General features: G+C 68.5%; 45 protein-coding genes, 1 tRNA gene, 2 pseudogenes and 2 riboswitches. Of the genes and pseudogenes, 25 read left to right on the forward strand and 23 right to left on the reverse strand.

Translation table 11 applies throughout. The features are described 5' to 3' along the window. Positions 1-362: 362 nt before the first annotated feature. Complete coding sequence (gene putA, locus DID98_RS21090; RefSeq protein ID WP_044849064.1) at positions 363-4295, forward strand: trifunctional transcriptional regulator/proline dehydrogenase/L-glutamate gamma-semialdehyde dehydrogenase; 3933 nt, start codon at positions 363-365, stop codon at positions 4293-4295. A gap of 84 nt (positions 4296-4379) precedes the next feature. Then, positions 4380-5519, forward strand: a complete 1140-nt coding sequence (locus DID98_RS21095) for a branched-chain amino acid ABC transporter substrate-binding protein (RefSeq protein ID WP_124486827.1) — start codon at positions 4380-4382, stop codon at positions 5517-5519. 105 nt (positions 5520-5624) lie between these two features. Here DID98_RS21095 and DID98_RS21100 read toward each other — a convergent pair whose 3' ends face one another. Next, complete coding sequence (locus DID98_RS21100; RefSeq protein WP_124571360.1) at positions 5625-7139, reverse strand: class I adenylate-forming enzyme family protein; 1515 nt, start codon at positions 7137-7139, stop codon at positions 5625-5627. A 33-nt stretch (positions 7140-7172) separates the two neighbouring features. Next, positions 7173-8825, reverse strand: a complete 1653-nt coding sequence (locus tag DID98_RS21105) for an acyl-CoA dehydrogenase family protein (protein ID WP_124571361.1) — start codon at positions 8823-8825, stop codon at positions 7173-7175. Between the two features lie 73 nt (positions 8826-8898). On the opposite strand from DID98_RS21105, the gene DID98_RS21110 reads away from it, so the two are divergent. The 4 genes from DID98_RS21110 to DID98_RS21125 all read left to right on the forward strand — a co-directional run bounded on the left by DID98_RS21110 (position 8899) and on the right by DID98_RS21125 (position 13295). Continuing rightward, positions 8899-9567 carry a TetR/AcrR family transcriptional regulator gene (locus tag DID98_RS21110; protein ID WP_124571362.1) on the forward strand — a complete coding sequence of 223 codons (669 nt, stop codon included), beginning with the start codon at positions 8899-8901 and terminating at the stop codon, positions 9565-9567. 227 nt (positions 9568-9794) lie between these two features. Then, on the forward strand, positions 9795-10949 hold the full coding sequence (locus DID98_RS21115) for a pyridoxal phosphate-dependent aminotransferase (protein ID WP_124571363.1): 1155 nt from the start codon (positions 9795-9797) through the stop codon (positions 10947-10949). A gap of 113 nt (positions 10950-11062) precedes the next feature. After that, complete coding sequence (locus DID98_RS21120; protein WP_124571364.1) at positions 11063-11851, forward strand: ABC transporter substrate-binding protein; 789 nt, start codon at positions 11063-11065, stop codon at positions 11849-11851. A 13-nt stretch (positions 11852-11864) separates the two neighbouring features. After that, positions 11865-13295 (forward strand): FAD-binding oxidoreductase, encoded by a 1431-nt coding sequence (locus tag DID98_RS21125; protein WP_124571365.1) that lies wholly within the window; start codon positions 11865-11867, stop codon positions 13293-13295. Positions 13296-13319: 24 nt separating this feature from the next. Here the strand turns inward: DID98_RS21125 and DID98_RS21130 are convergent, their stop codons facing one another. The 3 genes from DID98_RS21130 to DID98_RS36645 form a co-directional block, all read right to left on the reverse strand. Then, complete coding sequence (locus tag DID98_RS21130) at positions 13320-13892, reverse strand: PadR family transcriptional regulator (protein ID WP_124520454.1); 573 nt, start codon at positions 13890-13892, stop codon at positions 13320-13322. A 68-nt stretch (positions 13893-13960) separates the two neighbouring features. Next, the gene (gene cadR / locus DID98_RS21135; protein ID WP_014895515.1) at positions 13961-14392 is read right to left on the reverse strand and encodes a Cd(II)/Pb(II)-responsive transcriptional regulator; all 432 of its coding nucleotides are present in this window, start codon (positions 14390-14392) and stop codon (positions 13961-13963) included. Positions 14393-14437: 45 nt separating this feature from the next. Further along, on the reverse strand, positions 14438-14956 hold the full coding sequence (locus tag DID98_RS36645; RefSeq protein ID WP_409362343.1) for a hypothetical protein: 519 nt from the start codon (positions 14954-14956) through the stop codon (positions 14438-14440). Positions 14957-14983: 27 nt separating this feature from the next. On the opposite strand from DID98_RS36645, the gene DID98_RS21140 reads away from it, so the two are divergent. Further along, positions 14984-17089, forward strand: coding sequence for a heavy metal translocating P-type ATPase (locus tag DID98_RS21140; protein ID WP_409362344.1), 2106 nt, complete (start codon positions 14984-14986; stop codon positions 17087-17089). A gap of 13 nt (positions 17090-17102) precedes the next feature. Further along, complete coding sequence (locus DID98_RS21145; RefSeq protein ID WP_124571367.1) at positions 17103-17468, forward strand: zinc ribbon domain-containing protein; 366 nt, start codon at positions 17103-17105, stop codon at positions 17466-17468. A 161-nt stretch (positions 17469-17629) separates the two neighbouring features. Here the strand turns inward: DID98_RS21145 and DID98_RS21150 are convergent, their stop codons facing one another. Next, positions 17630-18508, reverse strand: coding sequence for a GyrI-like domain-containing protein (locus DID98_RS21150; protein WP_124571368.1), 879 nt, complete (start codon positions 18506-18508; stop codon positions 17630-17632). 278 nt (positions 18509-18786) lie between these two features. Between DID98_RS21150 and DID98_RS21155 the strand changes: the two genes are divergently transcribed. The 4 genes from DID98_RS21155 (at position 18787) to eutC (ending at position 24165) form a co-directional block, all read left to right on the forward strand. Further along, complete coding sequence (locus DID98_RS21155) at positions 18787-20250, forward strand: mechanosensitive ion channel (protein WP_124486837.1); 1464 nt, start codon at positions 18787-18789, stop codon at positions 20248-20250. A 210-nt stretch (positions 20251-20460) separates the two neighbouring features. Next, positions 20461-21873: an ethanolamine permease gene (gene eat / locus DID98_RS21165; RefSeq protein WP_124486838.1), complete on the forward strand. Its 1413-nt coding sequence runs from the start codon at positions 20461-20463 to the stop codon at positions 21871-21873. 106 nt (positions 21874-21979) lie between these two features. Next, positions 21980-23377, forward strand: coding sequence for an ethanolamine ammonia-lyase subunit EutB (locus tag DID98_RS21170; RefSeq protein ID WP_044848390.1), 1398 nt, complete (start codon positions 21980-21982; stop codon positions 23375-23377). Continuing rightward, positions 23374-24165: an ethanolamine ammonia-lyase subunit EutC gene (gene eutC / locus DID98_RS21175; RefSeq protein ID WP_044848389.1), complete on the forward strand. Its 792-nt coding sequence runs from the start codon at positions 23374-23376 to the stop codon at positions 24163-24165. Before DID98_RS21170 ends, eutC begins: the two co-directional genes overlap by 4 nt. Positions 24166-24224: 59 nt before the next feature. Here the strand turns inward: eutC and DID98_RS21180 are convergent, their stop codons facing one another. After that, entirely contained in the window at positions 24225-25109 is an 885-nt protein-coding gene (locus DID98_RS21180) for a LysR family transcriptional regulator (protein ID WP_124571369.1), read from the reverse strand. 150 nt (positions 25110-25259) lie between these two features. Between DID98_RS21180 and DID98_RS21185 the strand changes: the two genes are divergently transcribed. Then, complete coding sequence (locus tag DID98_RS21185) at positions 25260-26867, forward strand: MFS transporter (RefSeq protein WP_124571370.1); 1608 nt, start codon at positions 25260-25262, stop codon at positions 26865-26867. A gap of 359 nt (positions 26868-27226) precedes the next feature. On the opposite strand, the gene DID98_RS21190 is transcribed toward DID98_RS21185, so the two are convergent. Beyond that, the gene (locus DID98_RS21190; protein ID WP_124486842.1) at positions 27227-27655 is read right to left on the reverse strand and encodes a pyridoxamine 5'-phosphate oxidase family protein; all 429 of its coding nucleotides are present in this window, start codon (positions 27653-27655) and stop codon (positions 27227-27229) included. 317 nt (positions 27656-27972) lie between these two features. Here DID98_RS21190 and DID98_RS21195 point away from each other — a divergent pair, with 317 nt between their 5' ends. The 3 genes from DID98_RS21195 (at position 27973) to DID98_RS21205 (ending at position 31588) form a co-directional block, all read left to right on the forward strand. Continuing rightward, a complete protein-coding gene (locus tag DID98_RS21195; RefSeq protein WP_124486843.1) occupies positions 27973-29499 on the forward strand; it encodes an aldehyde dehydrogenase family protein in 1527 nt (508 codons plus the stop codon). A 323-nt stretch (positions 29500-29822) separates the two neighbouring features. Beyond that, positions 29823-30368, forward strand: coding sequence for a hypothetical protein (locus DID98_RS21200; protein WP_124571371.1), 546 nt, complete (start codon positions 29823-29825; stop codon positions 30366-30368). A 185-nt stretch (positions 30369-30553) separates the two neighbouring features. Then, positions 30554-31588: a helix-turn-helix domain-containing protein gene (locus tag DID98_RS21205; RefSeq protein WP_124571372.1), complete on the forward strand. Its 1035-nt coding sequence runs from the start codon at positions 30554-30556 to the stop codon at positions 31586-31588. Positions 31589-31654: 66 nt separating this feature from the next. Here the strand turns inward: DID98_RS21205 and DID98_RS21210 are convergent, their stop codons facing one another. Both DID98_RS21210 and DID98_RS21215 read right to left on the reverse strand, forming a co-directional pair. Then, the gene (locus DID98_RS21210) at positions 31655-32743 is read right to left on the reverse strand and encodes an ADP-heptose--LPS heptosyltransferase (protein WP_124571373.1); all 1089 of its coding nucleotides are present in this window, start codon (positions 32741-32743) and stop codon (positions 31655-31657) included. A gap of 2 nt (positions 32744-32745) precedes the next feature. Then, a complete protein-coding gene (locus DID98_RS21215; protein WP_124571374.1) occupies positions 32746-34449 on the reverse strand; it encodes a thiamine pyrophosphate-binding protein in 1704 nt (567 codons plus the stop codon). Positions 34450-34568: 119 nt separating this feature from the next. Between DID98_RS21215 and DID98_RS21220 the strand changes: the two are divergent. From DID98_RS21220 to DID98_RS21230, 3 genes and pseudogenes are all read left to right on the forward strand, one after another. After that, positions 34569-34880: pseudogene (locus DID98_RS21220) on the forward strand (hypothetical protein); the annotation flags it as partial. After that, positions 34877-35161 carry a type II toxin-antitoxin system RelE/ParE family toxin gene (locus tag DID98_RS21225; RefSeq protein WP_124486847.1) on the forward strand — a complete coding sequence of 95 codons (285 nt, stop codon included), beginning with the start codon at positions 34877-34879 and terminating at the stop codon, positions 35159-35161. The pseudogene DID98_RS21220 and the gene DID98_RS21225, both read left to right, overlap by 4 nt. Positions 35162-35189: 28 nt before the next feature. Further along, positions 35190-35324, forward strand: a pseudogene (locus tag DID98_RS21230) (VapC toxin family PIN domain ribonuclease); the annotation flags it as partial. 66 nt (positions 35325-35390) lie between these two features. Here DID98_RS21230 and DID98_RS21235 read toward each other — a convergent pair. The 7 genes from DID98_RS21235 to DID98_RS21265 form a co-directional block, all read right to left on the reverse strand. Next, complete coding sequence (locus DID98_RS21235) at positions 35391-36779, reverse strand: L-serine ammonia-lyase (protein ID WP_124486848.1); 1389 nt, start codon at positions 36777-36779, stop codon at positions 35391-35393. Between the two features lie 30 nt (positions 36780-36809). Next, on the reverse strand, positions 36810-37943 hold the full coding sequence (locus DID98_RS21240; protein WP_124571375.1) for an alginate lyase family protein: 1134 nt from the start codon (positions 37941-37943) through the stop codon (positions 36810-36812). Positions 37944-38095: 152 nt separating this feature from the next. Beyond that, a complete protein-coding gene (gcvP, locus tag DID98_RS21245) occupies positions 38096-41023 on the reverse strand; it encodes an aminomethyl-transferring glycine dehydrogenase (RefSeq protein WP_124486850.1) in 2928 nt (975 codons plus the stop codon). 59 nt (positions 41024-41082) lie between these two features. Then, on the reverse strand, positions 41083-41463 hold the full coding sequence (gene gcvH / locus DID98_RS21250) for a glycine cleavage system protein GcvH (protein WP_044848374.1): 381 nt from the start codon (positions 41461-41463) through the stop codon (positions 41083-41085). A 126-nt stretch (positions 41464-41589) separates the two neighbouring features. Continuing rightward, on the reverse strand, positions 41590-42708 hold the full coding sequence (gene gcvT / locus DID98_RS21255) for a glycine cleavage system aminomethyltransferase GcvT (RefSeq protein ID WP_124520466.1): 1119 nt from the start codon (positions 42706-42708) through the stop codon (positions 41590-41592). Positions 42709-42794: 86 nt separating this feature from the next. Then, a riboswitch (glycine riboswitch) is annotated at positions 42795-42928 on the reverse strand. Between the two features lie 31 nt (positions 42929-42959). Next, a riboswitch (glycine riboswitch) is annotated at positions 42960-43063 on the reverse strand. Between the two features lie 121 nt (positions 43064-43184). Continuing rightward, the gene (locus tag DID98_RS21260; RefSeq protein ID WP_044848372.1) at positions 43185-43553 is read right to left on the reverse strand and encodes a hypothetical protein; all 369 of its coding nucleotides are present in this window, start codon (positions 43551-43553) and stop codon (positions 43185-43187) included. 201 nt (positions 43554-43754) lie between these two features. After that, positions 43755-44807: an oxidoreductase gene (locus tag DID98_RS21265; protein ID WP_044848371.1), complete on the reverse strand. Its 1053-nt coding sequence runs from the start codon at positions 44805-44807 to the stop codon at positions 43755-43757. Positions 44808-45348: 541 nt separating this feature from the next. On the opposite strand from DID98_RS21265, the gene DID98_RS21270 reads away from it, so the two are divergent. Continuing rightward, on the forward strand, positions 45349-47436 hold the full coding sequence (locus DID98_RS21270) for a UvrD-helicase domain-containing protein (protein ID WP_124486852.1): 2088 nt from the start codon (positions 45349-45351) through the stop codon (positions 47434-47436). Between the two features lie 97 nt (positions 47437-47533). Here DID98_RS21270 and DID98_RS21275 read toward each other — a convergent pair whose 3' ends face one another. Next, a complete protein-coding gene (locus tag DID98_RS21275) occupies positions 47534-48433 on the reverse strand; it encodes a cytochrome c5 family protein (protein ID WP_124571376.1) in 900 nt (299 codons plus the stop codon). 265 nt (positions 48434-48698) lie between these two features. Here DID98_RS21275 and DID98_RS21280 point away from each other — a divergent pair. Continuing rightward, positions 48699-48774, forward strand: a tRNA-Arg gene (locus DID98_RS21280). Between the two features lie 373 nt (positions 48775-49147). Here the strand turns inward: DID98_RS21280 and DID98_RS21285 are convergent. The 3 genes from DID98_RS21285 to DID98_RS21295 all read right to left on the reverse strand — a co-directional run bounded on the left by DID98_RS21285 (position 49148) and on the right by DID98_RS21295 (position 51977). Next, positions 49148-49447 carry a flagellar protein FliT gene (locus DID98_RS21285; protein ID WP_124520513.1) on the reverse strand — a complete coding sequence of 100 codons (300 nt, stop codon included), beginning with the start codon at positions 49445-49447 and terminating at the stop codon, positions 49148-49150. 61 nt (positions 49448-49508) lie between these two features. Further along, on the reverse strand, positions 49509-50975 hold the full coding sequence (fliD, locus tag DID98_RS21290; RefSeq protein WP_124571377.1) for a flagellar filament capping protein FliD: 1467 nt from the start codon (positions 50973-50975) through the stop codon (positions 49509-49511). 183 nt (positions 50976-51158) lie between these two features. Continuing rightward, positions 51159-51977 (reverse strand): flagellin, encoded by an 819-nt coding sequence (locus DID98_RS21295; protein WP_124571409.1) that lies wholly within the window; start codon positions 51975-51977, stop codon positions 51159-51161. A 1050-nt stretch (positions 51978-53027) separates the two neighbouring features. On the opposite strand from DID98_RS21295, the gene rpsU reads away from it, so the two are divergent. Beyond that, a complete protein-coding gene (gene rpsU / locus DID98_RS21300; protein WP_006401410.1) occupies positions 53028-53240 on the forward strand; it encodes a 30S ribosomal protein S21 in 213 nt (70 codons plus the stop codon). An 84-nt stretch (positions 53241-53324) separates the two neighbouring features. Then, positions 53325-53537 carry a hypothetical protein gene (locus DID98_RS21305; protein WP_124571378.1) on the forward strand — a complete coding sequence of 71 codons (213 nt, stop codon included), beginning with the start codon at positions 53325-53327 and terminating at the stop codon, positions 53535-53537. Between the two features lie 12 nt (positions 53538-53549). Here the strand turns inward: DID98_RS21305 and DID98_RS21310 are convergent, their stop codons facing one another. After that, positions 53550-54155, reverse strand: a complete 606-nt coding sequence (locus tag DID98_RS21310; RefSeq protein WP_124486856.1) for a DNA-3-methyladenine glycosylase I — start codon at positions 54153-54155, stop codon at positions 53550-53552. A gap of 141 nt (positions 54156-54296) precedes the next feature. Between DID98_RS21310 and DID98_RS21315 the strand changes: the two genes are divergently transcribed. Both DID98_RS21315 and DID98_RS21320 read left to right on the forward strand, forming a co-directional pair. Beyond that, on the forward strand, positions 54297-55178 hold the full coding sequence (locus DID98_RS21315; RefSeq protein ID WP_124571379.1) for a BadF/BadG/BcrA/BcrD ATPase family protein: 882 nt from the start codon (positions 54297-54299) through the stop codon (positions 55176-55178). A 128-nt stretch (positions 55179-55306) separates the two neighbouring features. Beyond that, positions 55307-56140, forward strand: a complete 834-nt coding sequence (locus DID98_RS21320) for a Cof-type HAD-IIB family hydrolase (protein ID WP_124571380.1) — start codon at positions 55307-55309, stop codon at positions 56138-56140. Between the two features lie 105 nt (positions 56141-56245). On the opposite strand, the gene aqpZ is transcribed toward DID98_RS21320, so the two are convergent. Further along, positions 56246-56986, reverse strand: coding sequence for an aquaporin Z (gene aqpZ, locus DID98_RS21325; RefSeq protein ID WP_044849180.1), 741 nt, complete (start codon positions 56984-56986; stop codon positions 56246-56248). Between the last annotated feature and the right edge of the window lie 64 nt (positions 56987-57050).

The raw sequence follows: 57050 nt of genomic DNA on the forward strand, positions 1-57050 counted from the left end.
CCCGCCAACCCGCCAACCCCGCCGCCCGCGCCGCCCGCGCCGAGCGGCATGCGATCTCCGCAGGGCGCGTTCCAAACCTGCCCGCCGACCCGCCGACCCGGCCAGTGCAACCCGTCTTTCCCCTCGGCCGCGCACACCGAAGGTTGTCCACGCGTGCCAACTCGCCCTCGATCAGGGAAAACACCGATCCACCGACCACGGGCAACCCCTAGGTTGCGACCTTATAAGTGGCTGATTATATTGAGTAACTTCGAGGTGCAACCAGTCTCTTAATTCGGTTGCACCTTTTTATTGCGTGCCGTAGGATTTCGCGCATCCTCTCACACCACATTGCCGGGCTCGCACCGGCGCACGAACCCACCATGGCAAGCACGACTCTTGGCGTCAAAGTCGACGACCTTCTCCGCTCGCGCCTGAAAGACGCGGCAGCGCGTCTCGAGCGCACTCCCCACTGGCTGATCAAGCAGGCGATCTTCGCGTACCTCGAGCGGATCGAGCACGGCCAGCTGCCGCCCGAACTGTCGGGCAGCAGCGGCGTGACGGAGCTCGCCGACGGCCAGACGCCGGACGGTGACGACGACAACTCGCCGCATCCGTTCCTCGAGTTCGCCCAGAACGTGCAGCCGCAATCGGTGCTGCGCGCGGCGATCACGGCCGCGTATCGCCGCCCCGAACCGGAATGCGTGCCGTTCCTGCTCGGCCAGGCGCGCCTGCCGGCGAACCTGCAGGCCGACGTACAGACGCTCGCGACGCAGCTCGTCGAGGCGCTGCGCGAGAAGAGCTCGGGCGGCGGCGTCGAAGGGCTGATCCACGAGTTTTCGCTGTCGAGCCAGGAAGGCGTCGCGCTGATGTGTCTGGCCGAAGCGCTGTTGCGGATCCCCGATCGCGCGACCCGCGATGCGCTGATTCGCGACAAGATCAGCAAGGGCGACTGGCGTTCGCACGTCGGCCACGCGCCGTCGCTGTTCGTGAACGCGGCGACCTGGGGGCTGATGATCACCGGCAAGCTCGTGACGACCAACAGCGAAGCGGGCCTGTCGTCGGCGCTCACGCGCCTGATCGGCCGTGGCGGCGAGCCGCTGATCCGCAAGGGCGTCGACATGGCAATGCGCCTGATGGGTGAGCAGTTCGTCACCGGCGAGACGATTTCCGAGGCGCTGGCCAACAGCCGCAAGTACGAAGCGCGCGGCTTCCGCTACTCGTACGACATGCTCGGCGAAGCGGCGACGACGGAAGAGGACGCGCAGCGCTACTACGCGTCGTACGAACAGGCGATCCACGCGATCGGCAAGGCGGCCGGCGGCCGCGGCATCTACGAAGGCCCGGGCATCTCGATCAAGCTGTCGGCGCTGCACGCGCGCTACTCGCGCTCGCAGCAGGACCGCACGATGAGCGAGCTGCTGCCGCGCGTGCGTGCGCTCGCGCTGCTCGCGCGCCGCTACGACATCGGCCTGAACATCGACGCGGAAGAAGCCGACCGTCTCGAGCTGTCGCTCGACCTGCTGGAAGCGCTGTGCTTCGATCCGGAACTCGCGGGCTGGAACGGCATCGGCTTCGTCGTGCAGGGTTACCAGAAGCGTTGCCCGTTCGTGATCGACTACCTGATCGACCTCGCGCGCCGCAGCCGTCACCGCCTGATGATCCGCCTCGTCAAGGGCGCGTACTGGGACACCGAAATCAAGCGCGCGCAGGTCGACGGCCTCGAAGGCTATCCGGTCTACACGCGCAAGATCTACACGGACGTGTCGTATCTCGCGTGCGCGAAGAAACTGCTCGCGGCACCCGACGCCGTCTACCCGCAGTTCGCGACGCACAACGCATACACGCTGGCCGCGATCTATCACCTGGCGGGCCAGAACTACTACCCGGGCCAGTACGAATTCCAGTGCCTGCACGGGATGGGCGAGCCGCTGTACGAGGAAGTCACGGGCCGCGACAAGCTGAACCGTCCGTGCCGGGTGTATGCGCCGGTCGGCACGCATGAAACGCTGCTCGCGTACCTGGTGCGCCGCCTGCTGGAAAACGGCGCGAACACGTCGTTCGTGAACCGCATCGCGGATAAAACCGTGTCGGTGAAGGAACTGGTCGCCGATCCGGTCGACGAGGCGTCGAAGGTCGTGCCGCTCGGCGCGCCGCACGCGAAGATTCCGCTGCCGCGCCACCTGTACGGCGACGAGCGTCCCAACTCGATGGGCCTCGACCTGTCGAACGAACACCGTCTCGCGTCGCTGTCGTCCGCGTTGCTGGCGAGCGCGCACCATCCGTGGCGCGCGGCGCCGATGCTCGCCGATGACGCGCTCGCCGACGCCCCGGCGCGCGACGTGCGCAACCCGGCCGACCAGCGCGACATCGTCGGCACGGTCAGCGAGGCGACGGCCGAACACGTGAGCGCGGCGCTCGCGCACGCAGTCGCCGCCGCGCCGATCTGGCAGGCGACGCCGGTCGATGCGCGTGCCGACTGCCTGGTGCGCGCGGCCGACCTGCTCGAAGCGCAGATGCACACGCTGATGGGCCTGATCGTGCGCGAAGCCGGCAAGTCGCTGCCGAACGCGATCGCCGAAATCCGCGAAGCGGTCGACTTCCTGCGCTACTACGCGGCGCAGATCCGCGACGAATTCTCGAACGACACGCACCGTCCGCTCGGCCCCGTGGTCTGTATCAGCCCGTGGAACTTCCCGCTCGCGATCTTCATGGGGCAGGTCGCCGCCGCGCTCGCGGCCGGCAACACGGTGCTCGCGAAGCCGGCCGAGCAGACGCCGCTGATCGCGGCCCAGGCCGTGCGCCTGCTGCGCGAGGCCGGCGTGCCGGCCGGCGCGGTGCAGCTGCTGCCGGGCACCGGCGAGACCGTCGGCGCGGCGCTGGTCGCCGATCCGCGCACGCGCGCGGTGATGTTCACCGGCTCGACCGAAGTCGCGCGCCTGATCAACAAGACGCTGTCCGCGCGCCTCGACCCGGACGGCAAGCCGATTCCGCTGATCGCGGAAACGGGCGGCCAGAACGCGATGATCGTCGATTCGTCGGCGCTCGCGGAGCAGGTCGTCGCGGACGTGATGCAGTCGTCGTTCGACTCGGCCGGTCAACGGTGTTCGGCGCTGCGCGTTCTGTGTCTGCAGGACGATGTCGCGGACCGCACGCTGACGATGCTCAAGGGCGCGATGCACGAGCTGGCGCTCGGCAACCCGGACCGCTTGTCGACCGACGTCGGCCCGGTGATCGACGCCGAAGCGAAGCAGACGATCGACACGCACGTCGCGACGATGAAGGACAAGGGCCACACCGTCACGCAGCTGCCGTCGCCGGAAGCCTGCGCGCACGGCACGTTCGTGCCGCCGACGCTGATCGAGATCGGCAGCATCGACGAGCTGAAGCGCGAAGTGTTCGGCCCCGTGTTGCACGTCGTGCGCTATCGCCGCAGCCAGCTCGACAAGCTGCTCGAACAGATCCGCGCGACGGGTTACGGCCTGACGCTCGGCATCCACACGCGGATCGACGAGACGATCGCGCACGTGATCTCGAACGCGCACGTCGGCAACATCTACGTGAACCGCAACGTGATCGGCGCGGTGGTCGGCGTGCAGCCGTTCGGCGGCGAAGGGCTGTCGGGCACGGGTCCGAAGGCCGGCGGCGCGCTGTACCTGCAGCGCCTGCTCGCGACGCGTCCGTCGGGCCTGCCGCGTTCGCTCGCGCAGACGCTGATCGCGGACGGCGCGGTCGATGGCGAACAGCGCAGCAACCCGGCGACGGCGCTGACCGCGCTGCGCGACTGGCTGATCGAGCAGCGCGAACCGGCGCTGGCCGCCCGCTGCGACGGTTACCTGGCGCAGGTGCCGGCCGGTGCGACCGCGGTGCTGACCGGCCCGACCGGCGAGCGAAACACGTATACACTCGGCCCGCGCGGCACGGTGCTGTGTGTCGCGGCAACGCCGAGCGGTGCGCGCGCGCAGTTCGCGGCGGTGCTGGCGACCGGCAACCGCGCACTGTTCGCCGGTGCCGCGGGCGAGGCGCTGGTGGCCGCGTTGCCGGCTGCGCTGAAGGCGCATGCGGCCGTGCGCAAGCAGGCCGACGCGCCGTTCGACGCGGTGCTGTTCGAAGGCGACAGCGACGAGCTGCAGACGCTCGTGAAGGACGTCGCGCAGCGGCCGGGCCCGATCGTGTCGGTGCAGGGCGTGTCGGCGGGCGCGTTCGAGAACGGCGACGCGGAAGACTACGCGCTCGAGCGCCTGCTGACCGAGCGCTCGGTGAGCGTGAATACGGCCGCGGCGGGCGGCAATGCGAATTTGATGACGATCGGCTGACCATCCTTGCCGTTCGGATCAATCAAAGGAAGCGGCAAGGCGATCCCGAAGCCGCTCCATTTACCCTGGTACCAAGGAGAAGCTATGCAACACACGATGAAAAAGCTGGCAGGCGCGACGTTCGTCGCCGTCATGTCGCTGGCGGGGACGGCCCATGCGGATGACGTGAAGATCGGTTACGCAGGGCCGATGACGGGCGCCCAGGCTCACTACGGCAAGGATATGCAGAACGGGATCGCGCTCGCGCTGGAAGACTTCAACGCGACCAGCCCGAAGATCGGCGGCAAGCCGGTGAAGTTCGTGCTCGAGACGCAGGACGACCAGGCTGACCCGCGCACCGGCACGACGGTCGCGCAGAAGCTCGTCGACGACGGCATCAAGGGCATGCTCGGCCACTTCAACTCGGGCACGACGATTCCCGCTTCGCGCATCTACGCGAACGCCGGCATTCCGCAAATCGCGATGGCGACGGCGCCGGAATACACGCAGCAGGGTTACAAGACGACCTTCCGCATGATGACGTCCGACACGCAGCAGGGCTCGGTGGCGGGCACCTTCGCGTCGAAGGATCTCGGCATGAAGAAGATCGCGATCGTCGACGACCGCACGGCCTACGGCCAGGGTCTCGCCGACCAGTTCGAGAAGGCCGCGAAGGCCGGCGGCGCGACGATCGTCGACCGCGAATTCACGAACGACAAGGCGGTCGACTTCAAGGCGATCCTGACCAAGCTGAAGGCCGCGAAGCCGGACCTCGTCTACTACGGCGGCGCGGATTCGCAGGCAGCGCCGATGGTCAAGCAGATGAAGACGCTCGGCATCACCGCACCGCTGATGAGCGGCGAAATGGTGAAGACGCCGACGTTCCTGAAGATCGCGGGCAACGCGGCCGACGGCACGATCGCATCGCTGGCAGGCCTGCCGCTGGAAGAAATGCCGGGCGGCAAGACCTACGCCGACAAGTACAAGAAGCGCTTCGGCGAAGAAGTGCAGACGTACTCGCCGTACGCGTACGACGGCGCGATGGCGATGCTCAACGCGATGAAGAAGGCCGATTCGACCGATCCGGCGAAGTACCTGCCGGTGCTCGCGAAGACCGACATGGCTGGCGTCACGTCGTCGCACGTCGCGTACGACGCGAAGGGCGACCTGAAGAACGGCGGCATCACGATGTACAAGGTCGAGAAGGGCGAGTGGAAGCCGCTGAAGAGCATCGGCGGCAAGTAAGCATGGCGTGAGCGCGGGCGGGGGCGTCGCAATGCCCCGTCTCGCATCGCGTGCGAAAAAGCCATCGGGCCGTCGGGTCCGGTGGCTTTTTCTTTGGCTTCGGCGTTACTCGCGCTCGCGCCGCGTGCGCAGCAGGAACTTCTGCAGCTTGCCGGTCGGCGTGCGCGGCAGCGTTTCCGCGAACACGAATTCGCGCGGGAGCTTGTACGCGGCGAGCCGCTCGCCGCAGAACGCGCGCAGCGCATCCGCATCGGGCGCGGCGCTCGCGCGCAGCACGACGTGCGCGACGACCGTCTCGCCCCATTCCGGATGCGGGACGCCGACGACGGCCGCTTCCGCGATGTCCGGATGCGCGTCGAGCACGTCCTCCACTTCTTTCGAATAGACGTTCTCGCCACCCGTCACGATCATGTCCTTCAGCCGGTCGACGATGAACAGGTAGCCATCCTGATCGATTCGCGCGATGTCGCCGGTGCGATACCAGCCGTCCGGCGCAAACGCGGCGCGCGTCGCGGCCGGGTCGTCGAGATAGCCGAGCATCATGCTGTCGGCCTTCAGCCAGATTTCGCCGGTGTCGCCCGGCAGCGCGTCGGCGCCATTGCTCCGCACGACCCGCAGGTCGACGCCGGGGCCGCCCTGGCGACCGATCGAGCCGGCTTTCGCGATCTGCTCGTCCGGATACAGCGTGGTGCCGGCCGGGCCCGTTTCCGTCATTCCGTACACCTGGAAGAACGCGTTGCTGCGATACGCATGCGCGAGCCGTTCGGCCTGCGCGGCGCCGATCGGGCCGCCGCCGTACAGCCATGCGCGCACGCTCGACAGGTCGAACGCCGCGAAGCGCTCGATCGTGTCGAGCGGCAGCGTATACGACACCGGCGCGCCGAAATACAGCGTCACGCGTTCGCGCTCGACGGCCTGCAGGAAGCGCAGCGGATGGTATTCGCGCAGCAGCACGACGGTGCCGCCTGCGTACAGCGTGCCGCCGAACCAGTTGTTCAGCGGCGACGAATGCCAGATCGGCATCGCCATCAGCGTGCGTTCGTTACGGCCGATGCCGGTCGCGAGCGCCGCCTGCATCGCTGCGAGCGTCACGGTGCGATGGCTGTGCACGCAGCCTTTCGGGCGGCCGGTCGTGCCGGACGTGTAGAGGATCTGCGCGACGTCGCCGTCGGCCGGCTCGATGCCCGCGACGCCGTCCATCGCCGCGCACATCGCGTCGAAGTTCGGCGTGCCGGCGGCGTCGCCTTCGGTGACGAGCCGCCGCACCGGATGGATCACGCGCGCCAGCACCGGCGCGAGCGCCGCGTCGAACAGGAGCACCGTGCTGCCGCTGTGCTCGAGCACGTAGTCGACTTCCGGCGCCTGCAGCTTGTGGTTGATCGGCACGAACGCGGCGCCGAGCCGCCACGCGCCGAACATCAGGTCGACGAACGCGGGCGTGTTCAGGCACATCGCGGCGACGCGGTCGCCGGCCGCGACGCCGAGTGCGCTCAGCACGGCCGCCGCGCGATGCGAACGCTCGCGCGCGGCGGCGTACGTGATCGCCGTGTCGTCGTGGATCAGGAACGGCTTGTCGGGCGTCGCACGGGCGGCGCGGTCGAGGGCGGCGACGAGGTTCATCATGGCTCCACGCGAGGAGGACGAGCGGGCGCGTCAGGCCGGGTACGCGCGCTGCAGCAGCGCGCCGACGTCGAACGCGTGCGGGTCGAAGCCGCCCGCGATGCGGCCCCAGTCGGGCGCGGCGAGCCGGGTCGCGACGAATGCATCGGCGACGAACGCGGGCGCGTCGCGCCGCAGCAGGCACGCCTGCGCGACCAGCGCGAGCCGTTGCGCGAACACCCGGGCCGACGCCTCGAGCGTGTCGGCCGGCGCCGCGAGCATCGCGCGCATCGTATCGAGCGCCGCGCGGATGCGCGGTTCGCCGGCGCCGAGGTCGGCCAGTTCGGCGAGCAGCGCCGCGGCCGCGTCGGGCTCGCGCGACACCGCGCGCAGCACGTCGAGGCACATCACGTTGCCGGAGCCTTCCCAGATCGAGTTGACCGGCGCTTCGCGGAACAGGCGCGCGATCGGCCCGTCGTCGACGTAGCCGTTGCCGCCGAACACCTCCATCACCTCGCCGGTCAGCTCGACCGCGCGCTTGCAGACCCAGAATTTCGCGGCGGGCGTGACGATCCGCTTCCACGCGCGTTCGCGCGGCGCGTCGTCGCGCTCGAACGCGTCGGCGAGGCGCATCGCGAGCACGAGCGCGGCCTCGCTTTCGAGCGCGAGGTCGGCGAGCACGGTGCGCATCAGCGGCTGCTCGGCGAGCGCGCGGCCGAACGCGTGGCGCCGCCGCGTGTACGCGATCGCCTGTACGACGCCCTGGCGCAGCATCGCGGCGCTGCCGAGCACGCAGTTCAGCCGCGTGTAGGTGGCCATCTCGATGATGGTCGGAATGCCGCGGCCTTCGTCGCCGAGCATGATCCCCCATGCGTCGTTCAGCTCGATTTCGCTGCTCGAATTGCTGCGGTTGCCGATCTTGTTCTTCAGCCGCTGGATCTCGACCGCGTTCTTCGTGCCGTCGGGCCGCCAGCGCGGCACGTAGAAGCATGACGGGCTGCCTGCTTCGGTGCGCGCGACGACCAGGTGCGCGTCGCACATCGGCGCGGAGAAGAACCACTTGTGGCCGCGCAGCCGGTATTCGCCGCCGCGCCCGCCCGCGCCGACCGGGGTCGCCAGCGTCGTGTTCGCGCGCACGTCGGAGCCGCCCTGTTTCTCCGTCATCCCCATGCCGAACCAGATCGAGCGCTTGTCGGCGACCGGCACGTCGCGCGGATCGTAGTCGTCGCTGTACAGCCTGTCGCGCAGCAGGCCCCACAGCGCCGGCTCCTTCTGCAGCACCGGAATCGCGGCCTGTGTCATCGTCGCCGGGCACAGCGTGCCGGCCTCGATCTGGCCGTGCAGGTAGAAGCCGGCCGCGGTCGCGGCCCAGCGGCCGGGGCGCGTGTCGCGGAACGCGAGCGACACGAAGCCTTCGTTGCGGTACATGCCGAGCAGCGTGTGCCAGGCCGGATGGAAGTCGACGCGGTCGATGCGCCGGCCGCGCCGGTCGAACGCGTTCAGTTCCGGCGCGTGGCGGTTCGCTTCGTCGGCGAGCTGTGCGGTGTCGGCGCTGCCGAGCCGCGCGCCGTACGCGTCGAGCCGCGGCACGGCCCAGTCGGCGCCCGCGCGGGCGAGTGCGTCGCGCAGCGCGACGTCGGTGGCGAAGAGGTTATAGTCGACCAGTTCGTCGAACTGGTTCGTGACGTCTCGGGTCGATTCGGTCATCGGGCTGTCTCCGGTCTCGTGCGTCGCGGTCTGCCGGTCAAACGCGTTTCCGCTGAATTTCAGATTAGCAAATATGCCGCCGCGACATGTTCAGGTTCCGGCGCCGCCCGGCCAGCCGGCGGCGCAACCCGCGCCCGCGCTGCGTCGCCGGCCGCGCCAGTCGCGCGCGCAGGCCACGTCCGACGCGCTGCAGCAGGCCTTCGTTCAGCTTTTGCTCGAGCGCGGCTACGCGAAGGCGACGATTCGCGAGATCGCGGCCGTCGCGGGCGTGAGCGTCGGCACCTTCTACGAATACTTCGGCGACAAGCAGAGCCTCGCCGCGCTGTGCATCCACCGGCGCGTGCTGGCGCTGGCCGACCGGCTGCGCGATGCGGCGCACGGGTTGCGCGGCGCGCCGCGCGCCGAGCTCGCGGCCGCGCTCGCCGACCTGCAGGTCGACGCGATCGGCGCCGACGCCGCGCTGTGGGGCGCGTTCTTCGCGCTGGAGCGGCAGGTGTCGCCGCTCGCCGCGTACCGGCGCCATTACGACGCCTATGTCGCGCTGTGGCGCGACGCGCTCGCGCAGGCCGCCGATCCACCGCCGGCCGCGCGGCTCGACGGGATCGCCCGGATGGCGCATGCGGTCTGCTACGGCGGCGTCTCCCAGGCGCTGCTCACGCTCGGGCCGGCACTGGACCTCGATGCGTTGCGCGGCGAGTTGCGGGCCGTGCTGAGCGCCTACCTGGCGGCCGCGGGCGCGTGACGCGCGGCGTGGCCGCGCGCGTCCAGGGGAAATGCCCGATTCGCATGCATTGCCGGTCACTCGGCCTTGGCGTCGAGCCAAGCGTATGGCCGCTCATGAGAAAAACGCATGGCCGCCATGACGAACTTTCGGTTGTCCGCCGATATTGGCTCGGGCTAAATCATCCCCGATGAGACCGGCCGCGCGCATCGCACGGGCCGGCCCGAAGGACATCAGAAGGAGAACTCATGCGAAGCGCCACCAGGCCCCGTTCGAAACTGCCGGACGTCGGGACGACGATCTTCACGGTGATCGGCCAGCTTGCCGCACAGCACGATGCGCTGAACCTGTCGCAGGGCGCGCCGAATTTCGCGCCGGATCCGGCGCTCGTCGACGGCGTCGCGCGCGCGATGCGCGACGGCCACAACCAGTACGCGCCGATGGCCGGCCTCGCGTCGCTGCGCGAACGGCTCGCGGAGAAGACCGAGGCGCTGTACGGCACGCGCTATGACCCGGGCACCGAGATCACGGTGATCGCGAGCGCGAGCGAGGGGCTCTACGCGGCGATCAGCGCGCTCGTGCATCCGGGCGACGAAGTGATCTATTTCGAGCCGTCGTTCGACAGCTATGCGCCGATCGTGCGGATGCAGGGCGCGACGCCGGTCGCGATCAAGCTGTCGCCCGAACATTTCCGCGTGAACTGGGACGAAGTGGCCGCCGCGATCACGCCGCGCACGCGGATGATCGTCGTCAATACGCCGCACAACCCGACCGCGACCGTGTTCTCCGCCGACGATCTCGAACGGCTCGCGCAGCTCACGCGCGATACCGGCATCGTGGTGCTGTCGGACGAGGTCTACGAGCATGTCGTGTTCGACGGTGCGCAGCACCAGAGCGTCGCGCGTCACCGCGAGCTGGCCGAGCGCAGCGTGATCGTGTCGTCGTTCGGCAAGTCGTTCAACGTGACGGGCTGGCGGGTCGGGCATTGCGTCGCGCCGGCCGAACTGATGGACGAGATCCGCAAGGTGCACCAGTTCATGGTGTTTTCGGCCGATACGCCGATGCAGGTCGCGTTCGCGGAGATCCTCGCGCGGCCGGAAAGCTATCTCGGCCTGGCGGCGTTCTACCAGGCCAAGCGCGACCTGCTGGCGCGCGAGCTGGCCGGGTCGCGCTTCGAGCTGCTGCCGAGCGAAGGCTCGTTCTTCATGCTCGCGCGGTTCCGCCACTTCTCGGACGAGCGCGACAGCGACTTCGTGCTGCGCCTGATCCGCGATGCGCGCGTCGCGACGATTCCGCTGTCGGCGTTCTACACCGACGGCACCGACGCGGGTGTGATCCGCCTCAGTTTCTCGAAGGACGACGCGACGCTGATCGAGGGCGCGCGGCGGTTGCGTTCGCTGTAATCGCGGGCGCGGCCCGCACCCAAGCAGGCGACGTGTACGTCGCACCGAAAGTCACGGACGGGACCGGCGCACGTGCGGAAGCGCGGCGCCGACCGGCCAGCCAGGAGATCACGATGAAGCATGCACACACCCTCAAACTCGCGCTCGCATTCGCGTGCGCGCTCGGCTCCGGCGCGGCATCGGCCGACGGGCAAACGCTGCGTTTCGGCCTCGAGGCGCAATATCCGCCGTTCGAGTCGAAGGCGCCGAACGGCGACCTGCAGGGCTTCGACATCGACGTCGGCAATGCCGTCTGCCAGACCGCGAAGCTGTCGTGCAAGTGGGTCGAGACGTCGTTCGACGGGCTCATTCCCGCGCTGCAGGGCCGCAAGTTCGACGCGATCAACTCGGCGATGAACGCGACCGAGCAGCGGCGCCAGGCGATCGACTTCACGACGATCATCTACCGCGTGCCGACGCAGCTGATCGCGCGCACCGGCAGCGGCCTGCTGCCGACGCCGGAAGCGCTGAAGGGCAAGCGCGTCGGCGTGCTCCAGGCGTCGATCCAGGAAACCTACGCGAAGGCGCACTGGGAGCCGGCCGGCGTGTCGATCGTCGCGTACCAGGACCAGAACCAGGTGTATGCCGACCTCGTGTCGGGCCGCCTCGACGCGACGCTGGTGCTCGCGCCGGCCGGCCAGCGCGGCTTCCTGTCGCGCCCGGACGGCAAGGGCTTCGCGTTCGTCGGCCAGCCGGTGCGCGACGACCGGATTCTCGGCAGCGGGATCGCGTTCGGCCTGCGCAAGGGCGACGACGCGCTGAAGGGGAAGCTCGATGCGGCGATCGACAAGCTGAAGGCGGACGGCACGGTGAAGTCGCTCGGCCAGAAGTACTTCGGCGACATCGACATCTCCACCAAGTAAGCGGACCCGCACGATGCAGAGCCTGGAGACGGCCGCCGCGCGTGGCGGCCACGATGTAGCCGCGCCGGCGGACGACGCGCTCGAGGCGGCGCTCGTCGCCGCGCTGGGCGACACGCTGGTCACGCGGGCGGCCGAGATCGATCCGCGCTACTTCACCGCGTACAACGAGCCGGCCGGCGTGCGGCCGCGTGCGCTGGTGCGGCCGCGCAGCGTCGACGACGTGTCGCGCACGCTCGCGCTGTGCACGCGGCTCGGGCAGCCGGTCGTGCCGCAGGGCGGCCTCACCGGGCTCGCGCGCGGCGCGGTCGCGCTGGGCGGCGAGATCGTGCTGTCGATGGAGCGTTTCGCGGGCGTCGAGTCGATCGACGCGGCGGCGGGCACGATGACGGTGCGCGCCGGGACGCCGCTGCAGACGGTGCAGGAGGCAGCGGACGCGGCGGGTTTCACGTTCGGCGTCGATCTCGGCGCACGCGGTTCGTGCCAGATCGGCGGCATGCTCGCGACCAACGCGGGCGGCACGCGCGCGATCCGTTACGGCATGATGCGCGAGCAGGTGCTCGGCCTGGAAGCCGTGCTCGCCGACGGCACCGTCGTGTCGTCGATGAACCGGATGCTGAAGAACAACGCGGGCTACGACCTGAAGCAGCTGTTCATCGGCAGCGAAGGCACGCTCGGCATCGTCACGCGTGCCGTGCTGCGGCTGCATCCGAAGCTGGCCGCGCCGGCCACCGCGCTCTGTCGCGTGCACGGCTACGATGCCGTGGTCGGGTTGTGGAACCGTCTGCGCGCAGTGCCCGAGCTCGTCAGTTTCGAAGCGATGTGGCCGGCCTTCTACGACTACGTGGCGCGTCATACGCCCGGCGTCGTCGCGCCGTTCTCGGGCGACGGCGGCTTCGCGGTGCTGATCGAGTGCGCGACGAGCGCACCGGGCGGCGATGCGCGCGCGGCGCTGGAAAACGGCCTGGCGGATGCGATCGACGCGGGGCTCGTGGACGATGCGGCGCTGGCGACGTCGGAGCGGCAGGCGCGCGACTTGTGGACGCTGCGCGAGGGCCTCGCAATCGATGCGCTGCCGCATCTGGTGAACTTCGACGTGAGCCTGCCGACGGGCGAACTCGGCCTGTTCGCCGGGCGCTGCGAAGCGGCGTTGCGCGCGGCCTGGCCCGACATCGTGTGCCTGTGCTTCGGCCACGTCGGCGACGGCAACGTGCATGTCGGCGTATCGCTCGACGGCATGCGCGACGCCAACGCCGATGCGATCGATCGCTGCGTCTACACGGTCGTCCGGGACCTGGGCGGCTCGGTGTCGGCGGAGCACGGCATCGGCATGCTCAAGCGCGCCTATCTCGCGCACACGCGCAGTGAAGCGGAAATCGGCCTGATGCGGCGCCTGAAGGCCGCGCTCGATCCCGTCGGCGTGCTCAACCCCGGCAAGGTGCTTTGAGCGGCACGCGCCGATGGCTGCGCGTCAGCCGTCGACCCAGCGCAGCGCGCCGATCTTCACGTGTTCGACGACGCTGCGCGCCCAGTCGAGCTCCGCGTTCAGCAGCATGAGCGCATGCTCGTTGTGCAGCAGGAACAGGCGCGGCACCTGGTCGTTCTGCGCGGCGTTGCGCAGCGACTCGAGACGTTCGCGTTCGGCTTCGAGCGCTGCGATGCGGCGCTCGAGTTGCCGGCGTGCATCGTCGGCATCGAGCAGCGGCAGGAACGCGAGGCCGGCGCCGAATGCCGGAAACTCGCGCGCGGGCTCCGCGAGCAGCGCATGCAGCCATGCCTGGCCGGCCGTATGTCCGGCTTCGGTCAGCGTGTACAGCGTGCGCTCGGGAAACGCGCCGTCGCGCTCGGTGTCGTGCACGGCGATCAACCCGTCGCGCAGCAGCCGGTCGATCGTCTGGTACAGGCTCGTGCGCTGCCGCACGTTGACGACTTCGTCGTAGCCGCGCGCCTTCAACTGCTGCAGCATTCCGTATGGATGCATCGGCGTTTCAGTGAGCGTCGCGAGGACCGCGAGTGCGAGCGGAGACGGGCGGCTTGTTGACATGAATAGTTATGTTGTGTCTAGTAAGAATATAACTAGTATCAACTAGACTATCATATTCGACAAGGGTTTCAGCCGAGGTGCGAGCGCTTTGCGGCCGGCGCGACGGTTTCCATCGTCGCGAGACCGTGCACGATTCCACAGTCCTCGACCGAATGTTCGCCGACACACTGGCGGCGCAATTCGGTGAGCTGGTCGCGCAGATGCGTCAGTTCCGCGAGGCGCGCATCGACGTGGCCGATGTGTTCGTCGAGCAGCGCGTTGATCGAATCGCATGGGTCGGCGGGCGTGTCGGTGAGCTGCAGCAGCGCGCGGATTTCGTCGTGCGCCATGTCGAGCGCGCGGCAGTTGCGGATGAAGCGCAGCCGCTCGACGTGCACGTCGGTGTAGTTGCGGTAGTTCGAATCGGTGCGCTCCGCATCCGGCATCAACCCCTCCTTCTCGTAGAAGCGGATCGTCTCGGGCGTGCAGCGGGCCGCCTTGGCGAGTTCGCCGATCTTCATGGCTTTCTCCTTTGCAAGGGTTGACCTTGTAGTGGCTTCAGGGTGTTAACTGTACTCCGTCAAGCCATAGAGGAGGTTGTCATGACCGACGCGCAGCGTACCCACGACCCACGACACCGTCATGCCGGCGGCGCCGAGACCTGCTGCGCCGATGCGCGCGACCCGCAGGCGGCGACCGTTGGCGACGCGGCGTCGGCGGCCGGCGAGCACGCGCACGGCGACGCGGCGGCGCGCGACGGGCAGTCGCGTGGATGCGGCCACGACCATGACCCCGATCAGGCATCGGCGCACCTCGCCGGGCACGACCACGGTGACCGTGCCGGCCACGCGCACGGCGACGGGCACGGCGCGGCGTGCTCGCACGACCATGCGGCACACGGCCATGCCACGCATGACCATGCTGATCACGATCACGACCACGACCACGACCACGACCACGACCACGACCACGACCACGACCACGACCACGACCACGACCACGACCACGCGGCCGGCGCCTGCTGCGCGCCGGCCGCGCTGACGCTCGCACCGCTGCCGGCCGCGCGCGCGACCGCGTCGGGTCATGTGCGCTCCGCGTTCCGGATCATGCAGATGGACTGCCCGACCGAGGAAACGCTGATCCGCAAGAAGCTCGGCGGGATGCAGCAGGTGTCGGCGCTCGAATTCAACCTGATGCAGCGGATGCTGACCGTCGACCACGTGGCCGGTGCGCAGCCTGCGATCGAAAGCGCGATCCGTACGCTCGGGATGACGCCGGAGGCCGCGTCGGCCGACGCGCCGGCAACGCCGGTCGCGCCGCCGCCCGCGAAGCCGTGGTGGCCGCTCGCGGTCGCCGGCGTCGCCGCGATCGCGTCCGAGGCCGTGAGCTGGGCCGGCCTGCCGGTGTGGCTGTCGGCGGTGCTGGCGCTCGCGGCCGTGCTCACGTGCGGGCTGACCACCTACAAGAAAGGATGGATCGCGATTCGTAACGGCAACCTGAACATCAACGCGCTGATGAGCATCGCGGTGACGGGCGCGATGGCGATCGGCCAGTGGCCGGAAGCCGCGATGGTGATGGTGCTGTTCACGATCGCCGAGCTGATCGAGGCGAAGTCGCTCGATCGCGCGCGCAATGCGATCCAGGGCCTGATGCAGCTCGCACCGGACATCGCGACCGTGCAGGACATCGATGGCACGTGGCGCACGATCGAGGCCGCGCGGGTCGCGCTCGGCGCGATCGTGCGCGTGAAGCCGGGCGAGCGGATCGGGCTGGACGGCGAAGTGGTCGCGGGCCGCTCGACGGTGAACCAGGCGCCGATCACCGGCGAGAGCCTGCCGGTCGACAAGACGGCAGGCGATGCGGTGTACGCGGGCACGATCAACGAAGCGGGTTCGTTCGACTATCGCGTGACGGCGGTTGCCGCCAACTCGACGCTCGCGCGGATCATCCACGCGGTCGAGGAAGCGCAGGGCGCGAAGGCGCCGACGCAGCGCTTCGTCGACCGGTTCGCACGCGTCTATACGCCGATCGTGTTCGCGGTCGCGCTGCTGGTCGCGGTGGCGCCGCCGCTCGTCATGGGCGGCGCGTGGCACGACTGGATCTACCGCGCGCTGGTGCTGCTCGTGATCGCGTGCCCGTGCGCGCTGGTGATCTCGACGCCGGTGACGATCGTGTCGGGGCTCGCGGCCGCGGCGCGGCGCGGGATTCTCGTGAAGGGCGGCGTGTATCTGGAAGAAGGCCGCAAGCTCGCGTGGCTCGCGCTCGACAAGACCGGCACGATCACGCACGGCAAGCCGGTGCAGACCGATTTCGACCTGCATGCGACGGACGTCGACGCGGCGCGCGTGCGTCATCTCGGCGCGAGCCTCGCGGCGCGCTCCGATCATCCGGTGTCGCAGGCGATCGCCGCGGCGGCGCGCGACGCGCAGACGGCAGCATTCTCCGATGTTGAGGAATTCGAAGCAATCGTCGGGCGTGGCGTGCGCGGCACGATCGACGGCGCGCGCTACTGGCTCGGCAACCACCGGCTCGTCGAGGAGCTCGAACGCTGCTCGCCGGCGCTGGAGGCGAAGCTCGACGCACTCGAGCGGCAGGGCAAGAGCGTCGTGATGCTGGTCGACGACACGCGCGTGCTCGGCATCTTCGCGGTGGCCGACACGATCAAGGACACCAGCCGCGCGGCGATCGCCGACCTGCACGCGCTCGGCATCCGCACCGCGATGCTGACCGGCGATAACCCGCACACCGCGCAGGCAATCGCGCAGCAGGCCGGCATCGACGATGCGCGCGGCAACCAGTTGCCCGAGGACAAGCTCGCGGCGGTCGAGGAATTGTCGGCGGGCGGCGCGGGCGCGGTCGGGATGGTCGGCGACGGGATCAACGACGCGCCGGCGCTCGCGCGCGCCGACATCGGCTTCGCGATGGGCGCGATGGGCACCGACACGGCGATCGAGACGGCCGACGTCGCGCTGATGGACGACGACCTGCGCAAGATTCCCGCGTTCGTGCGGCTGTCGCGCGCGACGCACCGCGTGCTGGTGCAGAACATCGGCTTCGCGCTCGGCGTGAAGATCGTGTTCCTCGGCCTGACGGTCGCCGGGCTCGGCACGATGTGGATGGCCGTGTTCGCCGATGCGGGTGCGAGCCTGATCGTCGTCGGCAACGGCTTGCGGCTGCTGTCGAAGACGGGCGTGTTCGACAGCGCGCGGACGCAGTGACGAGGAGCGGGCGATGAGCTTTCTGAAACGGATCCTGGGCGGCCAGGGAGGCGGTCATGGCGGTGGGCATGGAAGCGGCCACGGTAGCGGCGGGCATCACGGCGGACCGGGCCGGGAAGGTCATGGCGGCCACGATGCGCGCGGCCGCGATCGTCACGGCTGGGGCTGGCAGCTGTCGGCCGACGCGCAGGGCGGCACGGGCAGCAACGTGCCGCTGCGTCAGCTCGCCTGTGCGGGCTGCGGCGCCATCAACGCGGCGGATGCGCGATTCTGCGCGCAGTGCGGTGTAGCGCAGCGGGGCAAGGCGTGCAGCCGCTGCCACGCGGCGCTGGCCGCTGACGCGCGCTTCTGTCCGGGCTGCGGCACGCAGGCCGGGTAAGGCTCGATCGTCGGCCTCGATGCCGGCGTGACGGCCGATCTCCAAGGGCGGCGTGGCGCCTGCAACGGGCGCCGCCGGGCCACGGCGTGCGGGCTCGCTCCGAGCCCCGAGCCCCGAGCCCCGAGCCCCGAGCCCCGAGCCCCGAACCCGGGACCTGCCGCTCAACGCAGCGGCAAATGAATCTCGGTGCGCAGGTCTGCCGGCGCCGCATCCATCGGCGTATTCAGATACAGCTCGAACGGCGGCGCATCGGCGGCATCGCGGCCCGAGTGACGCAGCCAGTCGCCGTACAGCCACTGGTAAGCGGTCTTGAGGTCCGCATACGGCCCGGTATGCAGCAGCACCGCATACTCGCCGCCCGCGATCGTGATGCGCTCGACCGGCGGCGTCGGCTCGACGTCCGGCGCGCCGCCGGCCGGCACGAAGCACGCTTTCGCTCGCAATTGCGCTTCGGGCGTGGTGTCCGGATCGTCGTAGAAGATCCCGATCATCTTTGCGCCGGGGCCGATCAACCCGTGCTGCCCGACCCACGCGCCAATCTGCCCGAACGCGTCGCCGACCTTCAGGTAAGCGCCCGTATGCGCCACCGCGTAACCGCGCAGTTCCGGCTGCCGCCGGATCTCGACTTCATGCTTGAACATGTCCTCCTCTCCTCGCTGTAACGGATAGATCGGCCGGTGAACCCCGGCGCGCCGGTGCTGCGCGGGCGGCACGCCGTAAGCATCCCGAAATGCGCGTGCGAACGCGTGCGTCGAACCGTAGCCGGCGCGCCGGGCGATCGCGTCGAGCGGCAGCGCCGTGCAGACGAGGTCCTCCGATGCGCGCACGATCCGCATCCGCCGCACCGTCAGCACGATCGACTCGCCGTACAGCGCGCGATAGACGCGCTGCCAGTGATATGGCGACAGGCACGCGATGTCGGCGAGCCGGTTCAGGTCGAGCGTGTCGTCGAGGTGCGTGCGGATGTGGTCGTGAACGCGCGCGATGCGTGCTGCATAGCGGGTCCACGCGGGCGTTTCGGCTTTCGTGTCGACGGTCATGCGTGCGTCCCCCGGCAGGAATCGACGTCACGGTAGCACGCCGCCGATTGATAAATCTTGCGGAGATGCGTAGGCCAACAAAATCTGCCCCTTTTTAATTTCGCCGAAATGGGGTCTCGTCCCCGTCGAGATATGTCTAAAGTTAAAGACGGTGAAATCGGGTGATCGCGTCATTTTTCTCGGGTAAGTTGCTTGGGGCGGCAACGCACGGTTTTCGAAGTACGCAGGTAGTTCGTCGATGTTCAATCGCAACGCCACGTTTTTCGGGAGAAGAAGAAATGGATGCTTCCAGCTTCATCACGTCGCTGCAGACCACGCTAGGCGGATACCTGCCGAAGATTGCCGGCGCGATCGGCATCCTGGTGATCGGCTGGCTGATCGCCGTCGCGGTGCGGGCCGGCGCGCTCCGGCTGCTCAACGCGCTGAAGGTCGATCAGCGGATCAACGAAAGCACCGGCCAGGGCGCGCGCGTCGAGCGGATCATCGCCGGCGGGCTGTTCTGGCTCGTGCTGCTCGTCACCGCGGTGGGCATCTTCAACGTGCTCAACCTGTACGCGGTGTCCAATCCGTTCTCGCTGCTCGTCACCCACATCGTCAACTACCTGCCGAACCTGATCGGCGGCGCGGCGCTGACGCTGATCGCGTGGCTGATCGCGTCGCTCTTGCGCAGCCTCGCGAACCGTGCGCTGAAGGCGAGCAAGGTCGACGACAAGCTGTCCGAAAGCGCGGGCATGCAGCCGATGAGCGGCTATCTCGGCGACGTGCTGTTCTGGCTCGTGATCCTGATGTTCCTGCCGGCGATTCTCGCGTCGTTCGCGCTGTCCGGCCTGCTGTCGCCGGTGCAGGGGATGGTCGACAGGCTGCTCGCGATCGTGCCGAACCTGTTCGCGGCCGCGGTGATCGGCTTCGTCGGCTGGGTCGTCGCACGCGTGCTGCGCGGCCTCGTGACGAACCTGCTGGTTGCCGCAGGCGCCGATCGCCTCACGCAGGGCCTCGACAGCCCGACGCCGGTGCGCGTGTCGAGCCTGATCGGCACCATCGTCTACGTGTTCGTGTTCGTGCCGACGCTGATCTCCGCGCTCGACGCGCTGAAGATCGACGCGATCTCGATTCCCGCCACCAACATGCTGAACCAGTTCCTCGGCGCGGTGCCCGACATCGTCGCGGCGATCGTGATCGTGCTCGTCACGTTCTATTTCGCGCGCTTCGTCGCGTCGCTCGCGCAGAAGCTGCTGGAAGCCGCCGGCGCCGACGGGCTGCCGGCCGTGCTCGGCGTCGAGCGCGTGTTCTCGGGGATCCTGCAGCCGTCGGTGCTGGTCGCGCGGCTGATCGTGTTCTTCGCGATGCTGTTCGCGTCGGTGGAGGCCGCGAACCGGCTCGGCTTCACGCAGGTGCGCGACGTCGTCACGCTGTTCATCGAATTCGGCGGCCATGTGCTGACGGGCGGCGTGATCCTCGTGATCGGCGTATGGCTCGCGGGCCTCGCGCGCCGCGTGATCGAGCAGGCCGACCGCGAGCACAGCGTGCTGTTCGCACGGATCGCGCAGTTCGCGATCCTCGGCCTGGTGTTCGCGATGGGGCTGCGCGCGATGGGCATCGCGAACGAGATCGTGCAGCTCGCGTTCGGCCTCGTGCTCGGCGCGATCGCGGTGGCGGTCGCGCTGTCGTTCGGCCTCGGCGGCCGCGAGGCGGCCGGCAAGCTGCTCGACCGCTGGTTCAACCAGCGCGGCGGCGGTCAGTAACGCTGGTGACGCGTCGGCCGTCCGGCCGCTTCGCGCGGCCGGACGGTGTGTGCATGACTCTCGTGGAGAGCCGCCCACCGCCCACCGTTGCCGTCAGCGAAACGTCAGCCGTCATCTTTGCCGAATTTCGATAACACGTCGTTTAATGACTCTCTAGCATCGATTCTCAGTCGCGCGGGCCCGCAGGCCGGCGCCTTTCAGGAGAATCCGATGAAAGCAGAGTCGAATGGCCGGCCCGCCGCCGGCGCCAAGTCGTCCGGCCAGCCCGCGCTGCAGCAGACGCTCGGGACCTGGCAACTGTGGGGCATCGCGGTCGGCCTCGTGATTTCAGGCGAATACTTCGGCTGGAGCTACGGCTGGGCGAGCGCCGGCACGCTGGGTTTCGTCGTCACCGCGCTGTTCGTCGCGGCGATGTACACCACCTTCATCTTCAGCTTCACCGAGCTGACGACGTCGATCCCGCACGCGGGCGGCCCGTTCGCGTATGCGCGCCGCGCATTCGGCCCGGCGGGCGGCTATCTCGCCGGCGCCGCGACGCTCGTCGAGTTCGTGTTCGCGCCGCCCGCGATCGCGCTCGCGATCGGCGCGTACCTGCACGTGCAGTTTCCGGGGCTCGAACCGAAACACGCGGCGATGGGCGCGTATCTCGTGTTCATGGCGCTGAACATCGTCGGCGTGCAGATCGCCGCGACGTTCGAGCTGGTCGTCACGCTGTTCGCGATCTTCGAGCTGCTGGTGTTCATGGGCGTCGTGTCGCCGGGCTTCGCGTGGAGCAACTTCATGAAGGGCGGCTGGTCGGGCGCCGATCATTTCAGCGTCGGCGCATTCCACGGCATGTTCGCCGCGATCCCGTTCGCGATCTGGTTCTTCCTCGCGATCGAAGGCGTCGCGATGGCCGCCGAGGAGGCGAAGAACCCGAAGCGCTCGATCCCGATCGCGTACGTGGCCGGCATCCTGACGCTCGTCACGCTCGCGATCGGCGTGATGGTGTTCGCCGGCGGCGCGGGCGACTGGACCAAGCTCGCGAACATCAACGACCCGCTGCCGCAGGCGATGAAGTACATCGTCGGCGCGAACAGCGGCTGGATGCACATGCTCGTGTGGCTCGGGCTGTTCGGGCTCGTCGCGTCGTTCCACGGGATCATCCTCGGCTATTCGCGCCAGATCTTCGCGCTGGCCCGCGAAGGTTATCTGCCGGAGTGGCTCGGCAAGGTGCATCCGCGCTTCAAGACACCGCATCGCGCGATTCTCGCGGGCGGCGTGGTCGGCATCGCCGCGATCTACAGCGACGAGCTGATCCAGTTCGGCGGCCAGACGCTCACCGCGAACATCGTGACGATGTCGGTGTTCGGCGCGATCGTGATGTATATCGTAAGCATGGCGGCGCTGTTCAAGCTGCGCCGCTCGCAGCCGAACCTGGAGCGACCGTTCCGCGCGCCGCTGTACCCGTTCTTCCCGGCGTTCGCGATCGTTGCAGCCCTGATTTGCCTTGCGACGATGGTGTACTTCAACGGGCTGGTGGCGATGGTGTTCATCGCGTTCCTCGCGCTCGGCTACGCGTACTTCCTCGCGACCCGTTCGCAGCGTGCGAGCGCACCGGGCGACGCGCTGCTCGAGGAATGAGGATGGCCGACCCGAACGGCTGTTCGTGACGGCATGCGGCGCGCCCCGTCGAACGGGCGCGCCGTCGGCGTCAGGCAAGGCAAGGACTGGCAAGGAGATTCGAACGATGTCCTACACGGAGACGATCGGTCCGCGCACGTACCGTTTCGCGGACCTGAAGACGCTGCTCGCGAAAGCGAGCCCGCTGCGCTCGGGCGACCAGCTCGCCGGCGTCGCGGCGGCGAGCGAGGAGGAGCGCGTGGCCGCGAAGATCGCGCTCGCGGGCGTGCCGCTGAAGGCGTTCCTGAACGAAGCGCTGATTCCGTACGAACACGACGAGGTCACGCGCCTGATCCTCGACGATCACGACGCGGCCGCGTTCGCGGAGATCTCGCACCTCACCGTCGGCGACTTCCGCAACTGGCTGCTGTCGCCCGCGGCCGACGGCGCCGCGCTCGAGCGGATCGCGCCGGGCCTCACGCCCGAGATGGTCGCGGCCGTGTCGAAGCTGATGCGCAACCAGGACCTGATCGCGGCCGCGCGCAAGCGCCGCGTCGTCACGCGCTTTCGCAACACGGTCGGGCTGGCCGGCCGGATGTCGGTGCGGCTGCAGCCGAACCATCCGACCGACGACGTGAAGGGCATTGCCGCGTCGATGCTCGACGGGCTGATGTACGGCTGCGGCGACGCGATGATCGGCATCAACCCGGCGACCGACAGCCTCGCGGCGATCGTGAAGCTGCTCGCGATGATCGACGGATTCCGCGAACGCTACGGCGTGCCGACGCAGTCGTGCGTGCTCACGCACGTGACCAACACGATCGCGGCGATCGAGAAGGGCGCGCCGGTCGACCTGGTGTTCCAGTCGATCGCGGGCACCGAGAAGGCGAACGCGAGCTTCGGGATCTCGCTCGCGCTGCTCGGCGAGGCGCGCGAGGCCGCGTTGTCGCTCAAGCGCGGCACCGTCGGCAACAACCTGATGTACTTCGAGACGGGGCAAGGCAGCGCGCTGTCGGCGAACGCGCACTTCGGCGTCGACCAGCAGACCTGCGAGGTGCGCGCGTATGCGGTCGCGCGCAAGTTCGATCCGTTCCTCGTGAACACGGTGGTCGGCTTCATCGGGCCCGAATACCTGTACGACGGCAAGCAGATCATCCGTGCGGGGCTCGAGGATCATTTCTGCGGCAAGCTGCTCGGCGTGCCGATGGGCTGCGACATCTGCTACACGAATCACGCGGAAGCCGACCAGGACGACATGGACACGCTGCTGACGCTGCTGGGCGCGGCCGGCATCAACTTCATCATGGGCATCCCGGGCGCGGACGACGTGATGCTGAACTATCAAAGCACGTCGTTTCACGACCAGCTCTACGTGCGCGAGGTGCTCGGCCTGCGCCGCGCGCCCGAGTTCGAGGAATGGCTGGAGACGATGGAGATCGCCGACGCGCACGGCGCGCTGCGCGCCGCGAGCGCGCGCGTGCCGCTGCTCGCGGGCGCGAACGACTGGATGGGGATTTCGGCATGAGCGATGCCGTCGAAAAGAACCCGTGGGCGCAGCTGAAGTCGTTCACGAACGCGCGGATCGCGCTCGGCCGCGCGGGCAGCAGCCTGCCGACCGCGCCGCTGCTCGCGTTCAACCTGTCGCACGCGCAGGCGCGCGACGCGGTGCACCAGCCGCTCGACGCGGACGCGCTGCGCCGCGAGATCGACGCGGCCGGCTTCGCGACGCTCGGCGTGCAGAGCGCGGCGCCCGACCGCCAGCATTACCTGCGCCGGCCCGATCTCGGCCGCAAGCTGTCCGATGACGGACGCGCGCTGCTGGCCGGCTACGGCGCGGCGCTCGACGACGCGCCGGAGGTGGTGTTCGTGGTCGGCGACGGGCTGTCGGCGTTCGCGGCCGCGAAGCAGGCGCTGCCGCTGCTGCAGGCCGTGTGCCCGAGGCTCGAAGCGGACGGCTGGCGGATCGGCCCGGTGGTGGTCGCGACGCAGGCGCGCGTCGCGCTCGGCGACGAGATCGGCGAACTGCTGCGCGCGCAGGTCGTCGCGATGCTGATCGGCGAACGGCCGGGGCTCAGCTCGCCGGACAGCCTCGGCGTGTACCTGACCTGGGCGCCGAAGGTCGGCTGTCACGACGCACTGCGCAACTGCATCTCGAACGTGCGGCCCGAAGGGCTGCCGCATGCCGCGGCCGCGCACAAGCTGCATTACCTGATGACGCACGCGCGCCGGCTCGGCCTCACGGGCGTCGGGCTGAAGGACGACAGCGATGCGCTGTTGCCGCAGGCGGAAGCGGAGCGGATCGGCGCGGATTGAGGCGGATCGGCGCGGATTGGTGAGGATCGATGGCGCGACCGCGCCGTCCGTCTACTTGTCTACTTGAACAGCCGCTCGCACAGGAAGTCGACGAACACGCGCAGCTTCGGCGACAGCTGCCGGCTCGACGGCCACACGATCGAGAACTGCCCCGGCGCGATCCGGTAGTCGTCGAGCACCGTGACGAGCGCGCCCGTGTCCAGCGCGTCGCGCGCGAGGAAATCGGGCATGTAGCCGATGCCGAGCCCCGCCATCACCGCGCCGCGCAGCGCTTCCATGTTGTTGCAGGTCATCGCGGTGCGCAGCTTCAGCGGCGTGCCGTCGTCGGCGGCGAGCGCCCAGTCCTGCAGCTTGCCGGTGGTCGGGAAACAGTAGCGCACGCAATCGTGCGCTTCGAGATCGCGCGGCGCCCGCGGCGTGCCGGCCTGCGCGAGATACGCGGGCGTTGCGCACAGCACGAACGCGAACGGGCCGAGCCGCCGCGACATCAGGCTCGAATCCGACAGCGGGCCGCTGCGGATCACCGCGTCGAAGCCGCCTTCGACGACATCGACCATCCGGTCGTTGAAATCAAGGTCGAGCTCGACGTCCGGATAGCGCTGCCCGAATTCGGGTAGCACCGGCAGCAGGAACCGGTAGCCGATCACCGGCAGGCTCACGCGCAGCTTGCCGCGCGGGCGCTGCGCGGCGGCCGTCACGGTCGCCTCCGCATCGCGAAAATCCTCGAGGATCCGCTGGCAGCGTTCGTAGAAATGGCGCCCTTCGTCGGTCAGCGTGACGCGCCGCGTCGTGCGGTTGAACAGGCGCACGCCGAGCGACTGCTCGAGCCGCGCGATCGTCTTGCCGACGGCGGACGCCGAGATGCCGAGCGCGCGGCCGGCCGCGACGAAGCTGAGCGCTTCGGCGGTGCGGACGAAGGCGGCGATGCCGTTCAGGTTTTCCATCGACGTAGGCGGGCGAGCGGATGCGATGCGGTGAATTGAGGAATTTTAGTCCGTTATATACGGAGCAACGCATTGTTTTTCGGTGATTGAATCGAAATTATCCTTGATCGCGCTTGAGGCGCATCCGCGCCGGCTTTTCGAGGAGCAATGATGGATCACCCGTTTTCAGCCGATTCAGCCACATCGGCACGCCGGCGCGCGTGGGTGCTGGCCGCCGTCTGCATGGCCGCCGTCGCGCTGCCGCTATCGTTTTCGGGCGGCGCGGTCGCGACGCCCGCGATCGGCCGCGACCTGCACGGCGGCCCGGTCGCGATGAACTGGATCACCAACGCGTTCATGCTCGCGTTCGGCAGTTTCCTGATGGCGGCGGGCGCGCTGGCCGACCAGTTCGGCCGCAAGCGCGTGTTCGCGATTGGCGTCGGCGGCTTCACGCTGATGTCGGTTGCGCTCGCGTTCGCGCCGTCGATGCTCGCGGTCGACCTGCTGCGCGGCGCGCAAGGGCTCGCGGCGGCCGCGGCGCTCGCGGGCGGCACGGCCGCGCTGGCGCAGGAGTTCGACGGCGCGGCGCGCACGCGTGCGTTCAGCCTGCTCGGCACGACCTTCGGCATCGGGCTCGCGTTCGGGCCGGTGCTCGCCGGCTCGCTGATCGCGCACGGTGGCTGGCGCGCGATCTTCGTCACGGGCGCGGCGGCCGGCACGCTGTCGCTCGGGTTCGGGCTGCCACGCATGCACGAGTCGCGCGATCCGCACGCGACGGGGCTCGACTGGCCCGGCACCGCAGCGTTCACCGCCGCGCTCACGCTGTTCACGTTCGGCGTGATCGAGGCACCCGCGCGCGGCTGGACGCATCCGCTCGTCGTTGTGCTGCTGGCGGGCGCGGCGCTCGGCGCGTGCGCATTCGTCGCGATCGAGACGCGCGTCGCGCGGCCGATGCTCGACCTCTCGCTGTTCCGGATTCCGCGCTTCGTCGGCGTGCAGGTGCTGCCGGTGTCGACCTGCTGCTGTTACATCGTGCTGCTCGTCGTGCTGCCGCTGCGCTTCATCGGCATCGACGGCTTCAGCGAAATCGACGCGGGCTGGCTGATGCTCGCGATCTCCGCGCCGATGCTCGTCGTGCCGCTCGTCGCGGCGACGCTCACGCGCTGGCTGTCGGCCGGCGTGATCTCGGGGCTCGGGCTCCTGCTCGCGGCGGCGGGCCTCGTGTGGCTGGGCGTCGCGCTGCGCGGCGGCGCGGGGCCGGCGGCGATCGCGCCGATGCTCGCGATCGGCGTCGGGGCCGGCATGCCGTGGGGGCTGATGGACGGGCTGTCGGTCAGCGTCGTGCCGAAGGAGCGCGCGGGGATGGCGACCGGGATCTTCAGCACGACGCGCGTGGCGGGCGAAGGGATCGCGTTAGCGATCGCCGGCGCGGTGCTGGCGACCCTCGCGCACGCCGATTTGCGGCAGGCGGCGACGGGAACATCCGACGCGACGCTGCGGGCGGCCGCGCGCCTCGCGACCGGCGATCTCGCCGGTGCGGCGGCCGGGTTGCCGAGCGTCGGTCGTGCGGCGCTGCTCGCGAGCTATGTGCATGCATTCGATCGGCTGCTGATCGGGCTCGCGGTCGTCACGGTGCTGTGTGCGGTGGTGGTGTTCGCGTTTCTCGGTGCACGGCCGGCAGTGGCGGAAGCGCGCGGCGATGACGGCGAACAGGCGCATACCGACGCGCGGGCGCGTCGCCGGACCGAACCGGCTTGCGTGGAAGCAAGCGGGCGGTGAGTGTGCGGTGAGCGGGGCGTCGTCGGGGGCGTGCAGGTCGACAATCGCGGACCGCGCGCCCGGGCATTTTGCGATGGCGCGAATCCGCGTACCGACGATCGGCCCCGCGCGCGAATGACCGTAGAGCGTTGCGTCGCCGGGCACACGTTCATCGGGAACGGCGCCGGCGCGCTCCTGCACCGACGACTCACCCGGCGCGTCACGTTTGCGCAAGCGGCCGCAGCGCCTCATCGGCCCATGCGCGCCCGCCTTGCCGCGACGGCGGCATGGTGCGGCAACTCACACCAGCACGAGCGGCCGCAGCGCCTCACCGGCCCAGGCACGCGCGCCTTGCCGCAACGACGGCATGGTGCGGCGCCTCACGCCAGCACGAGCGGCGGCAATTCCGCATCGGCCCGCGCGTGCGCGCTTTCCACGTCAACGACCACATAACGCAGCGCATCCGGCCACAGCTGCGCGCGGCTTCCCGCCTCTTCGTCGATCGTCGCGCGCCCCTGCACGAGCCACGTCGTCTGCCGGACGAAATCGACGAACAGCAGCGCGATCGCCGGATTCACGAGCAGGTTGCCGATCGTGTTGAACAGGTTGTTGCCCGCGAAGTCGGGCAGCACGAGCGTGCGGCGATCGGGCAGGTCGACGAGCGGGGCGAACGAACCGTCCGCGCGCGGCTGCCGGCCGCGATACGAGCAGTCGGCGTCGCCCGCCGCGTTCGCGGTCGCGACGATCAGGAATGCCTGTTCATGGATGAACGCGACGACATCGTCGCTCAAGGGGCCCGGTTGGTTCATGGTTCGGTCGGCGCGTGGCCGATGCGTGCGGATCCGCGTTCCGCACGCAAGCGACATGCCATGCGGCGAGCGTGGCGCGCAGCGGTGCGTGCGCAGCTGCGCTGTGAAAAATCCGAACACCCGTCGTACCCGCTGTGCCGTCCCGGTGTTCAGAATCGGGACACTCGTGTTCGGTGCGCCGGCATCGCCCCCGGCGGGCGCCCGGACGCACCGCTCCTGTTCCGTTCTCGCCCGGTTTGGCACGCATGTTGCGTAAACCGTGCAGCGCGATCCAACCGGCGCTGCATTCACACAAGCACGATGAACAGGAGACATGTATGAACCCGTTTGACCTGAAACAACTGGGCCTCGACGTCGAATACCCGTACCGTCAGCAGTACGACAACTACATCGGCGGCAAGTGGGTTCCGCCGGTGAAGGGCGAGTATTTCGAGAACGTGTCGCCGATCAACGGCAAGCCGTTCTGCCGCGTGCCGCGTTCCAGCGCCGACGACATCGAGGTCGCACTCGATGCCGCGCACGCCGCGCGCCGCAAGTGGGGCAAGACGTCGGTCACCGAGCGCGCGAACCTGCTGCTCGCCGCCGCCGACCGGATGGAAAAGAACCTGAAGCTGCTCGCGGTGGCCGAGACGATCGACAACGGCAAGCCGCTGCGCGAGACGATGGCGGCCGACCTGCCGCTCGCGATCGACCACTTCCGCTATTTCGCGGGCTGCATCCGCGCGCAGGAAGGCGGCATCTCCGAGATCGACGACAACACCGTCGCGTATCACTTCCACGAGCCGCTCGGCGTCGTCGGCCAGATCATCCCGTGGAACTTCCCGCTGCTGATGGCCGCGTGGAAGCTCGCACCGGCGCTCGCGGCCGGCTGCTGCGTGGTGATGAAGCCGGCCGAGCAGACGCCCGCGTCGGTGCTGGTGCTGATGGAGCTGATCGGCGACCTGTTCCCGGCCGGCACGATCAACATCGTCAGCGGCTTCGGCAAGGAAGCGGGCGAGGCGCTCGCGACCAGCAAGCGGATCGCGAAGATCGCGTTCACCGGTTCCACGCCGGTCGGCAAGCACATCCTGCGCGCGGCGGCCGAGAGCCTGATCCCGTCGACGGTCGAACTGGGCGGCAAGAGCCCGAACATCTTCTTCGCCGACGTGCTCGACCAGGACGACGCGTTCCTCGACAAGGCGCTCGAAGGCCTCGCGATGTTCGCGCTCAACCAGGGCGAAGTGTGCACGTGCCCGTCGCGGATCCTGATCCAGGAATCGATCTACGAACGCTTCATCGAGAAGGCCGTCGCGCGCGTCGAGCGCATCAAGGGCGGCCACCCGCTCGACCTGCAGACGATGATCGGCGCGCAGGCGTCGCAGCAGCAGCTCGACAAGATCCTGTCGTACATCGACATCGGCCGCGACGAAGGCGCGCAATGCCTGACGGGCGGCGAGCGCACGGCACCGGCCGCCGACCTCGGCACGGGCTATTACGTGAAGCCGACGATGCTGTTCGGCAACAACAAGATGCGCGTGTTCCAGGAAGAGATCTTCGGGCCGGTCGCGTCGGTGATGACGTTCAAGGACGAGCAGGAGGCGATCGAACTCGCGAACGACACGTTCTACGGGCTCGGCGCGGGCGTGTGGACGCGCAACGGCACGCGTGCGTACCGGATGGGCCGCGAGGTCGAGGCCGGCCGCGTGTGGACCAACTGCTACCACCTGTACCCGGCGCACGCGGCGTTCGGCGGCTACAAGCAGTCCGGCATCGGCCGCGAGACGCACAAGATGGCGCTGTCGAACTATCAGCAGACGAAGTGCCTGCTGGTCAGCTACCAGGCCGAGGCGCTCGGGTTCTTCTGATCGCCGCAGCAGGGGGCGAAGTGCCGGGGCCGGCCGGGCGGCAGCGCAACGCTGCCCGGTACGGCGGCCGGTGCCGGACGGCGGCGACGCGTCCGGTGCCGGCTTGCCGTGGAAGGTGCGGCGGTCGGGCGCTGGCTGTCCAGCCTTCGGCCGTCGGGCGGCGTCCGCGGCGAGGCGGCAATGCGCTGGCGCCGGTTCGTCCGGCACTTCGCCGTTTTCGTGTTCCGACCTTCGATACTGGCGTCGGCATTCGCACCGGCCGGTGCGCGTTCGCGCCCGTATCGTGCCCGTATCGCACCCCGATGGCCCCGACGGAAACCAGCATGTCAGAACTGCCCGGATCCTATGCGCGTCACCCGGTGTTTCACGCGGGCGAGCTCGACGCGCATCACCGCTTCGGCGTCGCCGACGAAGCCGAGCGGATGAGCGACGTCGTGACGACGCGGCTGAGCATCGGTGTGCGCCAGTTCGTCGAATCGCAGCCGTTCATGTTCGTCGGCACGACGAGCGGCGGCCCGGCCCCGTCGCGCATGACCTGCGACATCGTGCAGGGCATGCGCGACGCGAACGGCGATCTATGGCCGGTCGTGCGCGTGATCGACACGAAGACGCTGCGCTTCGCGCTGCCGGCGCACGGCGGCCACCGGCTCGATGCGCTGGCGTGCGACGGCTGCGGCGTCGGGCTGCTGTTCATCGATTTCGTGCGCGGCATCCGCTACCGGATCAACGGCCGCGCGACGTTGCGCACCGATCTGCCGGAAGCGGACGCGGCGCCCTGGCCGGCGGGCAGTCCGATCGTCGAACTGGCGGTCGCGCAGGCGTACGGCAACTGCGGCACGCGGGTCGTGCGGTTGCGGCCGGGCGCGTAGCGCGTCGCCGGGCGGCCGGCGGCACGCATGCCGCACCCGCGCGGTGCGCGGCATGCCGCCTCCGGGTGCGCCCGCATGGCGCGCATCGGCCGCACGGCGTTGAATGACGGGCTTGTCGCCGGACAACGCGGATCGGCACGGGACTTGCGTGTTGGACGTGGTCCCGGGCGGGTGAGGAGAACATGATGGGTCAACGAGTGGAGTGCATGGCCGAGCCGACGGCCGAGGACACGCGGTGCAGCGCGCAGGGCGACGACGCGCTGGCCGGCCAGGCCGTGGTCAGCGTCGCGCACGACGCCGACGAGCAGGCGCGCAACCTGATCGGCTGGCGGCAGACCTACGACCAGCTCGCGGCCGGCCGCTTCGTCGGCACGCTGACCGAGCTGCCGCTCGACACGATGAAGCTGTTTCGCGAATCGACCAGCCACCTGCTGCGGCAGGCGTGCGAGGTGCGCGGCGACGCGTACTGGTTCGGCATCCCGCTGACGAGCGACGGCACCGCGCGGGTCGATGCGTGCCGCATCGGCCCCGGCGCGCTCGCGTTCCGGCCCGGCAACGTCGAATTCGAATTGCTGACACCCGCGCAGTTCTCGATCTATGGCGTGGTCGTGCGCGGCGACGTGCTGCGCCGCTACGCGGAGGAAGTCGAACACCGTGCGCTCGACGAGCGGCTGTTCGCGCAGCGCGTGATCCAGATCGGCGATATGCGGCTCGCACGCCTGTGTGCGCTGCTCGGCGGCCGCCTCGACGGCGCGACGGCCGCGGGCGGGCCGCTGCCCGACGCACAGCGCGACGACCTGCAGGCCGAGGTGCTGGCCGCGCTGTTCGACGCGTGCGCGCAACCGGCTGATGACGGCGCGGGCGGCGCCCCGTCGACACGGCGCTGGATCGTCGAGCAGGCGCGCGAGTACGTGCTCGCACACCGCACGCGCCCGGTCGGCGTGCCCGAGCTGTGCGAGCAGTTGCACGTGAGCCGGCGCACGCTGCAGTACTGTTTCCAGGACGTGCTCGGCATGGCGCCCGCGACCTATCTGCGCACGCTGCGGCTGAACGGCGCGCGGCGCGACCTGTGCGGGCGGGCGGCCGGTTCGGTGCAGGACGTCGCGGAGGCGTGGGGCTTCTGGCACCTGAGCCAGTTCGCGACCGACTATCGGCGGCTGTTCGGCAAGCGGCCGTCGGAGACGCTGCGCGAGCGGGCGGTGACGGTGGCGGCCGGGTGAGGCGGGCGGCGGCGCGCGGATGCCGCGGTGCGTCCGGTCATCCGGGCGACTCCCTTTTCTCCATCCCTATCCGGCGGTAGCCGCCGCTTCGCGCGGCGCAGGCCACGGCAAGGCATCCCAGTCGATCGCCCGGTAAGCGGCTTCGACCGCCGCGAGGTCGTCCGGCCGCTCGCTGCGATGCAGCCCGTGCAATGCGTCCGGCACATCGAGCGCGACCGGTACGCAGTGCGGATAGTCGCGCACGCGCAGCGCCGGGCCGATCGTCGTGAAACAGCCGAGCGTCGGCACGTCGAAACCGTCGGCGAGATGCAGCGCGGCCGTGTCGGGCGCGAACAGCACGCTCGCCCCCCTGACCCAGGCAATGAAGCGCGCGGTATCGGCCGCGTCGCGGCTCACGTCGACATAGGCCGGATGCGCGACGGGGCCGAAGCCGACCACCGGCAGCCCGTAACGCCGCGCGAGCCGCTCCACGAAAGCCGCGCGCAGCGCCGGCGGCACGCTGCGCACCGCGGTGCTCGCGCTCGGGCAGAACAGCACGTACGGCCGCCGCCATTCGGCCGGCAGGGCGGGCAGGGGCAGCCGCGCGAGCCAGCGATTGCGCTTCGCGGTGGCCGGCACCGTGGCCGGGTCCGTGCCGAGCGCGTCGAGGAAGAAGTCGATCATCGGTTGTCGCGCGAAAGCGGGCCAGTACAGGTGATTGCCGAGATCGATGCGCGGCGCGTGCTCGGGCAGTGCGTCGGCGGCGCACGGCAGCGCACGCGACGGCGCGACGACGTCGGCGGCGAGCGCATACAGCGCGTCGACGTAGCGCGGCGCGCGGGCCGGCCGGTAGAGCGTGAAGCGCAGGCCGGGATGCATCGCGCGCAGCGCGGCGAGCGCGGTCAGCCCGATCACCGAGTCGCCGAGCGCGACGCCCATTCCGTTGATCACGTACACGTCCGCCGTGCGGCCGTAGTCGAGCCGGAACGGCCGGTGGGCGGCGTGCAGCAGGCCGAGCGCCGGTGCGGCCGGCACGTGATCCTCCGCGGGGCCGCTGCCGTGCTCGAGGTCGTAGGGGGCGACGAGCGTGCCGTCGGGCGCGAGCAGCGTGCCCGGGTGCGTCAGCGCGTGGTCGCGCGACAGCGCGAGGCCGGCCGGCGCGGCGCGCATTTCCATGATCACGCGCCGCGTGCGCGGCGGCCCTGCTCGCGGATCTGCTCGAGCGTCGCGGCCGGCGTGCTGGCGTCCTGCGGGATGCGGATCTCGATCAGCGCCGGCAGCCCGCAGGTCAGTGCGCGCTCCAGTGCCGGCGCGAAGTCGGCGGTGCGCTCGACCGTCTCGCCATGCGCGCCGAACGCGCGCGCATACGCGGCGAAATCGGGGTTCGTGAGCCCGGTGCCGTGCACGCGCCCCGGATAGTTGCGCTCCTGATGCATGCGGATCGTGCCGAAATGCCCGTTGTTGACGACGATGGCGACGATGTTCAGCCCGTACTGCATCGCGGTCGCGAGTTCGTTGCCGGCCATCATGAAGCAGCCGTCGCCGGCGAGCGCGACGACGGCCCGCGACGGATACAGCGACTTCGCGGCGAGCGCCGCGGGCAGCCCGTAGCCCATCGCGCCGCTGGTCGGCGCGAGCTGCGAGCGAAAGTGCCGGTACGCGAAGTGGCGATGCAGCCAGATCGCGTAGTTGCCGGCGCCGTTGGTCAGGATCGCGTCGTGCGGCAGGCGCTCGCGCAACTGCACCATCACGTCGCCGAGCTGGACGTCGCCGGGCATCGGCAGCGGCGCGTGCCATTCGCGGTACGCGCGGTGCGCGTCGGCGGCCGTGCCGGCCCACACGGGGTGCGCCGGCGGTTCGAGCGCCGCGAGCGCCGCCGCGATTTCCGGCATCCCGGACACGATCGGCAGGTCGGCCGCATACACGCGGCCGAGCTCGTCCGCGCCCTGGTGCACGTGGATCAGGGTCTGGCGCGTCTTCGGGATGTCGAGCAGCGTGTAGCCGCCCGTCGTCGCTTCGCCGAGACGCGGGCCGAGCACCAGCAGCAGGTCGGTGTCGCGGATCCGCTTGGCGAGCGCGGGATTGATCCCGAGGCCGACGTCGCCCGCGTAGTTCGGGTGCGCGTTGTCGAAGGTGTCCTGGAAGCGGAACGCGCACGCGACCGGCAGTTGCCAGCGCTCGACGAAGGTGCGCAGGTTCGCGCATGCGTCGGGCGTCCAGCCGCTGCCGCCGACGATCGCGAACGGCCGCTCGGCGCGCGCGAGCCGTTCGCGCAGCTCGTCGACCTGCGCGGCCGACGGCGACGCCGCGACGCGTTTCGCGGCCGGCACGACGGGCTGCGGCGCGCACGCGTCGGACAGCACGTCCTCGGGCAGCGCGAGCACGACCGGGCCGGGCCGGCCGGACGTCGCGACGTGGAAGGCATGGCTCAGGTATTCGGGAATGCGGCGCGGGTCGTCGATCTGCGCGACCCATTTCGCCATCTGGCCGAACATCCGGCGGTAGTCGATTTCCTGGAAGGCTTCGCGGTCGAGGTGCTCGCGCGCGCACTGGCCGACGAACAGGATCATCGGCGTCGAATCCTGGAATGCGGTGTGCACGCCGATCGACGCGTGGGTCGCGCCGGGCCCGCGCGTGACGAACGCGATGCCGGGGCGGCCGGTCAGCTTGCCGACCGCTTCCGCCATGTTCGCGGCCGCCGCTTCGTGGCGGCAGACGACCGTCTGGATCCGCGCGGTGTCGTCCGCCAGCGCATCGAGTACGGCGAGAAAGCTCTCGCCCGGCACGCAGAACACGCGTTCGACGTGATTGGCGAGCAACGCATCGACGAGCAGTCGCGCGCCGGTGGTGGCGCGCGGCTCGAGATCCTTGGAATGCGACATGGGCTGCCGTCTCCCTGGGTAGCGGGATGTACAGATTACGCCTGTTGTCGGGGCGCCGGCACGCTGGCCGATGAAAAGTGTCGGAACGCGGGGAGCTCGGGGGCGTGGATGTTGCACGCGACGTGCGGGTGTTTCGCCGCTTTGAAACGCTGGTCGGCTTTTTGCGCGACATCGGCATCAGCCGTTTCGATGTGGATGCGTCGGAGTTCGACCCGGATGCGGCCGGCCGGGCGACCGGGCCCGATCGGGCGGCCGCGATGAGGGCGGCACACGAGGCGGCGGCCCACGATCGCTGGTTTCGCGAGCAGGTGCAGCAGGCGCTGGACGATCCGCGCGCGTCGATTCCCGACGCGGAGGTGAGCGCCGACTTCGCGTCGCGCCGTGCGGCGCTGCGTGAACGGCTCGCGGGCAGGCGAGGGGATGCTTCTTGACCTTCGCGCTGCACTGGAATCCGAAGGCGTACGAGGATCGCGCCGCGATCATGGACTACATCGGCGAGGACGACCCGCAGGCCGCAATCGAACTCGACGAACCGCTGGAACAAAGGGCCGCCACGTTGCCGGCCCGTGCAGAGCTGTATCGGCAAGGGCGAGTGGCAGGCACGCGCGAACTGGTGGTCGCGCCGAACCACGTGCTCGTGTATCGCATCAGACCGGCTGAGGGGATCGTCGAGATCCTCCGCGTGCTGCATGCGCGACGGCAGTGGCCGTGATGCCCGATATCCGCAAGTCGGCGTCGAGCAGCGGAAGAAGGATCATCTCGACAAGCTGATCGCCGCGCATGCGGTGTCGCTCGACGTCGCGCTCGTGACCAACAACGAGCGGGATTTCGTCAGCTATCCGGGATTGCGGCTGGAGAACTGGCTGAACGATTGATGGCGGTGATGGTGTCCGACGGTCATGCGTGATATCGATCCACCCGCATGACCGCCGGACCCTGCATCAGCACTCGACGATATTCACCGCCAGCCCGCCGCGCGACGTTTCCTTGTACTTCGTCTTCATGTCGGCGCCCGTCTCGCGCATCGTCTTGATCACCGAGTCGAGCGACACGTAGTGCGAGCCGTCGCCGCGCAGCGCCATGCGCGCCGCGTTGACCGCCTTCACCGACGCCATCGCGTTGCGCTCGATGCACGGGATCTGCACCATCCCGCCGACCGGGTCGCAGGTGAGGCCGAGGTTGTGCTCCATCCCGATCTCGGCCGCGTTCTCGACCTGGCGCGGCGTGCCGCCGAGCACGGCCGCGAGCGCGCCGGCCGCCATCGAGCACGCGACGCCCACTTCGCCCTGGCAGCCCACTTCCGCACCCGAAATCGACGCGTTGAGCTTGTACAGGATGCCGATCGCGGCGGCGGTCAGCAGGAAGTCGATCACGCCCTGTTCGTTCGCGCCCGGCGTGAAGCGCGTGTAGTAGTGCAGCACGGCCGGGATGATGCCGGCCGCGCCGTTGGTCGGCGCGGTGACGACGCGGCCGCCGGCCGCGTTTTCCTCGTTGACCGCGATCGCATACAGGTTGATCCAGTCGACCATCGACAGCGGATCCTGCAGCGCGCGCTCCGGATGGCCGGTCAGCGCACGATACAGCTGCGGCGCACGGCGCTTGACCTGGAACGGGCCGGGCAGGTTGCCGTCGGCTTCCGGGTTGCCGATCCCGCAGCCGCGCGACACGCACGACTGCATCACGGCCCAGATCTTCAGCAGCCCGTCGCGCGTCTCTTCCTCGGTGTGCCACGCGCGCTCGTTTTCCCACATCAGCTGCGCGATCGACTTGCCGGTCGACTCGGTCAGCGCGAGCAGCTCGGCGCCGGTGCGGAACGGATGCGTCATCTGCTCGGCCGCGCTCAGCACCTTCGTGTTCGGCGCACCGGCCGTCACGACGAAGCCGCCGCCGACGGACAGGTAGGTGCGCTCGACCAGCACGTCGCCGTTCGCGTCGGACGCGCGCAGCTTCATGCCGTTCGGGTGTTCGGGCAGCGCCTGCCGGTAGAACGCGATGTTCTCCTTCAGCACGAACGGCACCGGATGCGTGCCGAGCAGCGCGAGCTTCTTCGATTTGCGGACATCTTCCAGACGCGCGTCGATCGTCTCGGGATCGACGGTGTCGGGCGCGTCGCCGAGCAGGCCGAGCATCACGCCGCGGTCGGTGCCGTGGCCCTTGCCGGTCGCGCCGAGCGAGCCGTACAGCTCGACCTTCACACTGGCCGTCGCGTCGAGCATCCCGTCTCGCTCGAGGCCCTGCACGAACATCAGCGCCGCGCGCATCGGTCCGACCGTATGCGAACTGGACGGGCCGATGCCGATCTTGAAGAGGTCAAACACGCTGACTGCCATCTTGATACCTGCCTTGCTTTAAGAATAATGCTAGCGCGCCTGCAATGGCAGGCACGCGGCGAGCCATGCGGGCGGCATGGGGGAGAGTTGCCGCGCGACGCGCGCATAGCGCCCGTCGAGACGCGCGGCCAGATGAAAGAGTTCGGTGGCGTTTTTCGGGTCCCACTGCCCCGTATAACCCGGCAAGCCGGCCTCGCGGCGCTTCGCGTCGAACGGCACCGGCGAATTCACGAATTCCTCGTGCGTTTTCTCGCCGAGCGCGTACGGCACGAGCCAGTCGAGCGCGGCCGCGAGCGTCGCGCCGTTCGCGCCGCGCTCGCGCAGCCAGTTGCGGTTGAAGCGGCGCGCGGCGAGCGCGGCCGTCACCAGCGGTTGCAAGTCGTACACCGCGTAATGCAGCGCATCGCGTTCCTCGAAATCCCAGGTCTTGCCGTCCGGGCCGATGTTGTCGGCGAGATGCTCGACGAACAGCCGCTGCGCGGCGTTCATCATCTTGCGGTCGCCGAGCGTGAACGCGGACAGCGCGATCAGCTTGATCCGGTGGCTCTGCCAGTTGTTGCGCCAGGTGCCGGCGAGCGGGCGCTTCTGTGCGTCGATCTGCGCGACGTAACCGGCGCCGAGCTTCGCGATGAACGCCGCCGTCGCGTTACGCGTCTTGACCGGCAGCGCGCTCGCCGTCATGTCGTACGCGATGATCAGGCTGTCGAAGCGCGTCTCGTCGATCGGGTTGAAGCCCGGCTGATAGGTCGACACCCACGCGGACAGGAAGCGGTCGACGAGCTGCAGGTAGCGCGGCGCATTGGTCACGCGCCACGCGAGCGCGGCATCGCGCATCAGCTCCATGTCCTTCAGCGCATCGACGCTCTGGTCGTAGATGCCTTCGTGCGGCAGCGTGCCCTCGGTGTGCACGCGCGCCATTGCCTTCGGCTGCTCGCCGATGCGCGCGTCGACGCTGCGGATCAGTGCCTGCACGCCCGGCTCGGCCTGCGTCGTCTCGCTCGCCTGCAACGCGGGCGCCGCGCAGAAATTCATCGCCGCGCGCGCGCTGCCGGCCGTGCCGAGGCCGGCGGCCAACGACAGCGACGCGACGAGCAGCGGCACGACGCGGCGCGTGCGCGGCCGCTCCTGCGTGGCACCCTGGCCCGGAAACATCGGACGCACCATGCGGAACTCCTTGATTGGCTGGATCGCGTGTGATGTTAGCCGGATTGGCGGGCAAGCGTGAATCGATCGGGCAGGCAGCGGACGCAAAAACCGCACGCAACCGAGGGTTGCGTGCGGTGTGGTCACGGCCGGACTCCGGAGCGCGGGCAGCGTTATGCGTAGTCCGACACCGGCACGCACGAGCAGAACAGGTTGCGGTCGCCGTAGGCGTTGTCCGCACGGCCGACCGGCGGCCAATACTTGTTCGTGCCGAGCGACGCGACCGGGTACGCCGCCTGCTCGCGCGAGTACGCGTGCGGCCATTCGTTCGCGGTGACGACGGCTGCCGTGTGCGGCGCGTGACGCAGCGGGTTGTCCTCGCGGTCGGCGCGGCCTTCCTCGACGGCACGGATTTCCTCGCGGATCGCGATCATCGCGGCGATGAAGCGGTCGAGTTCTTCCTGCGATTCCGATTCCGTCGGCTCGACCATCAGCGTGCCCGGCACCGGGAAGCTCATCGTCGGCGCATGGAAGCCGTAGTCCATCAGGCGCTTCGCGACGTCGTCGACGCTGATGCCGCTCGTTTCCTTGAGCGGGCGCAGGTCGAGAATGCACTCGTGCGCGACCAGCCCGCCCGGGCCCGAATACAGCACCGGATAGTGCGGCGCGAGGCGCTTCGCGATGTAGTTCGCGTTGAGGATCGCGGTTTCCGTCGCGGCGGTCAGGTTCTTCGCGCCCATCATCGCGATGTACATCCACGAGATCGGCAGGATCGACGCCGAGCCGTACGGCGCGGCCGACACCGCGCCGATGCCGTCTTCCGCACGCGCGTAGCCGGTCGAACGCTGGTTCGGCAGGAACTTCGCGAGGTGCGCGCCGACCGCGACCGGGCCGACGCCCGGGCCGCCGCCGCCGTGCGGGATGCAGAAGGTCTTGTGCAGGTTCAGGTGCGACACGTCGCCGCCGAACTGGCCCGGCGCGGTCAGGCCGACCATCGCGTTCATGTTCGCGCCGTCGACGTACACCTGGCCGCCGTGCGCATGCACGATCTCGCAGATCTCGCGGACGTTCTGCTCGAACACGCCGTGCGTCGACGGATACGTGATCATGATCGCCGCGAGATCGTTCGCGTGCTGCTCGGCCTTCGCCTTCAGGTCGGCGATGTCGACGTTGCCTTGCGCGTCGCACGCGACGACCACGACCTTCATGCCGGCCATGTGCGCCGACGCCGGGTTCGTGCCGTGCGCGGAGGCCGGGATCAGGCATACGTCGCGATGCGCTTCGCCGCGCGATGCGTGGTATGCGTGGATGATCAAGAGGCCCGCGTATTCGCCCTGCGAGCCGGCGTTCGGCTGCAGCGACACGGCCGCATAGCCGGTCGCGGCGACGAGCATCTGCTCGAGCTGGTCGATCATCTCGCGGTAGCCGACGGTCTGCTCGGCCGGCGCGAACGGATGGATCCGGCCGAATTCGGGCCACGTGACCGGCAGCATTTCCGACGTCGCGTTCAGCTTCATCGTGCACGAACCGAGCGGGATCATCGAGCGGTCGAGCGCGAGATCCTTGTCCGACAGGCTGCGCAGGTAGCGCAGCATTTCGGTTTCGGAATGGTGGCGGTTGAACACGTGGTGCGTCAGGTACGCGCTCGTGCGCTCGAGGCCGGCCGGCAGCACGGCGACGCCGCCGAGGCCCGCGTCCAGCGCGTCCACGGCCGGCGCGGTGCCGCCCGCGGCCTGCGCGAATACGGCGAGGAGATCGGCGAGGTCGTCGCGGGTCGTCGTTTCGTCTACCGACACGCCGACTTGCGTGTCGCTCACGCGACGCAGGTTGATGCGCTTGGCCTTCGCGAATTCGTGGACCTGCGCGGTGCGTGCGCCGGTATCGATCGTCAGCGTGTCGAAGAACGTGTCGTTGACGGTCGCGAAGCCGAGCTGCTTCACGCCGGCGGCGAACAGCGCCGCGATGCGGTTCACGCGCAGCGCGATCGTCTTCAGGCCGTGCGGGCCATGGTAGACCGCGTACATGCTCGCCATGATCGCGAGCAGCGCCTGCGCGGTACACACGTTCGACGTCGCCTTCTCGCGGCGGATGTGCTGTTCGCGCGTCTGCAGCGCGAGGCGCAGCGCGGGCTTGCCCTGCGCGTCGACGGTCACGCCGACCAGGCGGCCCGGCATCTGGCGCTTGAATTCGTCACGCACGGCCATGTAAGCGGCGTGCGGGCCGCCGAAGCCCATCGGCACGCCGAAGCGCTGCGTGTTGCCGACCGCGACGTCCGCGCCCCATTCGCCGGGCGGCGTCAGCACGGTCAGTGCGAGCAGGTCGGCCGCGACGACCACATGGCCGCCGGCCGCGTGGATCGCTTCCGTCAGCGCGCGGTAGTCGCGCACGTCGCCGTACACGCCCGGGTACTGGAGCAGCACGCCGAACGCGTTCGCCTGCGCGGCGTCGGCCGCCGGGCCCGTCTTGACCTCGATGCCGATCGGCAGCGCGCGCGTGCGGATCACTTCGAGCGTCTGCGGCAGCACGTCGTCGGCGACGTAGAACACGTTCGACGCCGGCTTGCCGGTGCGCTGCAGCAGCGTCATCGCTTCGGCCGCGGCGGTTGCTTCGTCCAGCAGCGATGCGTTCGAGATCGCGAGGCCCGTGAGGTCGGCGACCATCTGCTGGAAGTTCAGGAGCGCCTCGAGGCGACCCTGGGAAATTTCGGGCTGGTACGGCGTGTAGGCCGTGTACCACGCCGGGTTTTCGAGCACGTTGCGCAGGATCACGGCCGGCGTGTGCGAGTCGTAATAGCCCTGGCCGATATACGAGCGGAACACCTGGTTCTTGTCCGCCAGGGCGCGCAGCGCGGCGAGGGCTTCGGCCTCGCTCTTCGGTTGCGCGAACGGGCCGAGCGGCAGCGTTTCGGCGCGGCGGATCGAGGCCGGGATCACGGCGTCGATCAGGGCGGCGCGCGACGCGAAGCCGAGCGTGTCGAGCATGGCCTGCTGGCTGGCGGCATCGGGGCCGATGTGGCGTTCTGCGAACGCGTCGTGCGTTTCGAGCGCGGCGAGCGAGAGGGGCGTGCGGTTCATCAGGCGGTCCGGGTGTTCGAGCTTCATGGCGTGACTCTGGTCCCGCGCGGGCCGAGGCCGGCCCCGCGCGGTTCGGGTAAGGAAAATTAGTCGATCAGCTTGCTGTAGGCGTCAGCGTCGATCAGCTTGTCGGTCGAGGCGCCGGCCGCGAGCTTGATCTTGAAGAGCCACACGCCGTATGCGTCGCTGTTCACTTCTTCCGGCGAGTCGGCGGCTTCTTCGTTGATGGCGACGACTTCGCCGGACACCGGCGAGTAGATGTCGGATGCCGCCTTCACCGATTCGACGACGCCGACGGCGTCGCCCGCGTTCACCGACTTGCCGACTTGCGGCAGCTCGAGGAAGACGATGTCGCCGAGCGTGCTCTGCGCGTGATCGGTGATGCCGACCGTCAGCGTGCCGTCGGCTTCGGTGCGGACCCACTCGTGTTCGTCGGTGTACTTCAGATCGGCCGGGACGTTGCTCATCGGATGCTCCTGGATAAAAGGGTGTGTTCGTTATGCTGGCGCGCCGCCGGGGCGCGCCGGGTGTGGTTGCGCCGGGCGCCATTTCCCGGCTTCGCGGCAGGCGGCCTCCCGGTCGCCTCCCGGTCGTTACGCAGCGAGGACCTTGCCGTTGCGCACGAACGGCAGTTTTACCACGCGCGCGGGAAGTTGCTTGTCTCGAATCTGCACGTGGACCGTGTCGCCGACCTGGACGGCCGCCGGCACGCGCGCGAATGCGATCGACTCCTGCATCGACGGCGAGAACGTGCCGCTCGTGATCTCGCCTTCGCCGTGCGGCGTGACGACCTTCTGGTGCGCGCGCAGCACGCCGCCCGCCTTGCCGTTTTCCTTCTGCAGGATCAGGCCGACGAACGCGGCGCGCGTGCCGTTTGCCTCGAGCGCGGCGCGGCCGACGAACTCGCGCGGCGCCGACAGGTCGACCGTCCATGCGAGGCCCGCGTCGAGCGGGGAGACGGTGTCGTCCATGTCCTGGCCGTACAGGTTCATGCCGGCCTCGAGGCGCAGCGTGTCGCGCGCGCCAAGCCCGCACGGGCGCACGCCGTTTTGCTGCAGCGCGTTCCACAGCGCTACGACGTGCACGGCCGGGACGATCACCTCGAAGCCGTCTTCGCCGGTGTAGCCGGTGCGCGCGACGGTGAGGTCGCCGAACGGCGTGCCGGCGACCTGCGCGGCGTTGAACGGCTTCAGCTCGCTGGTCGCGGCGCGCGCGGCGGGCACCGTCGTCCAGACCTTTTCACGGGCGTTCGGGCCCTGAACGGCGACGATCGCGAAATCGCGGCGCGGCGCGATGGTCAGGCCGTAGCCGCCTTGTTCGTTGAGCTGGTTGAACCACGCGATGTCCTTCTCGGCCGTGCCGGCGTTGACGACGACGCGGAAGAAGTCTTCGGTGAAGTAATAGACGATCAGGTCGTCGATGACGCCGCCCTGCGGATTGAGCAGGCACGAGTAGAGCGCCTTGCCGGGGATCTTGAGCTTGCCGACGTTGTTCGCGATCGCGTGCTCGAAGAACGCGCGCACGCGGCTGCCGGTGAAATCGACGACGCACATGTGCGACACGTCGAACATGCCGGCGTCGGTGCGCACGGCTTCGTGTTCTTCGATCTGCGAGCCGTAGTTGACGGGCATGTCCCAGCCGCCGAAGTCGACCATGCGGGCATTGAGCGCGCGGTGCGCGGCGTTGAGCGGGGTTTGATTCAGTGCAGTCATCGAGGCCTCAGGCAAGGCGCTTGCGCGCGGGTCAGAACGGCCATGTGCCGACCGTCGCGGCCTTGGGGCCTGCGAAACGATCCGGTACATGCCCCTCTGTCCTCGATACCTGAGAGATTGCGCCGCGGCCACGAGCCGGCGAACGCGCGCCCCTTCGGTGGGCAGCCTGCCCGCGCAGCCAATGTGCTGCGGGCTACTGCCGCTCTCCAGAGTGCGGGGAGTGCGGCCCGCGCAATGCGCGGACGGGATTCCCCGACGCGGTCGGTCCTTTTGCCTGAGAGTTTGCGGGTGTGCCCCTTCGGCGGCGCGACCGGCGTTGCTGCTACGCGGTCACACGCTCTCCCGACGCGTGCGGGCGACTGTACGCGAGCGGGTGGGCATTGTCAATTTGAGCAAAAGAATGTCGCTTCGCGACAAGCGGCGGCGTGCGGCGCCGCCGCTTCTGCCGGCACCGGCGGGCGCCGGCATGGCCGCGGTTACTCGCCGATCGCCCGCGCGGCCGTGTCGAGTTCCTGGTTCAGCACGCGCTGCTCGTCGCCGGACAGGCCGCCGTTGTGCTGGCCCGACATGTCGTTCGCTTCCTGGCGGATCACGTCGAGGCGGTGGTGCAGCTGCGCGCCGTACGGCGGCGGGTAGTAGCCGCCGTTCACGCGCGCGTCGATGCGCCGGTGCAGGTTGTCGATCCGGCCCTGGACCTCCTGCAGGCGATCGTTCGCGACGACCTGCGGATTCGGCCGCGGCGGGGGCGGGGGCGCCTGTCGGGCCGGCCGCTGCGGCTGCACGACGCAGGCCGCGAGCGAGGAAACCAGGACGCAGCATGCCGCTGCGCGAATCAACCGTTGCATCACATTCTCCTGACGGTTTGGTGTCGGATCGACTTTTTGAGAAACGCGTCAGACCGGACGACCGCTGACTTTCGTTCCCGCACCATTTGTAACGGAATGTTCGGGATCGTGGCGCCGTGGCGGCTGACGGGGGCGCGCAGCCGGGCGCGGCGCGGCGCGAGGTGGCGGCTGCGGCCGGGGCGACGACCCGGCCGGCGGCCGTCAGACGGTGCGACGCACGAACGGTACCCGGCGGCCTTCGTGCTCGCTCTGCGCGGCGAGCTCGATGATCGTCATCACGTCGACTGCGTCCTGCGGCGTGACCGGGAACGGCGCGCCGTCGTGGACCGACGCGGCGAGCGCGCGATAGAACTCCGCGTACTGCCCGTCGAGCGTCGGCACAGGCCGCTCGACCTCGACCTCGCCGTCGAGCACGCGCAGCACGCCGGGCGGGTTGCCGCCGCCGAACTCGACGTGATCCGGCGTGAGGCCGGCCTTCAACTGGTCTTCCTGCGTGTCGAGCCCGAACTTCTGGTAGCTGCCGCGCGTGCCGTGCAGCGTGAAGCGCGCGGGCTCGATCGCCGACAGCGCGCTCGCATGCAGCGCGACGTCCTTGTCCGGATAGCCGAGCAGCAGGTGCACGAAATCGGGCGCCGTGCCGTTGTCGCGGCGTGTCTTGACCGTTGCGCTGACCGTTTCCGGCAGCCCGAACAACGCGAGCGCCTGATCGATCAGGTGCGGGCCGAGATCGAGCAGCAGGCCGCCGCCGCGCGCGGGCTCCTCGCGCCAGCGCGTGCGCGGCGTCGGCCGGAAGCGGTCGAAGTGCGACGCGAAATAGGTGAGCCGGCCGAGTTCGCCGGATTCGACGATGCGGCGCACGGTGAGGAAGTCGCCGTCCCAGCGGCGGTTGTGGAACGGTGCGAACAGGCGGCTGCGCGCGTTCGCGAGCCGCGCAAGCGCGAGCGCTTCGTCGGCCGTGAGCGTGACGGGCTTGTCGACGACGACGTGGCGGCCGGCCTGGAGCACCTGGCGCGCGAGCGCGAAGTGCGTGTCGTTCGGCGTGGCGATCACCACGCAGTCGATATCGTCGAGGCCGAGCAGCGTGTCGAGATCGGGGACGATGCGGGCGCCCGGAAAGGCGGCGCGCGCGCGATCGGGTTGCCCCGTCGCGATCGCGGCGACCTCGGTGCGGCCGCTCGTGGCGATCACCGGCGCGTGGAACGTCGCGCCGGCGAAACCGAAACCCATCAAACCAATCCTGAGCAATGACGACATGGCAATCCCTGGCTGCGTACGAAACGAAAAGAGGGCGCGCCGCTGGGGCGCGAGGACGACCGGCTATTTTGGCATGGCGCGGCGGCGCACACCGACGCGTTCGGCAAAATGCTCGGCAGGACACGGCAGGTGCGCGGCCGCAGCCGGCAATTTGCGTCGGACCGCCGGGCGCTGCGCGCATCGACCCCGCGGGCGGCGTTGGGGGCGCGTCCCGCCGCGGGCTTGCCACCGCGACGGCCGCCCATTGTGACCGATCGGGCCGTGGATGGGGCCGGATTGGCCGTCCGGACAAGGATCGGCGAGGACTGGATAAAGAACCCGACAAGAAGGCGAAACGGCAGCTTGCCCGCACGAAAAGCCGGCACACGCCGCCCGAGAAACGACCGCCTGCCCGCCCGGCCCCGTCCGGCGGCGCTCCCGAAAAGCGCGTCGCCGACGTGTTAACATGCGCGTCCTGCCCCGTGTGTCCGCCTGCATTCCAGGCCCGTCGCGCGCGGCATCCTCCCGGCGTTCGCCGTCAACCGCAACATCATCCGCCATCATGTCCGCAGGCCTCAACTCCGCTCAGAACGAAGCGGTGCGCTACCTCGACGGTCCCTGCCTCGTGCTCGCCGGCGCGGGCAGCGGCAAGACCCGCGTGATCACGCAGAAGATCGCGCACCTGATCGAAGCGAAAGGCTTCGAGCCGCGCCACATCGCGGCCGTCACGTTCACGAACAAGGCCGCCGCCGAAATGCGCGAGCGCGTGTCGAAGCTGCTCGAGGGCAAGACGCTCACCACGCCCGGCAAGGAAGGCCGCAAGGTGCCCGTCAACCAGCTCACCGTGTGTACGTTCCACTCGCTCGGCGTGCAGATCCTGCGCCAGGAGGCCGAGCACGTCGGCCTGAAGCCGCAGTTCTCGATCATGGATTCGGACGACTGCTTCGGGATGATCCAGGAGCAGATCGGCACCACCGACAAGGGCCTGATCCGCAAGATCCAGAGCACCATCTCGCTGTGGAAGAACGGCCTGATCATGCCCGAGGAGGCGATGACGATCGCGGCCAACGAGGACGAGCACCAGGCGGCGCTGGTCTACCGCAACTACGTCGCGACGCTGCATGCATACCAGGCGGTCGACTTCGACGACCTGATCCGCCTGCCGGCCGAGCTGTTCGCGAAGAACGAGCAGGTGCGCGACCGCTGGCAGAACAAGCTGCGCTACCTGCTGATCGACGAATACCAGGACACCAACGCGTGCCAGTACGAGCTGCTGAAGTTGCTCGCCGGCCCGCGCGCCGCGTTCACGGCGGTGGGCGACGACGACCAGGCGATCTACGGCTGGCGCGGCGCAACGCTCGAGAACCTCGCGCAGCTCGGCAAGGACTTCCCGAAGCTGCACGTGATCAAGCTCGAGCAGAACTACCGGTCGACGGTGCGGATCCTGACCGCTGCCAACAACGTGATCGCGAACAACCCGAAGCTGTTCGAGAAGAAGCTGTGGTCCGAGCACGGGATGGGCGACTCGATCACCGTCACGCCGTGCAACGACGAGGAGCATGAGGCCGAATCGGTCGTGTTCCGGCTGTCCGCGCACAAGTTCGAGCGGCGCGCGCAGTTCCGCGACTACGCGATCCTGTATCGCGGCAACTTCCAGGCGCGAATCTTCGAGCAGGTGCTGCGGCGCGAGCGGATTCCATACGTGCTGTCGGGTGGCCAGTCGTTCTTCGACAAGGCCGAGATCAAGGACCTGTGCGCGTACCTGCGGCTGATCGCGAACGCCGACGACGATCCCGCGTTCATCCGCGCGGTCACGACGCCGCGCCGCGGCATCGGCAACACGACGCTCGAGGCGCTCGGCTCGTTCGCGGGCCAGGCGAAGGTGTCGCTGTTCGAGGCCGTGTACATGGGCGGGATCGAGGCGCGGCTGTCCGCGCGGCAGGTCGAGCCGCTCAGGATGTTCTGCGACTTCATCCAGCGCCTGACCGATCGCGCGGACAAGGAGCCCGCGACCGTCGTGCTCGACGACATGATGGAGGCCATTCACTACGAGGCCTACCTGTACGACGCGTTCGACGAGCGGCAGGCGCAGTCGAAGTGGCAGAACGTGCTCGAATTCCTCGAATGGCTGAAGCGCAAGGGCACCAAGCCCGAGACCGAAGCCGTCGACGGCGAGGCCGACGGCTTCCACAACGCGGACGGGCTTGCGGACACCGGCAAGAACCTGCTCGGCCTGATCCAGACCGTCGCGCTGATGTCGATGCTCGAAGGCAAGGACGAGGATCCGGATGCCGTGCGGCTGTCGACCGTCCATGCGTCGAAGGGGCTCGAGTATCCGCACGTGTTCCTGGTCGGCGTCGAGGAGGGCATCATGCCGCACCGCGGCGGCAGCGAGGACGACGGCCCGATCGACAACGAGCGGATCGAGGAGGAGCGCCGGCTGATGTACGTCGCGATCACGCGCGCGCAGCGCAGCCTCCACCTGAACTGGTGCAAGAAGCGCAAGCGGGCGCGCGAGACGGTCGTGTGCGAGCCGTCGCGCTTCATTCCCGAGATGGGGCTCGACGAAGCGCCGCCGCCCACGCCGGAGGAAGCGCCGATGACGCCGAAGGACCGGCTCGCGAGCCTGAAGGCGCTGTTGCAGAAGTGAGGCGGCGCGCTTCGGCGCACGGACGCCCCGGCGATCCGGATAAACGAAACCTCCGCGATGCGTGTGCGCCGCGGGGGTTTTTTCTGGCCGGCAGGCGTTACTTCGACGCGTTGACCATGTAGTCGACGGCCGCCTTCACGTCGGCGTCGGACGCGCTCGACCCGCCCTTCGGCGGCATCGCGCCCTTGCCGTGCAGCGCGTAGTTGTAGACGGTATCCATCGAGTCCTTCAGGCGCGGCGCCCAGTCTTCCTTGCTGCCGAACTTCGGCGCGCCGAGCACGCCGGCCGCGTGGCACGCCTGGCAGACCTGCGTGTACAGCGCCTTGCCGGCGGAGGCGGCGTCGGCGCTGGCCGGCGCGGCCGCGGGCTTTTCGCCGGCCTTCGGAATCGCGGCGATCGCGGCCATTGCAGCGGCGGCCTGCGCGTTCGATGCATCGGCGCCCGAAGCGCCTGCCGCACCCGCCGCGCCGCTCGCCGCCGGTGCCGCATTGGCGGCCGGGGCAGCCGGTTCGGGGAAGTTCGCGCCGTCGTTGTTCGCCATGTAGACGATCGCACGCGCGATTTCATAGTCGCTCACGTCGTCGGGGCTCGTGCCGCCGCGCGGCGGCATCGCGCCCTTGCCCGACAGCGCCGTTTTCAGCAGCGTGTCGAAGCCCTGCGAGATGCGCGGTGCCCAGTCGTCCTTGTTGCCGAACTTCGGCGCGCCGGCGGCGCCCGTGCCGTGACAGGTCACGCACACGGCCTTGTAGACTTCCTCGCCGGTCTTGTACGTGCGGGGCGCATTGGCGTCCTTCACGTCGACTTTCGCGAGCGGTGCGATCCGCGCGGCGACCTGTTCGTCGGATAGCGCATCCGTGCCCGCGCCCGAACGGAACGCATGGTTGGCATAAGTGGCAAACAGGACGATCAGGGCGATCGGAATCGCGAATGAGGCGATGACGACGGCAATCAGCTGCCCGGGGGTTTTGACGGGAGATTCGTGGGGTGCTTCGCTCATGCTTGCCTCGTCTCCGTGATTAGGAATTGTGAGCGCGGTGCAACGGCAAAATGGCTGGCGATCCAATGAGTCCGGACGATTATAGACGGAACGTTTACATCACGGCGAGCGGCGCGAAGGCGCGTGTTTACCCGCACGAATTGCGGGCCTGACGGGGTTTCGGCGGGCAAGGTGGACGCGTTTTGGGAAACCGGGTATCCTTGCGGTCTTGTCAATGGTGGGCGGCCGGTTTATTGGGGTCGTTTCACTGTCGTCACTGTCATATGCGCCCGTAGCTCAATGGATAGAGTACTGCCCTCCGAAGGCAGGGGTTGCTGGTTCGATCCCAGCCGGGCGCGCCAAGAAAGTCTATATAAATCAAGGGCTTGCGCTGGGTGCGAGCTTATCAGGCAGTACTTTTTCCACGGTTTTTCTGATTTTTTGCTGCAATTTCGCTGCAGTCATGTCCCTCGCTCGCGCCTATACCTTGGCGTTTCGTACGAGCTGCGCGACCGTCTGCTCACTTCGTCGCTATGTGACCCCACGGCTTTGCCCGCAATCTGGAAGAAACGTTCATCACGATGTGTGCCAAACATGCGCGGGATGAGGTGTCGGTGAGCTAGTGCGGAGCACGCCGTTCATCGCAACGAAGCGATGAATGGCCGGGCCGGAGGTAAATGTCCGGCGCGAAGTGCCGCTCGCGACGTACCTGGCGGCAATGCAGTGGCAATGCAGTTACAGTTGCGCGATCTGCTGATATCGGCCGGCAGCTTCGGTCCGTCCGAGTGCGGCCTGAAACTCCGCATGCAACTCCCGCTGCGTCGTTTCCGCGTCGGCCGCGATGGCTGTGTCGATCGCCTGTATGCGGCGGATGATCGCCAGCGCATCGGGCGTTTGCGGTGCGCTCAGCGACATCAGCAGGGGCGAGCGCGCTTCCGCGAGACGCGCCGCGCCGCACCAGTCCGCCATCGTCGCGGCATGTTCGATTGCCTGCGTCAGTTGCCACACGCGTGCGAGTAATGTGGGTTGATCCATCGTGACGATCACTCCAGTGCCATTTCAAAAGTACCGCGCGGCTCGATACATCCGGTGGGCCTTATGACTTGTTGGTGGCGAGTGCGCCGGCGCTATTGGTGCCGCCGAACAACTGCGTCAGATACTGCGAGTTGTTCTGCATCTGCGCCATGAGCGTATTGAGGGCGGTGAATTGCGCATTGTACTGATCGGTCAACTGATTCGCATACGCTTGCAGGGTCTTCGCTTGCGTCTTCGCGTCGGCGAGGTCGCTGTTCAGCGCGTTGACGCGCGTATCGATGATCCCACCCGTCTGCAGATACGACGTGATGTTGTTGTTCAGCACTGCGCCGATGCCATTTGTCGCGTTGAAGGCGGTCGCTACCGACGCCGAATTGGACGTCAGGGCGTTCGACAAAGCCGCACTATCGACGCTGAGCGTGCCGTTCGGCGTCAGGTTGATGCCGATCGCGCTCAGGCTCACGGTGCTGCTGCCGCTTGTTACGCCCTTGGAAAGGGCTGTCGCAAGCGAGCCGACGATCGAATTCAGCATCGAATCGCCGATGAGCGGCCCGCCCTGGCTGCCGGCAGCGGCGGTCGAGTCGAAACTCGACAGCGACGATGCGGTGCTCACGAATGAGTTGTATGCCGAGACGAAGCCGTTGATCGCGTTGGTCGCTGACGTGTTGTCCGCCGCGACCGTGAGGGTTTGGGTCGTGTTTGCCGCCGACGTGGCGAGGTTGAGCGTCACGCCTGTAATGGCGCCGGTGATCGTGTTGCTGGCGCTCTGGATATTGGTGATGCCGTCGATGCTGAGCATCGCGTCTTGTGCGTTGTTTTTCTCGACGTAGTTGTTTGTTGCGACGCCCGAGCTGTCGACGGTCGCGAGGCTGGCCAGCCCGTCCGTCGAATTGGTCGATACCTGGATCGTGTTCGCCGCCCCTGTCACGTTCGAGGTCAGCACGAGGTGCGACCCATCCGTGCCGGTAACGACGGTGGCGGTCACGCCGGGATTGCCACTCGCCGAATTGATTGCGCTGGCGATGCCCGCGAGCGTGTTGTTGCCGGTGTTGATTCCGACGGTCATCGGCGCGCCGCTGCCGAGCGTGATGGTGAGGCTGCCCGTCCCGAGCTGTTTGGTGGACGGCTGCACGCCCGCTGTCAGTGCAAGCTTCTGCGCGGTGGCGACTTGCGTTACCGCAATCGAATAGCTGCCGGCGACCGAGCCCGTCGACGTGGTGGCGCTCAGGCCGCTGCCGCTCGCGGTGGCGGTGGTTTTCGCCAGAGCCGATCCGTCGGTGAGCCCGGACAGCGCCGATTGCAGGGAGGACAGTGCCGACTTGAGCGAGCCGATGGCCGACAGCGTGGTGTTGTCGAGATTTTGCCGGTTGACGTTCTGCGTGGTCTGTGCGGCCATCTTGGCCGTAACCATCGCGGAAACGAGTGCGGACGTGTCCGTGTTCGAGTTCGTCACTCCGCTGATGATGGACTGCGCCGCCTGTGTCAGCGCGCTGTTGGCCGTGGTGCTGGAAATGTTCGTCGTCGACATCGAGGACTCCGTCTGTTGAAAGGTGCGCCGTCAGGCGCATCGACATCGCGGTGCCTGATGTACAGCGCGACGTGCAAAATGCTTACCCGAAGGCGCCTTCCCCGGGTAAGCATCTTTTTGCTGCTGCATCGACGCCCGCGTTGCGCATTTCTAAATGCGCGACGTGAGCGTCTTGCCGAACGATTAGTTCAGGAGCTTCAGAACCTGCTGCGGCATCGAGTTCGCTTGCGCGAGCACCGAGATGCCAGCTTGCTGCAGCACTTGAGCCTTCGACAGGTTGGCGGTTTCCTGTGCGAAGTTCGCGTCGGTGATCTGTGCGCTTGCGGCGCTCAGGTTGGTCGATTGCGACGTCGTTTGCGAGATGGCGGCCTGGAAGATGTTGATGTTCGAGCCGAGTTGGGCTTGCTCGGTGTTGACCGTTTTGAGGGCGGCATCGACTTGGCCCATCAAGGTTTGCGCGTTCGTCGTGGATGTGACATCGCCGGTCACAGTCAACGTTGCCGAGTCATAGGCAGCGCTCAAATCCATTTTCAGTTGCTGACCTGCTTTTTCACCGATCTGGAACGTCAGATTTGCGCCTGCGGTGCCGTCGAGCAGTTTGATGCCGTTGTAGGTCGTTTGACCGGCGATACGGTCAATTTCCCCGAGGCGCGCTTGCACCTCGGTATTAAGATTGGCCTGGGCGGCCGTGCCGATCGAATCGTCCGAAGCCTGAACTGCCAGTTGGCGGATACGTTGCAGGTTGGCGGTGATTGCCGAGAGGCCGCTCGAAGCAGTTTGAGCCATCGACACCGCGTTGTTCGCGTTCGCGACGCCTTGGTTGTACGCGTTGATCGACGCCGTCATCGTCGTCGAGATTGCGAGGCCGGCTGCGTCATCGGCTGCCGAATTGATGCGCTTGCCCGACGACAGGCGGTTGATTGCCTGCGACAGCGCGTTCTGCGTATTCGACAGGTTGGTTTGCGCCGTTTGCGAATAAAGGTTGGTGTTGATATTCAGCATTTCTATCCTCGTTTTTGGAAAAACGCCCGGTTTAAATTTGGCTGTTTCGTGTTCGGCGTCGCGCTTTTTGGCATCCTGCGTCGCCCGCCTTTCTTGGTTGTCGGCGACCATGCGACGAAACTTTAGGGGCAGATGCGAAGTTGCTTTGGCGTACCGGCTGGTCGAACTGGCTCTGCGGTTTGCCGAACATGGCCTCGACGCCTGTATAAGCGCTGTCGTTCGGTGTGCGGCACCTGCCGCGCCACCACGCGGCAGCCGGTCGACGTACCGACGATGCCGTATCGGACGAATGACTGGCCTGTTGAATCCCGGGCGCGGTAGGGCGAGGCATGTGGCAGATTCGGTTTTTTGACAAGGAGTACCGTTGAAGCCGGAGAAATGACGGGACGAGGATCGCGTTTCAGCGACGAGGTGCGGACATCAATCCCATTTTTGAGGGCGGGTACTACGGATAGGTTGGGAGATGGCAGACGGCGCGGTAGCCGCTGGGCTTGCAGCCGGCAGCCGATTTTCCTGTTACTAGTAAGTCGAAAGCGCGCAACGCCTGCTAGCCCCAAGGGCGCGTGCATTCAGTATTGGCCGCCTCGGAGCCAGACTTCGGTGGTTCGAAACCAAATCGAAGGGGCGCCGAAGATTTGGCTCGATTTTGTCGTGAGGAAGCACAGCGTTGCGGTGCGTCTGGGTAGAGTTCGGCGCGCATTTAAAGGGCTCGAACGGCTCGCAGCAAGGCCGGATAGGCGTTCGAACGCCTGCGATGCGTGATTGCGACGGAAAAGTGGTAAACCGGTAGGCGAAGCTATGTTTACCTGATATCATGGCGGGCTGAATTGAGATTTTCTGTCACGCCTATGCCGTCTCGGCATTCCTGCTGGCAGTCAAACGCGGCGCTGCACGCGGCTTGTGAAGCGTACCCGCGGTGCTTTGTGCCTCTCTTTTCCGGCCTCCGAGGCCGTATTTCCGCTCGTTTCGCCTGTTGTGGGGACGCCCGGATGGCCGGTGCGTGGCGCTTGGCCGCTACGTTTTTGACCGTTTAAGCAATTTAGGAACGACATGACGACGATTCTTCTGAAGGAAAACGAGCCGTTCGAAGTGGCGATTCGCCGCTTTCGCCGTGCTATCGAAAAAAATGGCCTGATCGCTGAACTGCGCGAACGCCAGTCCTACGAAAAGCCGACCGCAGTCCGCAAGCGCAAGAAGGCAGCAGCCGTCAAGCGCCTGCACAAGCGCCTGCGCAGCCAGATGCTGCCGAAGAAGCTCCACTAAGAGCGTCTACGGTTCGCCGCGAAACGGCGGAGCGTGCTTCGAAAGAAGCCGCTCCGCCGTTTTGCTTTTCGGGGCCGGAAAAGATTGCAGATCGTGGCGGAAAAGTGGCCGATCGACTGCCAGACGGTCGAATGGCGGCATGGCGGCATGGCGGCACGGCGGTTCCAACGGCGGCCAACGGGCAAGGCCGCCGACGTGCTCACCGGGAAATCGGCGCCGCGTTCGGGCTCGCCTTGCGCGGATCACCTGGCGGCGCGTGCTGACGTGCCGGTGCGCGCCAAGCCGACCGGCCCGTGAGCTTCGTCGCCGTCAGCCCGCCTTGCGGCGCCGTGCCGGCTGCTGCTTGCCGCCGAGCGCCGCGCATTGGGCGTGACACGGGCAACCGGTCTCATGGTCGTTGACCATCCCGGTTGCCTGCATCAGCGCATAGCAGATCGTCGAGCCGACGAACTTGCAGCCGTACTCCTTCAGCGCCTTGCTGAGCGCATCCGACTGGGCAGTCGATGCGGGCGCGTCGCGATACGACTGCCACGCGTTCTGGACCGGCGTGTGGTCGACGAACGACCACAGGAATTGCGCGAGCGATCCGTGATCCTCGCGAATGCGCTGCACGGCCCGTGCATTGGTCACCGCGGATTCGACCTTCGCGCGATTGCGGACGATGCCGGGGTTCTCGAGCAGCTTCTCGATGCGCTTCGGCGTGAAGCGCGCGACCGCGTCGACATCGAAGTCGGCGAACGCCTCGCGGTAGCCGGCGCGCTTGTTCAGGATCGTCGACCACGACAGTCCCGCCTGCGCGCCTTCCAGAATCAGCATCTCGAACAGATGGCGATCGTCATGCGACGGCACGCCCCACTCGGTATCGTGATAGTGAGCATCCGCTTCCGTCTTTACCCAGTTGCACCGCTGCGACATCGCCGGCCTCGTTCCAGTGTCGATTCGATCGTGCCAGCATAGCGGAAGGCCCATTCACGGTATAGCTGGCCGAACGGCAGATGGGCGCGCGGCACCGATCCGGTTAAGCTTGGCGCCTGTTCGAATCAGCAGGATCAACGCATGACGGCATTCCTTTTTGCGATCGGCATCGACGGCGGCGGCACGGGCACCCGCGCGGTACTCGCCGACCGGCACGGGCGCGAACTCGCGCAGGGGCGCGGCGGCCCGTCGGGGCTCGGCCTCGGCATCGAGCGCGCGTGGGCATCGATCGGCGCGGCCTGTGCCGACGCATTCACGCGGGCGGGGCTCGCGTTCGACTGGTCGCAGTGCGCGCTCGGCTGCGGGCTCGCGGGCGTCAACAATGCCGCGTGGCTCGCCGCGTTCCGCGCGCAGGCGCCGCTCGACGCGCTGGCGATCGAGAGCGACGCCTATACGACCGTCGTCGGCGCGCACGGCGGTGCGCCGGGGCTCATCGTCGCGCTCGGTACGGGCAGCATCGCGGCGGCGCTCGACGCCGCGGGCGACTGCCGCATCGCGGGCGGCTTCGGCTTTCCGTCCGGCGACGAGGCGAGCGGCGCGTGGCTCGGCATGCGCGCGCTCGCGTACGCGCAGCAGGCGCTCGACGGCCGCGTGCCGCGTGACGCGTTTGCCGGCGCGCTGCTCGCGGAAACGGGCGCGCACGATCGCGACGCGCTCGTCCAGTGGTCGTGCGATGCGAACCAGACGATCTACGCGCGCCTCGCGCCGATCGTGTTCGCGCACTGCGACCATTCTTATGCGGCGGCGCTGATCGCGCAGGCCGGCGACGAGATCGGCAAGATGATCGACGCGCTCGATCCGCAGCAGGCGCTGCCGGTCGCGCTGTGCGGCGGGCTGGCCGACGCGCTGGCACCGGCCGTGCCGGCACGCCATGCGGCGCGGCTGCGCGCGCCGCTCGACGATTCCGCGCACGGCGCGTTGCGGCTCGCGCTGCAGGCGTTGAGGGCGGCTGAAGCAGGGTGAACGGTCGAGCCGGTCGGAGCGGGGAGAACAGGGCGTCGCGCCCATTCCCCCAACCGCCCGGCGCCCGGCCGGGCACGACGTTAAAATGGCGGCTCCGCAGCGTCCTGCGCGCCACTCCCCCAACCCCCATGTACAAAGTCATCGCCACCGATCTCGACGGCACCCTGCTCAACAGCGACCACCAGCTCGATCCGTACACGATCGAGACCGTCCGCCGGCTCGACCGCGACGGCCTGCAGTTCGTGATCGCGACGGGGCGTCACTATGCGGACGTCGCCGGCATCCGCGACGTGCTGGGCATCCGGCCGTACCTGATCACGTCGAACGGCGCGCGTGTGCATGCGCCGGACGACACGGCGATCCATGCGCAGGACATCGATCCCGCGATCGTCCGCGGCCTCGTGCAGCCGTGCGTGACCGGTGCTCACGGGCGCGTGATCGTCAACCTGTTCACCGACCGCGGCTGGCTGATCGACCGCGACGCGCCGCACCTGCTCGAATTCCACCAGGATTCGGGCTTCCGGTACGACGTGATCGACATGGCCGCGCACGACGGCGCCGACATCGCGAAAGTGCTGTACATCGGCGAGCCGGCCGATCTGGCGGTGGTTGCAGAGCAGATGCGCGTGCGGTTCGGCGATGCGCTGTACGTCACGTACTCGCTGCCCGACTGTCTCGAAGTGATGACCGCCAACGTGTCGAAGGGCCGCGCGCTGCGTACGGTGCTCGCGCGACTCGGCGTCGACGCCGGCCACTGCATCGCGTTTGGCGACAACATGAACGACATCGACCTGCTCGAAACGGCCGGCCACGCGTTCATGATGAACAACGCGAACCCCGACCTGATCGCGCACCTGCCGCACATCCCGCGGATCGGCAACAACTTCGATGCGGGCGTCGCCCGCCACCTACGCACGCTGTTCGCGCTGGAAGGCACGCTCGACGGCGTCACCGCTTCCTGAGCGGCCATGAAAAACGGGCGCCAGCGGCGCCCGTTCAAATTACCTGCCTCGATGTTGTTCGACAGCGTGAGGCTCGCTGCTCTGCTCGCGTGACCCCGTAGTGTTTTATTCGCTGGTGCGAGCGGATGCGGGCACGAGGCCGACGGCATCGTCGCGCCCCGCGATCAGCGGGTAGACGATCCCCGCAATTGCCGCGCCGATGATCGGCGCGACCCAGAACAGCCACAGCTGGCCGATCGCCTCGCCGCCCACGAACAGCGCGGGGCCGGTCGAGCGGGCCGGGTTCACCGACGTGTTGGTGACCGGGATCGAGATCAGGTGGATCAACGTCAGGCACAGGCCGATCGCGATCGGCGCGAAGCCGGCCGGCGCGCGCTTGTCGGTGGCGCCGAGAATCACGAACAGGAAGAAGCCCGTCATCACGACTTCGCAGATGAACGCCGCGCCGAGCGAGTAGTGGCCGGGCGAGCGCTCGCCGAAGCCGTTCGTCGCAAAGCCGCTGCCGACGACGTCGAAGCCCGGCTTGCCGGTCGCGATCAGGTACAGCACGAACGCACCGAGCGTCGCGCCGACGACCTGCGCAACGATATACGGCGCGAGATCGCGTGCCGGGAAGCGGCCGGCGACCGTCAGGCCCACGCTGACGGCCGGATTCAGGTGGCAACCCGAAATATGGCCAATCGCGAATGCCATCGTCAGCACGGTCAGGCCGAAGGCGAGCGCGACGCCGGCGAAGCCGATGCCGAGGCCCGGAAAGGCTGCGGCCAGCACGGCGCTTCCGCACCCGCCGAGCACCAGCCAGAACGTGCCGAATACCTCTGCAGCCAGACGCTGAGAAAGATTCATGTAAGGATCCCGTTCAAGTGGGTTGAAGACAAACGGATGACCGGATGATTTATTCCGTCACCCC

The organism is Burkholderia sp. Bp8984, from assembly GCF_003853755.1.
Classification (GTDB): Bacteria; Pseudomonadota; Gammaproteobacteria; order Burkholderiales; family Burkholderiaceae; genus Burkholderia.

Bases quoted from the DNA above. Each gene is read 5' to 3' on its own strand.
- putA (WP_044849064.1), top strand. From the start codon at position 363: ATGGCAAGCACGACTCTTGGCGTCAAAGTCGACGACCTTCTCCGCTCG.
- DID98_RS21095 (WP_124486827.1), top strand. From the start codon at position 4,380: ATGCAACACACGATGAAAAAGCTGGCAGGCGCGACGTTCGTCGCCGTC.
- DID98_RS21100 (WP_124571360.1), bottom strand. From the start codon at position 7,139: ATGAACCTCGTCGCCGCCCTCGACCGCGCCGCCCGTGCGACGCCCGAC.
- DID98_RS21105 (WP_124571361.1), bottom strand. From the start codon at position 8,825: ATGACCGAATCGACCCGAGACGTCACGAACCAGTTCGACGAACTGGTC.
- DID98_RS21110 (WP_124571362.1), top strand. From the start codon at position 8,899: ATGCCGCCGCGACATGTTCAGGTTCCGGCGCCGCCCGGCCAGCCGGCG.
- DID98_RS21115 (WP_124571363.1), top strand. From the start codon at position 9,795: ATGCGAAGCGCCACCAGGCCCCGTTCGAAACTGCCGGACGTCGGGACG.
- DID98_RS21120 (WP_124571364.1), top strand. From the start codon at position 11,063: ATGAAGCATGCACACACCCTCAAACTCGCGCTCGCATTCGCGTGCGCG.
- DID98_RS21125 (WP_124571365.1), top strand. From the start codon at position 11,865: ATGCAGAGCCTGGAGACGGCCGCCGCGCGTGGCGGCCACGATGTAGCC.
- DID98_RS21130 (WP_124520454.1), bottom strand. From the start codon at position 13,892: ATGTCAACAAGCCGCCCGTCTCCGCTCGCACTCGCGGTCCTCGCGACG.
- cadR (WP_014895515.1), bottom strand. From the start codon at position 14,392: ATGAAGATCGGCGAACTCGCCAAGGCGGCCCGCTGCACGCCCGAGACG.
- DID98_RS36645 (WP_409362343.1), bottom strand. From the start codon at position 14,956: ATGACCCGACGCGGTCGCGCGCGCGGCCGGCAGCGGTGCGAGCGTCAG.
- DID98_RS21140 (WP_409362344.1), top strand. From the start codon at position 14,984: ATGGACTGCCCGACCGAGGAAACGCTGATCCGCAAGAAGCTCGGCGGG.
- DID98_RS21145 (WP_124571367.1), top strand. From the start codon at position 17,103: ATGAGCTTTCTGAAACGGATCCTGGGCGGCCAGGGAGGCGGTCATGGC.
- DID98_RS21150 (WP_124571368.1), bottom strand. From the start codon at position 18,508: ATGACCGTCGACACGAAAGCCGAAACGCCCGCGTGGACCCGCTATGCA.
- DID98_RS21155 (WP_124486837.1), top strand. From the start codon at position 18,787: ATGGATGCTTCCAGCTTCATCACGTCGCTGCAGACCACGCTAGGCGGA.
- eat (WP_124486838.1), top strand. From the start codon at position 20,461: ATGAAAGCAGAGTCGAATGGCCGGCCCGCCGCCGGCGCCAAGTCGTCC.
- DID98_RS21170 (WP_044848390.1), top strand. From the start codon at position 21,980: ATGTCCTACACGGAGACGATCGGTCCGCGCACGTACCGTTTCGCGGAC.
- eutC (WP_044848389.1), top strand. From the start codon at position 23,374: ATGAGCGATGCCGTCGAAAAGAACCCGTGGGCGCAGCTGAAGTCGTTC.
- DID98_RS21180 (WP_124571369.1), bottom strand. From the start codon at position 25,109: ATGGAAAACCTGAACGGCATCGCCGCCTTCGTCCGCACCGCCGAAGCG.
- DID98_RS21185 (WP_124571370.1), top strand. From the start codon at position 25,260: ATGGATCACCCGTTTTCAGCCGATTCAGCCACATCGGCACGCCGGCGC.
- DID98_RS21190 (WP_124486842.1), bottom strand. From the start codon at position 27,655: ATGAACCAACCGGGCCCCTTGAGCGACGATGTCGTCGCGTTCATCCAT.
- DID98_RS21195 (WP_124486843.1), top strand. From the start codon at position 27,973: ATGAACCCGTTTGACCTGAAACAACTGGGCCTCGACGTCGAATACCCG.
- DID98_RS21200 (WP_124571371.1), top strand. From the start codon at position 29,823: ATGTCAGAACTGCCCGGATCCTATGCGCGTCACCCGGTGTTTCACGCG.
- DID98_RS21205 (WP_124571372.1), top strand. From the start codon at position 30,554: ATGGGTCAACGAGTGGAGTGCATGGCCGAGCCGACGGCCGAGGACACG.
- DID98_RS21210 (WP_124571373.1), bottom strand. From the start codon at position 32,743: ATGGAAATGCGCGCCGCGCCGGCCGGCCTCGCGCTGTCGCGCGACCAC.
- DID98_RS21215 (WP_124571374.1), bottom strand. From the start codon at position 34,449: ATGTCGCATTCCAAGGATCTCGAGCCGCGCGCCACCACCGGCGCGCGA.
- DID98_RS21235 (WP_124486848.1), bottom strand. From the start codon at position 36,779: ATGGCAGTCAGCGTGTTTGACCTCTTCAAGATCGGCATCGGCCCGTCC.
- DID98_RS21240 (WP_124571375.1), bottom strand. From the start codon at position 37,943: ATGGTGCGTCCGATGTTTCCGGGCCAGGGTGCCACGCAGGAGCGGCCG.
- gcvP (WP_124486850.1), bottom strand. From the start codon at position 41,023: ATGAAGCTCGAACACCCGGACCGCCTGATGAACCGCACGCCCCTCTCG.
- gcvH (WP_044848374.1), bottom strand. From the start codon at position 41,463: ATGAGCAACGTCCCGGCCGATCTGAAGTACACCGACGAACACGAGTGG.
- gcvT (WP_124520466.1), bottom strand. From the start codon at position 42,708: ATGACTGCACTGAATCAAACCCCGCTCAACGCCGCGCACCGCGCGCTC.
- DID98_RS21260 (WP_044848372.1), bottom strand. From the start codon at position 43,553: ATGCAACGGTTGATTCGCGCAGCGGCATGCTGCGTCCTGGTTTCCTCG.
- DID98_RS21265 (WP_044848371.1), bottom strand. From the start codon at position 44,807: ATGTCGTCATTGCTCAGGATTGGTTTGATGGGTTTCGGTTTCGCCGGC.
- DID98_RS21270 (WP_124486852.1), top strand. From the start codon at position 45,349: ATGTCCGCAGGCCTCAACTCCGCTCAGAACGAAGCGGTGCGCTACCTC.
- DID98_RS21275 (WP_124571376.1), bottom strand. From the start codon at position 48,433: ATGAGCGAAGCACCCCACGAATCTCCCGTCAAAACCCCCGGGCAGCTG.
- DID98_RS21285 (WP_124520513.1), bottom strand. From the start codon at position 49,447: ATGGATCAACCCACATTACTCGCACGCGTGTGGCAACTGACGCAGGCA.
- fliD (WP_124571377.1), bottom strand. From the start codon at position 50,975: ATGTCGACGACGAACATTTCCAGCACCACGGCCAACAGCGCGCTGACA.
- DID98_RS21295 (WP_124571409.1), bottom strand. From the start codon at position 51,977: ATGCTGAATATCAACACCAACCTTTATTCGCAAACGGCGCAAACCAAC.
- rpsU (WP_006401410.1), top strand. From the start codon at position 53,028: ATGACGACGATTCTTCTGAAGGAAAACGAGCCGTTCGAAGTGGCGATT.
- DID98_RS21310 (WP_124486856.1), bottom strand. From the start codon at position 54,155: ATGTCGCAGCGGTGCAACTGGGTAAAGACGGAAGCGGATGCTCACTAT.
- DID98_RS21315 (WP_124571379.1), top strand. From the start codon at position 54,297: ATGACGGCATTCCTTTTTGCGATCGGCATCGACGGCGGCGGCACGGGC.
- DID98_RS21320 (WP_124571380.1), top strand. From the start codon at position 55,307: ATGTACAAAGTCATCGCCACCGATCTCGACGGCACCCTGCTCAACAGC.
- aqpZ (WP_044849180.1), bottom strand. From the start codon at position 56,986: ATGAATCTTTCTCAGCGTCTGGCTGCAGAGGTATTCGGCACGTTCTGG.